Origin of the sequence: Streptomyces sp. AK010 (genome assembly GCF_014207295.1) — a bacterium.
In the GTDB taxonomy this organism is placed as follows: Bacteria; Actinomycetota; Actinomycetes; order Streptomycetales; family Streptomycetaceae; genus Streptomyces; species Streptomyces massasporeus.
This window is the reverse complement of the sequence record NZ_JACHCX010000032.1, coordinates 1-54,730: the sequence shown is the minus strand read 5'-3', so window position 1 is coordinate 54,730 and position 54,730 is coordinate 1. Positions and strand designations below refer to the sequence as shown.

The 54,730-nt window shown below is 69.7% G+C and carries 35 protein-coding genes and 13 pseudogenes; 23 read left to right on the top strand and 25 right to left on the bottom strand.

The genetic code is table 11. The features are described 5' to 3' along the window. Positions 1-91 precede the first annotated feature (91 nt). Positions 92-508, top strand: a pseudogene (locus tag HDC93_RS35595) (LysR family transcriptional regulator); the annotation flags it as partial. Between the two features lie 3 nt (positions 509-511). Here HDC93_RS35595 and HDC93_RS35590 read toward each other — a convergent pair. The 3 genes from HDC93_RS35590 to HDC93_RS35580 form a co-directional block, all read right to left on the bottom strand. After that, positions 512-1,162, bottom strand: coding sequence for a hypothetical protein (locus tag HDC93_RS35590; RefSeq protein ID WP_260419959.1), 651 nt, complete (start codon positions 1,160-1,162; stop codon positions 512-514). Positions 1,163-1,954: 792 nt separating this feature from the next. Further along, positions 1,955-2,935: a CU044_5270 family protein gene (locus HDC93_RS35585; protein ID WP_185014942.1), complete on the bottom strand. Its 981-nt coding sequence runs from the start codon at positions 2,933-2,935 to the stop codon at positions 1,955-1,957. After that, on the bottom strand, positions 2,932-3,528 hold the full coding sequence (locus HDC93_RS35580) for an RNA polymerase sigma factor (RefSeq protein ID WP_185014941.1): 597 nt from the start codon (positions 3,526-3,528) through the stop codon (positions 2,932-2,934). The genes HDC93_RS35585 and HDC93_RS35580 overlap by 4 nt, the downstream gene beginning before the upstream one ends. A gap of 296 nt (positions 3,529-3,824) precedes the next feature. Between HDC93_RS35580 and HDC93_RS39065 the strand changes: the two are divergent. Further along, positions 3,825-4,195: pseudogene (locus tag HDC93_RS39065) on the top strand (MFS transporter); the annotation flags it as partial. Between the two features lie 90 nt (positions 4,196-4,285). Here HDC93_RS39065 and HDC93_RS35575 read toward each other — a convergent pair. From HDC93_RS35575 to HDC93_RS35565, 4 genes and pseudogenes are all read right to left on the bottom strand, one after another. Continuing rightward, complete coding sequence (locus tag HDC93_RS35575; RefSeq protein ID WP_185014940.1) at positions 4,286-5,275, bottom strand: aldo/keto reductase; 990 nt, start codon at positions 5,273-5,275, stop codon at positions 4,286-4,288. A gap of 351 nt (positions 5,276-5,626) precedes the next feature. Then, entirely contained in the window at positions 5,627-6,625 is a 999-nt protein-coding gene (locus HDC93_RS35570; protein ID WP_185014939.1) for a YdcF family protein, read from the bottom strand. 478 nt (positions 6,626-7,103) lie between these two features. Further along, positions 7,104-7,573 (bottom strand): annotated as a pseudogene (locus HDC93_RS39060) (TSUP family transporter); the annotation flags it as partial. 323 nt (positions 7,574-7,896) lie between these two features. Next, a complete protein-coding gene (locus HDC93_RS35565) occupies positions 7,897-8,730 on the bottom strand; it encodes a PIG-L family deacetylase (RefSeq protein WP_185014938.1) in 834 nt (277 codons plus the stop codon). A gap of 312 nt (positions 8,731-9,042) precedes the next feature. Between HDC93_RS35565 and HDC93_RS35560 the strand changes: the two are divergent. From HDC93_RS35560 to HDC93_RS35545, 4 genes and pseudogenes are all read left to right on the top strand, one after another. Further along, positions 9,043-9,963, top strand: a pseudogene (locus HDC93_RS35560) (glycoside hydrolase family 48 protein); the annotation flags it as partial. Between the two features lie 342 nt (positions 9,964-10,305). After that, on the top strand, positions 10,306-11,328 hold the full coding sequence (locus HDC93_RS35555) for a LacI family DNA-binding transcriptional regulator (protein WP_185014937.1): 1,023 nt from the start codon (positions 10,306-10,308) through the stop codon (positions 11,326-11,328). A gap of 230 nt (positions 11,329-11,558) precedes the next feature. Beyond that, positions 11,559-12,698, top strand: a complete 1,140-nt coding sequence (locus HDC93_RS35550) for a GH12 family glycosyl hydrolase domain-containing protein (RefSeq protein WP_185014936.1) — start codon at positions 11,559-11,561, stop codon at positions 12,696-12,698. Positions 12,699-12,953: 255 nt separating this feature from the next. Further along, positions 12,954-13,292 (top strand): hypothetical protein, encoded by a 339-nt coding sequence (locus tag HDC93_RS35545; protein ID WP_185014935.1) that lies wholly within the window; start codon positions 12,954-12,956, stop codon positions 13,290-13,292. 252 nt (positions 13,293-13,544) lie between these two features. Here HDC93_RS35545 and HDC93_RS35540 read toward each other — a convergent pair. The 3 genes and pseudogenes from HDC93_RS35540 to HDC93_RS35525 form a co-directional block, all read right to left on the bottom strand. Then, positions 13,545-14,378, bottom strand: a pseudogene (locus HDC93_RS35540) (SAM-dependent methyltransferase). Positions 14,379-15,089: 711 nt separating this feature from the next. After that, on the bottom strand, positions 15,090-17,366 hold the full coding sequence (locus tag HDC93_RS35535; RefSeq protein ID WP_185014934.1) for a catalase: 2,277 nt from the start codon (positions 17,364-17,366) through the stop codon (positions 15,090-15,092). 781 nt (positions 17,367-18,147) lie between these two features. Then, the gene (locus HDC93_RS35525) at positions 18,148-18,336 is read right to left on the bottom strand and encodes a hypothetical protein (protein WP_260419958.1); all 189 of its coding nucleotides are present in this window, start codon (positions 18,334-18,336) and stop codon (positions 18,148-18,150) included. A 303-nt stretch (positions 18,337-18,639) separates the two neighbouring features. On the opposite strand from HDC93_RS35525, the gene HDC93_RS35520 reads away from it, so the two are divergent. Then, complete coding sequence (locus HDC93_RS35520; RefSeq protein ID WP_185014932.1) at positions 18,640-19,827, top strand: PotD/PotF family extracellular solute-binding protein; 1,188 nt, start codon at positions 18,640-18,642, stop codon at positions 19,825-19,827. 59 nt (positions 19,828-19,886) lie between these two features. On the opposite strand, the gene yidD is transcribed toward HDC93_RS35520, so the two are convergent. From yidD to HDC93_RS35505, 3 genes are all read right to left on the bottom strand, one after another. Then, positions 19,887-20,117: a membrane protein insertion efficiency factor YidD gene (yidD, locus tag HDC93_RS35515; protein ID WP_221517533.1), complete on the bottom strand. Its 231-nt coding sequence runs from the start codon at positions 20,115-20,117 to the stop codon at positions 19,887-19,889. Between the two features lie 70 nt (positions 20,118-20,187). After that, a complete protein-coding gene (locus HDC93_RS35510; protein ID WP_185014931.1) occupies positions 20,188-21,951 on the bottom strand; it encodes an FAD-dependent oxidoreductase in 1,764 nt (587 codons plus the stop codon). A gap of 163 nt (positions 21,952-22,114) precedes the next feature. Further along, positions 22,115-22,603 (bottom strand): hypothetical protein, encoded by a 489-nt coding sequence (locus HDC93_RS35505; protein WP_260419957.1) that lies wholly within the window; start codon positions 22,601-22,603, stop codon positions 22,115-22,117. 36 nt (positions 22,604-22,639) lie between these two features. On the opposite strand from HDC93_RS35505, the pseudogene HDC93_RS35500 reads away from it, so the two are divergent. From HDC93_RS35500 to HDC93_RS39860, 3 genes and pseudogenes are all read left to right on the top strand, one after another. Continuing rightward, positions 22,640-24,145: pseudogene (locus tag HDC93_RS35500) on the top strand (molybdopterin dinucleotide binding domain-containing protein); the annotation flags it as partial. Between the two features lie 264 nt (positions 24,146-24,409). Further along, positions 24,410-26,167, top strand: coding sequence for a lysyl oxidase family protein (locus HDC93_RS35495; protein ID WP_185014929.1), 1,758 nt, complete (start codon positions 24,410-24,412; stop codon positions 26,165-26,167). A 321-nt stretch (positions 26,168-26,488) separates the two neighbouring features. Then, positions 26,489-27,226, top strand: a complete 738-nt coding sequence (locus HDC93_RS39860) for a hypothetical protein (RefSeq protein WP_398987661.1) — start codon at positions 26,489-26,491, stop codon at positions 27,224-27,226. 491 nt (positions 27,227-27,717) lie between these two features. On the opposite strand, the gene HDC93_RS35485 is transcribed toward HDC93_RS39860, so the two are convergent. Continuing rightward, positions 27,718-27,960, bottom strand: a complete 243-nt coding sequence (locus HDC93_RS35485; protein WP_185014928.1) for a DUF5302 domain-containing protein — start codon at positions 27,958-27,960, stop codon at positions 27,718-27,720. A 121-nt stretch (positions 27,961-28,081) separates the two neighbouring features. Then, positions 28,082-29,035, bottom strand: coding sequence for a LysR family transcriptional regulator (locus HDC93_RS35480; RefSeq protein WP_185014927.1), 954 nt, complete (start codon positions 29,033-29,035; stop codon positions 28,082-28,084). Between the two features lie 172 nt (positions 29,036-29,207). Between HDC93_RS35480 and HDC93_RS35475 the strand changes: the two genes are divergently transcribed. Continuing rightward, positions 29,208-30,329, top strand: a complete 1,122-nt coding sequence (locus HDC93_RS35475) for a PrpF domain-containing protein (protein WP_185014926.1) — start codon at positions 29,208-29,210, stop codon at positions 30,327-30,329. Positions 30,330-30,433: 104 nt separating this feature from the next. Next, positions 30,434-31,687 (top strand): SLC13 family permease, encoded by a 1,254-nt coding sequence (locus tag HDC93_RS35470; RefSeq protein ID WP_221517531.1) that lies wholly within the window; start codon positions 30,434-30,436, stop codon positions 31,685-31,687. A 112-nt stretch (positions 31,688-31,799) separates the two neighbouring features. Here the strand turns inward: HDC93_RS35470 and HDC93_RS39055 are convergent, their stop codons facing one another. Further along, positions 31,800-33,020: a C40 family peptidase gene (locus HDC93_RS39055; RefSeq protein ID WP_260419956.1), complete on the bottom strand. Its 1,221-nt coding sequence runs from the start codon at positions 33,018-33,020 to the stop codon at positions 31,800-31,802. 1,228 nt (positions 33,021-34,248) lie between these two features. Here HDC93_RS39055 and HDC93_RS35460 point away from each other — a divergent pair. From HDC93_RS35460 to HDC93_RS35440, 6 genes and pseudogenes are all read left to right on the top strand, one after another. After that, positions 34,249-35,223, top strand: a complete 975-nt coding sequence (locus HDC93_RS35460; RefSeq protein ID WP_185014925.1) for a GNAT family N-acetyltransferase — start codon at positions 34,249-34,251, stop codon at positions 35,221-35,223. 34 nt (positions 35,224-35,257) lie between these two features. After that, positions 35,258-35,476, top strand: coding sequence for an aldehyde dehydrogenase family protein (locus tag HDC93_RS39505; RefSeq protein ID WP_311774722.1), 219 nt, complete (start codon positions 35,258-35,260; stop codon positions 35,474-35,476). A 268-nt stretch (positions 35,477-35,744) separates the two neighbouring features. After that, a pseudogene (locus HDC93_RS39855) lies at positions 35,745-35,900 on the top strand (IS1380 family transposase); the annotation flags it as partial. Between the two features lie 164 nt (positions 35,901-36,064). Further along, positions 36,065-37,050: pseudogene (locus HDC93_RS35450) on the top strand (transposase); the annotation flags it as partial. A 66-nt stretch (positions 37,051-37,116) separates the two neighbouring features. Then, a pseudogene (locus HDC93_RS35445) lies at positions 37,117-37,588 on the top strand (hypothetical protein); the annotation flags it as partial. A 390-nt stretch (positions 37,589-37,978) separates the two neighbouring features. Beyond that, positions 37,979-38,368 (top strand): thiol-disulfide oxidoreductase DCC family protein, encoded by a 390-nt coding sequence (locus tag HDC93_RS35440; protein WP_185014924.1) that lies wholly within the window; start codon positions 37,979-37,981, stop codon positions 38,366-38,368. A 138-nt stretch (positions 38,369-38,506) separates the two neighbouring features. Here HDC93_RS35440 and HDC93_RS35435 read toward each other — a convergent pair whose 3' ends face one another. Continuing rightward, entirely contained in the window at positions 38,507-39,451 is a 945-nt protein-coding gene (locus HDC93_RS35435; protein ID WP_185014946.1) for a MerR family transcriptional regulator, read from the bottom strand. Positions 39,452-39,574: 123 nt separating this feature from the next. On the opposite strand from HDC93_RS35435, the gene HDC93_RS35430 reads away from it, so the two are divergent. Beyond that, positions 39,575-41,098 carry an alpha/beta fold hydrolase gene (locus tag HDC93_RS35430; RefSeq protein WP_185014923.1) on the top strand — a complete coding sequence of 508 codons (1,524 nt, stop codon included), beginning with the start codon at positions 39,575-39,577 and terminating at the stop codon, positions 41,096-41,098. A 117-nt stretch (positions 41,099-41,215) separates the two neighbouring features. After that, positions 41,216-42,269 (top strand): annotated as a pseudogene (locus tag HDC93_RS35425) (fatty acid desaturase family protein). Positions 42,270-42,398: 129 nt separating this feature from the next. On the opposite strand, the gene HDC93_RS35420 reads toward HDC93_RS35425, so the two are convergent. Then, complete coding sequence (locus tag HDC93_RS35420) at positions 42,399-43,727, bottom strand: aldehyde dehydrogenase family protein (protein ID WP_185014922.1); 1,329 nt, start codon at positions 43,725-43,727, stop codon at positions 42,399-42,401. A gap of 197 nt (positions 43,728-43,924) precedes the next feature. Continuing rightward, positions 43,925-45,514: pseudogene (locus tag HDC93_RS35415) on the bottom strand (FG-GAP-like repeat-containing protein); the annotation flags it as partial. A gap of 80 nt (positions 45,515-45,594) precedes the next feature. Here HDC93_RS35415 and HDC93_RS35410 point away from each other — a divergent pair. Beyond that, a complete protein-coding gene (locus HDC93_RS35410) occupies positions 45,595-46,098 on the top strand; it encodes a hypothetical protein (RefSeq protein WP_185014944.1) in 504 nt (167 codons plus the stop codon). A gap of 64 nt (positions 46,099-46,162) precedes the next feature. Here the strand turns inward: HDC93_RS35410 and HDC93_RS39500 are convergent. Then, positions 46,163-46,324 (bottom strand): annotated as a pseudogene (locus tag HDC93_RS39500) (RICIN domain-containing protein); the annotation flags it as partial. A 58-nt stretch (positions 46,325-46,382) separates the two neighbouring features. Between HDC93_RS39500 and HDC93_RS39495 the strand changes: the two are divergent. Further along, on the top strand, positions 46,383-46,523 hold the full coding sequence (locus HDC93_RS39495) for a hypothetical protein (RefSeq protein ID WP_311774723.1): 141 nt from the start codon (positions 46,383-46,385) through the stop codon (positions 46,521-46,523). A 335-nt stretch (positions 46,524-46,858) separates the two neighbouring features. Here HDC93_RS39495 and HDC93_RS39490 read toward each other — a convergent pair. From HDC93_RS39490 to HDC93_RS35395, 3 genes and pseudogenes are all read right to left on the bottom strand, one after another. Next, positions 46,859-47,389: pseudogene (locus HDC93_RS39490) on the bottom strand (hypothetical protein); the annotation flags it as partial. A gap of 488 nt (positions 47,390-47,877) precedes the next feature. Then, positions 47,878-48,876, bottom strand: coding sequence for a type I glyceraldehyde-3-phosphate dehydrogenase (gap, locus tag HDC93_RS35400; RefSeq protein WP_185014921.1), 999 nt, complete (start codon positions 48,874-48,876; stop codon positions 47,878-47,880). A 297-nt stretch (positions 48,877-49,173) separates the two neighbouring features. Beyond that, entirely contained in the window at positions 49,174-50,130 is a 957-nt protein-coding gene (locus HDC93_RS35395; RefSeq protein ID WP_185014920.1) for a GlxA family transcriptional regulator, read from the bottom strand. 333 nt (positions 50,131-50,463) lie between these two features. On the opposite strand from HDC93_RS35395, the gene HDC93_RS35390 reads away from it, so the two are divergent. Further along, positions 50,464-52,281, top strand: a complete 1,818-nt coding sequence (locus HDC93_RS35390) for an ATP-binding cassette domain-containing protein (RefSeq protein WP_185014919.1) — start codon at positions 50,464-50,466, stop codon at positions 52,279-52,281. A gap of 183 nt (positions 52,282-52,464) precedes the next feature. Here HDC93_RS35390 and HDC93_RS35385 read toward each other — a convergent pair whose 3' ends face one another. Both HDC93_RS35385 and HDC93_RS35380 read right to left on the bottom strand, forming a co-directional pair. Continuing rightward, a complete protein-coding gene (locus HDC93_RS35385) occupies positions 52,465-53,373 on the bottom strand; it encodes a DUF4240 domain-containing protein (RefSeq protein ID WP_185014918.1) in 909 nt (302 codons plus the stop codon). Between the two features lie 93 nt (positions 53,374-53,466). Beyond that, the coding region (locus tag HDC93_RS35380) for an RHS repeat-associated core domain-containing protein (RefSeq protein WP_311774720.1) at positions 53,467-54,730 on the bottom strand (1,264 nt) is incomplete at its 5' end.

Genomic DNA, 54,730 nt, shown 5'->3' with positions numbered 1-54,730 from the left:
CTCCTGCGCCGACGGCGACAACTGCCGCGCGTCCCCCACCAGTTCACTCACGCAGGGATCAACGACCCAGAACACCTACCGTTTCGGATCAATAGAACAACTGGAATACATCGCCGCCGTCACCCGGTTCGGTTCGCTGCGGCGCGCCGCGGAGGAACTGCACTTGTCACAGCCCGCGTTGAGCGAGACCGTGCGCAATCTGGAGCGGGAGCTCGGCGTGGACCTGCTGGAGCGCAAACGGTCCGGTGCGAAGGTCAGCGACGAGGGCAGGGAGCTGCTCCCGCACATCATGACGGTGCTGGACGCGGTGGACCGGCTGCGCGGCGCGGCCGGTGATCAGCACCGCATCAGCCGCATGGTGCGGCTCGGCACGGTCAACACCGCCACCGTCCCGCTGCTCATCCCGACCGTGCGGGAGTTCCGGACCGCGCACCCTGCCACCCAGGTCGAGGTGGTCGGCGCGCAGCAGGCCGACATCCAGCGCGGACTGCTGGAGGGCGCCTTCGAGGGCTCACCGGTGTCCGGCGGACTCTTCGATGTCCTGATGCAGATGCCCCATCACGCTACCCATTTCCAGCACCGCCGGCCCCGGGTTGTCCGCGTTCTCGGCGACGCCCTCGAGCCATGCGGTGGTCGCCAGGGCCAGGGCACCCGCGTCCTCTTCCCGCTGCTCCACGAGGAGCTTCTCCATGCGGCTGGCCAGCGTCCCCAGGGTCTCGTCGCTGGTCTGCGGCAGCAGGTAGTCGCGCAGACCCGCCGGGAACGGGTCCTGTTCCCGGGCAGACCGCAGGGCGCCGACCACCGTGGCGTCGTCGCTGTAGCGGTCGAGGTGGCCCATGAGGACATACAGCCGCGCGATCAGCCGCGGTCGGCCCGGGTGGCGGTCCAGCCAGGCCATCAACTCCCGCTGGCCGCCCAGATGGTCGATGATCGTGGTCAGGGCCTCCCGCGACTTGGTGGGGATGTCCCAGCTGTGCGGGAGGAGTTCCGCGACCTCGGCGGCGAGCCTCGCCTCGTCCTGCGGTGCGAGCGTTCCTGCGGTGAACTGGCCCGCTCTCCAGCTGTCCAGGCCGTAACCGTCAGGACCTGCCTCGGGATGGGCGCCCCGGGAGGCACGGTGCCGCCGGTGCAGCAGTTCACCGACGCTCCTGGTGAGCGGCATGTCGTGCACGGTGTACCTCCAAGACGCCAGTCGGTCCGCGATGGCCGGGCGGGCCGTCGGCCGGCCACCCGCCGGCCGGGAGGCGCGGGCGATGCCTCCCGGGAGACGCAGGACCATCCTGACGCCGGGTCCCGCCTCATGCCCGCCCGGCGGCGCGGACGGGCGACCCGGGCCCCCGAGGCCTGCGAGCCCCGGGCCGCAGTACCGTCAGCAGAATGTATCGCCGGGGGCGCACCACCCCGGTCCGCTGCGCCGCGGTGAGGAGCCGCGAGGTTACGTCCAGAGTCTGATGTCCGAGCTCGCGGAGCTCGTCGTGGGGGCGGTCCTCGTGCTTGGCCACCGGACCTTCTCACGCCGCCGTGCCTTGGATGCGAGAGACCGACCTGCTGGCGTCGCGCGCGCAGGGCAGAGCCCGCAGCCCGCAGCCCGCAGCCCGCAGCCCGCAGCCCGCAGCCCGCAGCCCGCAGCCCGCAGCCCGCAGCGAACGTTTGCCCCGTCCCGGCCGTCGAGCCCGAGCACTCCTTCTTCCCAGCCGCAGACGCGGTCTCCAGAAGTCGCGGACTGCTGCGGCGCCCGCCGGCCCGTGCTGGCGCCGCGCGGATCCTTGACGGACGACTGGCCGGCCTCCTGCGCCGAGCCCTGTGTGGCCCTGCGCCGCCTGGTCTCACAGTCCCGTGCGGGCGTGGAGCGCGCATGGAAGGCCCAAGCTGCGGACGCAGCGGCCCCGAGCAGCCGGCACGACGACGAGGGGCCCCCGATCCGCTGTGAAGCCGGGCGCTCCTCGCGGGGTGTTCAGGGACGGGCGCCGGGCTTGTTGACGACGCCCCAGGCGGCGCGGGCGCTGACCATTGCACCGTCGTCCCGGCTCCGCCCGAGGTAGGCGTAGCTCTCGGGGTCGAAGAAGATCTCCTGTTTGCCCTGCCAGCCCGCGGGCGTCTTGTCGGCGTAGGTCACGCTCACGCCGATCGCCGCGCGGCCGAGCGGGTCCTTCACGCCGGTCGTCACCCGGGCGCCGGGGATCTTCGCGAGAGCCCTGAACAGGCCCGCCTGGACGTTCGGCGGGATCAGCACCGACCGGTACAGGACGTCGATCTCCCGCCAGTCGCGCTGTGCGCGCGTCTCCCCCTTGATGGAGCCGATGGCGTGCTCCTGACGGATGCGCTTCATCATCCGGTCGGCATCGCTCGGCAGGGTGGCGAGGAAGCGGTAGAACTGCCGCTGGGAGCGGTCGTCGTAGCCCTCCTTCTTCCACTTCTCCTCCTGGTTGGGGCCGTACCAGATCTGGAGCTTGTCGGGGTCGAAGTCCGAGATGTCACCGGCCGGGGGGATGCCGGGCAGATTGGCGTGCCCGGTGCCGTCCCAGCGGGTCCACTCCTCGCTGCTTTGCGGTTTGCCCTGGACGAAGACGGTGGTCTTGTCGTACACCCACTGCTTCGGCCCGGGTTCGGTGCCGTTGTGCTTCTCGACGGTCGCGGCGGCCAGTTCGAGGGCATCGGCGGAGGCCCCTGCCGACAGCGTCTGGGGGCTCTTCCTCGCGGAGGCGCGGGTGCTGTCCTCGGACAGGGTCGCGACGATCCCGGCGGCCACGGCGAGGGTCCCCGCGGTCGCCGCGCCGACCAGGATCATCCTGCGCCTGGGAAGGGCGGCGGCACGCTCCGGGCGGGTCTCCGACCGGAGCGCCGCGGTGAGCCGGGCCCGCGGTGCGGCGAGCCGGTCGGCGTCGGGAAGGGGTGCGTCGGCGCGCAGGCCGCGGAATTCGGAGAGCTCGTTCATGCGGGGTCACCTTCGTGTATGCGAGCTTCGACGAGAGGGCCGCCCGCCGCGCCGGCCTGGGTGCGCAGCTTGCGGCGGGCGCGGTTGAGGCGGGAGCGGACGGTACCCACGGGAATGTCGAGGGCTTCGGCGATCTCCTGGTAGCTGAAGTCGGCCCAGGCGAACAGCAGCAGGACGTGCCGGTCGCCCGCGGAGAGACGGGCCAGCGCCCCCGCCAGCGGGCGGGCGGCGGCCTCGGCAGCCAAGCGATCGTCTGCGGAGTCGGTCCAGCTGTCGGCGACCGGGTCGTGGCCTGTGCGGGCGAGCAGCTTCAGCGCCTGGACCTCCTGCCGGCGGTGCCGGCCGATCTGTTTGGCGGCGATGCCGTACAGCCAGGGCCGCACCCCGGCGCGGGCCGGGTCGAACCGGGCCCGTATCCGAAAGGCCGTCAGAAACGTCTCGCCGGTGACATCGTCGGCCGCGTCCCGGCCGAGCCGTCGGGTGACGTACTGGTGGATCGCCGGGGCGTGACGGTCGAAGAGGGCCGCGAAACGCTCGGGTTCATGGAGTGAGGCTCTGATGAGCTCGGCGTCGCTGCCGGCCAGGTCGGTCATGGACAGTCCGTCCGTCGGTGGGGTCGGTGGGGGTCAGGGTGGTGGTGGGTGTTCACACCCTGTACTTGCCGAATCGCGGTGAACGGGTTCACGCCGCCGCTCAAGTGCCGTACATCTGCACGGCCTTCCGCAGTGCAGGAAGCATCCTTCTCACCGCGGTTCTCTCCTCGGCCCCCTTTGCGGACGACCGCCACGCTGTGCTGGACCGGGCGGTCGGGGCCAAGCTCAGTTCGCGGAAGCCTGTCGGTGCCTGCCTCAGTTCCCACAGGATGCGCTCGTCCAGCGCCGTCCGAGCAGATCGAGCGGGCATCGACACCTACGGCTTCGGCCTGCTCCTCACAGCGGAGGCCACCGGCGGCCTGCTCGGTGCGGGCATCGCCCCGTCCCGTGGCCGACGACTGGGCACCGGCACCGCACTGACCTGCACAGCCGCCGTCGAAGGGCTCGCCATCCTCGGCCTGGCCGCTGCCCCGAACCCGTACATGGCCGGGCTGGCGCTCGCCGTCCGCGGAGCCGGCATGGGCGCCACGATGGTGCTCGCGCCTTCCCTCCGGCAGGCAAACGTCCCCACCCACCTCATGGGCCGGGTCGCCTCCACCTCCCGCATGCCGGCCATGTGCGCCGCCCCCCCCTCTGAGCCGTCCTCGGCGGCTGGCTCGCCACTGCCCCCTCGGAGCCGTCCTCGGCGGCTGGCTCGCCACCGCCCCCGCCGCGTTCCCTGCGAAGCCCCCCCGTGCGGGGTGTGCGCACCCTCCCCCTACCGGTTGACCGACCGCATCCCTGCCTCGTCGTACCGCTCACCGGCCGCCTCGGGCAGCTCCGCATCGATACGGGCCAGGTCGCCCTTCGTCAGGTCGATGTCGACGGCGGTGGCGTTCTGCTCCAGGTAGGTGCGGCGCTTGGTGCCCGGGATCGGCACCAGGTCCTCGCCCTGGGCCAACACCCACGCGATGGCCAGCTGAGCCGGCGTCACGCCCTTCTCGGCGGCGATCTCCCTCACCTTCGCCGCCAGCCGCAGGTTCGCCTCCAGATTGGTGTCCTGGAAGCGCGGGTTCTGACGACGCCAGTCGTTGACGTCCAAGTCGTCCGGCGAGGTGAACCGCCCGGCGAGGAAGCCGCGGCCGAGGGGGGAATACGGCACGAAGCCGATCCCCAGCTCCCTGCATGCAGGCAGCACCTCGGCCTCCACATCCCGCGACCACAGCGAATACTCGCTCTGCACGGCCGTGACCGGGTGCACGGCGTGCGCACGCCGGATGGTCTGGGCGCTCGCCTCGCTCAGCCCGATGTAGCGCACCTTGCCCTCGGCGACCAGTTCGCCCAGCGCGCCGACCGTCTCCTCGATGGGCACGTTCGGGTCGACCCGGTGCTGGTAGTACAGGTCGATGTGGTCGGTTCCCAGACGCTTCAGCGAGCCCCGGACGGAACTGCGGACGTGTTCGGCCGAGCCGTCCTGCGGGCCGACCGTGCTGATGTCGCCCGGTACAGCGTCATCCATCCGGTAGTTGAACTTCGTCGCGATCACATACTCGTCGCGGCGCCCCCGGATCGCCTCGCCGACGAGGGACTCGTTGGTGAGCGGTCCATACATCTGCGCGGTGTCGAGGAAGTTCACCCCGAGATCGAGGGCGTGCCGGATCGTAGCGACGCCCTCCTCCTCATCGGCCGTTCCGTAGAAGGCGGACATGCCCATGCACCCCAGGCCGATGGCCGATACCTGCAGTTCACGCAGACTACGTTTCCGCATGGCGTGTCCCAGCCTTCCTTGCACGCTTGATCGTTCTTCGGGCGACGCCGAGCCTCCCGTCCATCCAGGCACAGATGCGGTCGCCCGGCATCCCAGGAGGAGCGGGCACTGAGACGGCCTCGTGCGCCGTTGCATCCTCGACGCTATGACTTCGAGCGCACTCCATGGCAAGCAGGACGCGAGAAAGGCCCTGGCTCCGGGGCGGGCACCACACCCGTGTGGCGCTCCGGGGCCCAGGAGACGGGCCCGGAACCGTTCGTCCTCGCGGATGGGATGCAGCGCCCGGGAACGCCGGCGGTACCAGCAGCCGCCATGCACGGGAAGACCTCGCCGCCGCCAGCGGTCGGCGCTTCAGTGCTCGAATACCGCCGTCGCCACCGGCGCTGCCAGCAGCAGGCTGAGTCCGACCAGGGGGAGGCGGTCCAGCCACAGGATGGCGGCGAATTCGCGCAGTGTCGCGGCCAGCCAGTAGGCGGGGGAGGTCGGCGCGCCCACGACGTGCACCGGCACACCGACGCGGCGGGCCAGCAGGGTCGTGCGGTAGACGTGGAAGCCGCTGGTGACCACCGTGGCACAGTGGCCGGGAGTGGTGCCGTCGACGAGCGCCGCGCTGAAGCGGAGGTTCTGCCCGGTGTTGACGGAGCGGTCTTCTCGCACGATCCGGTCGGCGGGCACTCCGCGTCCGCGCAGATACTCGGCCATCGCGTCCGCCTCGGAGCGAACCTCGTCGTCGCCCTGGCCGCCCGAGAGGACGAACACCACAGGAGGCGTGTCCGGTGCGCGGCAGGCGTCGACCGCAAGGGCGCGCTCCAGCCTGCGGGTCAGCAGCGGCCCGGGCCGGTCGCCGTCGAGCCCGGCGCCCAGGACGACGACATGAGTGGTTTCCGGCAAGGGGGTGCTACGGCCCCGGACGAACACGTAGCCGGTGAAGACGAGGAAGAGCAAAGTGAGGTATCCCGCGGCCGCGTTCACCGCGACCACGAGGGCACCGAACGCTTCGCCGCCGACCGCGTGGAAGACCGCGTCGAGGCCGAGCACCGCCAGCACCGCGCAGCCGGCGGCCCCGGTCGCCAGCAGGGGTGCCTGCGGTCCGTAGCGCCGGACCAGGAGGACACCGTCGGCCAGCAGCAGCAGACCCAGCGCGAGCGCCAGGAGCAGGGCGGTGACGGCGAGGACGGTGGCGACGGTCGGATGGGCTGCCGCACTGCGACCGGTGACGCCGAGTCCGGCAGAGGTCAGCGCGAGGCAGAACAGGGCGGCGGTGGAGAACCGGTGCGGTGCCAGCAGGGCGTTGACGACGCCGCCCGCGGCGAACACGGCCGCGGCGAGGTACTCCGGGTACTCCGGCATGTGCCGCACCACTCCGCTCTTCCGCCCACCGGGCTGCTGCCCGTACCCGCTCGCCGTTCGCCGCCCGCGGGTTCCCGGCCCCGGGACGGACGGCTGCCGGCCATCCTCCCAGACCTGCTGTGGTACGCCGAACTCGGGCCCGCGGCGGTGCCTTCGGCGGTACCGGCATGTCATGCCGGTGGTGCTGCCCGGCGGCCGCGCAGGACGCACAGATGGACGGTGTGCCCTATAGCCCGGTGCGGATCCGGCAGGTACGGAGGCGAGAGGCGTTGGGCACCCGGCCGAATCGAGGAGCGCGGCGGCCGGCAGCCCGACGGGTTCCGCGCCCGAGACGACGGCGCCGGCACGCATGCGTGCCCTCCGTTCACGATTCGAGGCAAGCGCTGCTGGGGCGGTGGACAGGGTTCGTCCTTGTCCGTTGTCCGGCGCCAAGTGCCCGTTGAGAGACCTCCATCGTGGATCCCCCGCCACTTCGGTTCAGGCTCTGACCTGCGTACAAGGCGCCGACGGCTGCAGCGAGGGTGCCGAGCAGGAGACGTAGGGCCCGTTCGGGTAGGCGTGGTCGGAGGCGCGCGCCGAGGTAGCCGGCGATCAGGCCGCCGGTGCCGAGCGGCAGCAGCAGAATGGCGATCAGGAGCCGGAAGAGGGCCGGGCAGGGCGAGGACGCGGATGGCGGCGCCGACGACGACGCCGGGCAGAGTGCCCAGCACCAGCCGTCGGGCGAGGCCCCCGCGCAGGGCACCGTCGTGGCGGTAGCGCCACAGGGCGCCGGGGCCGACGACGACGTTGAACAGCAGGTTGGTCGGTCGGGGTGACCGCCGGGTTGGGCACACCGAAGACGCTCAGCTGAACCGGGAGCAGGAACACCGCTCCCGACACGCCGACCGGGGCGGTCACGGTCGCGATCAGCAGGCCGGCGGCCAGCCCTCCCGGCACTGTCCAGTCCACCGTTGCCCCTGCCCGTCGCCCGCCCGGTCAGTATCAGCGCGTCGGACGCCCCCATGGCCTTCCTGCAACACGATGACCTGCTTCCACCTGACACCCGCGTTACCTCACGGCGTGTCGGACACCGTATCCTCAAGCCTCGTGCCGGTTCCTCCACCGTCCGCCTTGACCGGAGCAGGCCGCCGGGCTGACCTGGAGACGAGCGCGGTGTCGGGTCACGAGCGCGGGCATGCGTCGACTCGGAACTCGCGCCAACATGCCTCCGGGTGCGCGGCACGTATGATCGCACATGCGGGCGATGCGGTGTCGGCGGCGGGCCGGCCGGATCAGCGCAGTCCCGCGAAGAGATCGTTCTCGGGTACGGCCGCGCCAGTGGCGTCCTGGACCCGCACGAAGGTCTCCATGCCCATCAGCTCGCCGAACCTCTCCTTGCCCATCCTGAGGAAGAAGATGTTCTCGCCCTGACTGGCGTGCGCGGCCAGCGCGTCGAACTTCTGGCCGCTGAACGCGGTGGTGTCGACCCACGTGGTGATCTCATCGTCGGGCAGGCCGATCTCAGCCAACGCGGCGGCCTCGGCAGGATCCGGCTCCGGCATGTCCTCATGAAACTCGCGCATGATCTCGCCGAACCGCTGCATCATCGAGCGTGGCATCGTGGTCCAGTACACCTTCGGTGACAGTTCGGTCATCTCCAGCGCCGCCATCGTGATGCGGTGGGCCTGGATGTGGTCGGGGTGGCCGTAGAAGCCGTTCTCGTCATAGGTGACGACCACATCAGGCCGGTAGTGCCGCATGAGTTCCGCGAGCCGGGCCGCACCTTCCTGCACGGGGGTCTGCCAGAAGGATCCGGGGGCGTCGTTGCTCGGCCAGCCGGCCATCCCGGAGTCGGCGTAGTCCAGCATTTCCAAGTCGCTGACCTTCAGCACCTCACAACTCGCTGCGAGCTCCTGACGGCGCATCAAGGCGACCGCCGCCGGTTCGTGCCCGGGATCCCCCGGCTTAACACCCCCAGGTCCGTCACCGCAACCGCCGTCCGTACACGTCACCAGAACCGTACGGATACCCTCCGCCGCGTACCGCGCGAGGACACCCCCGGTTCCAGTGGCCTCGTCGTCGGGGTGTGCGTGCACAGCCATGAGCGTCAAAGGCCGGTCAGCCATGAAACAGTCCTCTCGAAGAGATACCTCATGATCAAAGCGCGCGGCGGGCTACCGCGAACCCTGGGGCCCGGAACCTGATGGGGCGGACGACCTTGCCGTCTCCATGCTTCCCCGCTCATACGGCGCCGGTCCTCGGTCGATACAACCCTGCCGACCGGACCCGCTGTTCCCGGCACGGCCGCTTGACCTGCCGTCAACAACGAACACCCACCCCAAAAGGCTTCCTACCGGACAGGCTTGTCCAGCCAAAAGGCTTCCTACCGGACAGGCTTGTCCAGCCGACGACGAGGCCACTCGCCCAGCGCGAGCACTGGGCGAGGCCAGAACCCGCTGGCCGCATACGCGCTCAGCTCCCACGCCGACCTGAAGCCCAAGTCCTCCACCGGCGTGGCCGACTGGAGCAAGTCACTTCAGCGGCAGATGGAGTTCTACCGCTGGCTGCAGTCGGACGAGGGCGCGATCGCCGGCGGCTCGACCAACAGCTGGGCGGGCCGCTACGCGACCCCGCCTTCGGGCAAGTCGACGTTCTACGGCATGTACTACGACCAGCAGCCCGTCTACCACGACCCGCCGTCCAACCAGTGGTTCGGCTTCCAGGCATGGTCGATGGAGCGGGTCGCCGAGTACTACCAGCAGACGGGGGACGCTTCCGCGAAGGCGATCCTCGACAAGTGGGTCAAGTGGGCGCTGTCCAAGACCACGATCAACCCCGACGGCACCTACCAGATTCCCTCCACCCTCCAGTGGTCGGGCCAGCCCGACACCTGGAACGCGTCAAGTCCCGGCGCCAACAAGAAACTTCACGTCACCGTCGCGGACTACACCAACGACGTCGGCGTGGCGGCCGCGTATGCCAAGACCCTGACGTACTACGGCGCCAAGTCCGGTGACGCGAAGGCGAAGTCGACGGCGAAGGCGCTGCTGGACGGAATGTGGGACCACCACCAGGACAGCCTCGGCATCGCCGTCCCCGAGACCCGCACCGATTACAGCCGCTTCAACGACAGGCTCTACGTGCCGAGCGGCTGGACCGGCAAGATGCCGAACGGCGAGACCATCGACTCGTCCTCGACGTTCTCCTCGATCCGGTCCTTCTACAAGAACGACCCGGCCTGGTCGAAGATCGAGTCCTACCTCAAGGGCGGCGCCGCGCCCGTCTTCACCTACCACCGGTTCTGGGCCCAGGCGGACATCGCCCTGGCCATGGGCTCGTACGCGGAACTCCTCGAGTAGCCCCCGCCGGCGATCCGCGTACGCGACCCCGTCACAGGGCGACGGGGTCACCCCGCCGGGCGGCCTCACTCTCCCAGGGGCCGCCCGGTCCCGGTCTCTTCCAGTGCTTGCGCGCCCCCGACGTACGGCACGGCGTTTCCCCACGCAAACGCGATCAGCAGAGCCCCGAGAAGCCTGTTCCCACCGTCGACCACCAGCAACAGACCGATTACCTCCCCACCAAGTCGGGAGCGCTCCCAACCCTGGGGCGCGGCGCGACCGCCTGACCCGGTGCCGTTGCCGAAGTCATGTGCTCGATTGCCTCCGGCCGGTAAGATCGGTGATCTCGTGGGGGAGGTGGTCATGGGCAGGCGACGCCCTGGGACACCGACGCTGGAGGAGGTGGCCGCCCGGGCTCGGGTGGGTCGGGGCACGGTCTCCCGCGTCATCAACAACGCGGCGGGCGTGAAGGAGTCGACCCGCCGCACCGTACAGCGGGCCATCGAGGAGTTGGGCTACGTGCCAAATCTCGCGGCCCGTTCCCTGGCCGGGCGGCGGGCCGACGCCGTCGCCCTGGTCATGACGGAGCCGGACTGGCGGCAGTTCGCGGAGCCGTTCTTCTCCGAGATCGTCAGCTCGCTCGGGGACGCGCTGACGGACACCGGGATACAACTGCTGCTCACCTTGGTCCGCTCCGACGCCGAGCGGCAGCGTTTCCTCGAGTACGCCCGCGGCGGCCGGGTCGACGGTGTCCTGCTGATGTCCGTGCATGCCGGCGATCCGCTGCCGGACATGCTCGCCGAGGCCCGGATGCCGACCGTGCTGCTGGGGCGCCGCTCGGGCGACGAGTACGTCAGCTACGTCGACGCGGACAACATCGGCGGAGCCCGCAGCGCCGTCTCCCATCTTCTGCAACGGGGCCGCAGGGTCATAGCCACCATCACCGGGCCGCTCGACCTGTACGCCGCCCAGTGCCGACTGCGCGGCTACCAGGAGGCTCTGGCGTCGGCGGGCCTGGAGGGCGAGCAGACCCGTGTCGCCGAGAGCGACTTCACGGCGGAGAGCGGACGCCGCGCCATGGCCGAGCTCATCGAACGCCATCCGGACATCGACGGCGTGGTCGCCGCGTCGGACACCACCGCCGCAGGAGCTCTGGAGGCGCTGCGCGCGGCCGGGCGCAGGGTGCCGGAGGATGTCGCCGTGATCGGCTTCGACGACTTTCCGCTGGCTCAGCGGACCGAACCACGACTGACCACGGTTCGCCAGCCGATCGAGGAGATCGGACGGGCCATGGTCCGGCTCCTCCTGGAGGAGATGGAGGAGGGCGCCGTCGCCTGGCGTCACGTCATCCTCCGTACGCAGCTGGTGGTCCGCGACTCGACCTGACGTTCGCCAGCCAAGCCCCAGAAACCGTCCTGGAGTTGACGCGTTGCGTCTCGATGCCCTCGTCTGACCTGCGGCTCCGGAATCGGTGACGACAGGTTCATGCCGACAGTCTTGTCAGGGACCTGAAGCGTCCCTACAGTCCGTGCCGATCCCCCATTGGGAGCGCTCCCACTTGCAGCTTCCCGGGAAGCACTTCCCGTTACCCCCACCCCTCCTCGAAGAGGATCCGCATGCGTCCTTCACCCCACCATGCCCACAGCGCGCGTGGCCTGCTCGGCGCGCTGCTCACCTCGCTCGTCTCGCTCGCCGCGTTACTGACCGCTTCCTCGGTGGCGCAGGCCGACACCGCGATCTGCCAACCGTTCGGTTCGACGACCATCCAGGGCCGCTACGTGGTCCAGAACAACCGCTGGGGCACCAGCGCCACCCAGTGCATCGCCGTCAACGACTCGGGGTTCAGGATCACCCAGGCCGACGGCTCCGTCCCGACGAACGGCGCTCCGAAGTCCTACCCGTCCGTCTACAACGGCTGCCACTACACCAACTGCTCGCCCGGAACCAAGCTCCCCGCTCAGCTCAGCACCATCTCGTCCGCGCCCTCGAGCATCTCCTACACCTACGTGAACGACGCGGCGTACAACGCCTCGTACGACATCTGGCTCGATCCCACGCCCCGGACCGACGGCGTGAACCGTACCGAGATCATGCTCTGGTTCAACAAGGTCGGAGCCGTCCAGCCCATCGGTTCCCCGGTGGGCTCCGCCAACGTGGCCGGGCGCGAGTGGCAGGTCTGGTCCGGCAGCAACGGCTCGAACGACGTGCTGTCGTTCGTCGCACCGTCGGCGATCACCAGCTGGAACTTCGACGTCATGGACTTCGCCCGGCACGCCGTCGCACGGGGGCTCGCGCAGAACAACTGGTATCTGACGAGCGTTCAGGCGGGGTTCGAGCCCTGGCAGAACGGTGCGGGCCTCGCTGTGAACTCGTTCTCCTCCACCGTCAACACGGGCTCCTCCGGTGACCCGGGCGGCCCCGGCACCCCGGGAGGTTCCACGGCCTGCAAGGTGGCGTACGGGGCGAACGCCTGGCAGGGCGGTTTCACCGCCGATGTCACCATCACCAACACCGGCTCCTCCCGTGTCAGTGGCTGGAAGCTCGCGTTCACCCTCCCGTCCGGTCAGCAGATCACCAACGCATGGAACGCGAACCTGTCCGGGTCGTCAGGAGCCGTCACCGCGAGCAATGTGGCCCACAACGCCGAGGTGGCGGCCGGCGGTCAGGTGACCTTCGGGTTCCAGGGCACCTCGAGCGGCACCTTCGCCAAGCCCTCCGGCTTCACCCTGAACGGCACCGCCTGCACCACCGCGTGACACACGTTCCCCCTGCGGGGACCGCCTGTCCCCCGCGGACAGGCGGTCCCCGCAGGCCGCAGGGCGGCCTGGCAGCCGGGTCAGTGCCGGGTCAACTGTTCCCGCAAGTCAGGGCCGCCGACCGGGTCTACCCGTTCATCTGCCAGGGGCAGATCCCGCGTCACCTGCGCAGGGAGTCGGGATGAGTGGGTGGGAAGATGCAGATGAGTCATCGCACTCATGTCGCCGTCCGGTCGCCGCCTTCAGGCTGGATCCGTGAACGTGACCCGGAACGTCAAGCCCCGCAACCTCGCCGACTGGCCGGCATGGCCCTACGTCGCACTCTTCTTCTGGAGCTGGGCGGCACTGGTCACGTTCGGTCCCCTCGTTGTCATGACCGTTCTCTCCGTCGCCTGGGCGACCCCGCTGTCGTTGGAGCCTTTGGCGCAAGTGGCGGCGCTCCAGGTCGGCCTCATCGCCGCCACGCTGACGCCCCTGTACTTCGCCCCTGGCTTCCGTCGTCTTGCTCGCTTCGCCAGGGTGGCGCTGCTGGGGCCTCTGGACGGCGCTGTCAGTGCGGCCGTGTTCCTCTGCCTCGGCCGCGCCCATGTCTGATGTGGATGGCGGGGTCATGGCCGACCCTGACTGACCAGTCCTGCACCGGCCCGCGTGCTCGACCGCTGCACTCTGTCCAGCCGTCAGGCGGGGTCGGGAAGGGGCACCGGGCAACCTCGCGGGCGTCGTCCGGCGGGACGCTCAGCATGCGCAGGACCATCTCGGAGCGGAGCGGGCGCTGTCAGTCGGGGGGTCGGGAGCGACGGCAGCGGGGGACGGCGTGCGATGGGCCCGGCGCCCGCCATCCGGGAATCATGTCTGGGCTTTCCGGGCCAGTCCGGCGGCGATGAGGTGCTCCCAGACCGTGAGCTCTCGTCTTTCTCCGCTGTTCCAGGGGGTGTCGGCCTCGTCGGGACGCCACAAGGGCGCGGGGACGATCCCGGGGTCGAGGATCTCCAGGCCGTCCAGCAGGGAGGCGATCTCGGCGTCCGTGCGCCACCGGCCGCGGCCGAACGTCTACTGGAGGACCTTCTCGGCCTCCCTGGTCTCCGGGTTGTTGCCCGAGCGGAAGTGACTGATGAAGAAGCAGCTTCCGGACGGGACATGGTCGCGCCAGTAGCGGACGATGCCGGCCGGGTCCTCGTCATCGTTGACGTGGTGAAGGATGGCGCTGAGGATGACGGCGACGGGACGAGCGAAGTCGATGAGTTCGAGCGTGGCGGGGTGAGAGCGGATGCCCTCGGGGTTGCGCACATCGACCGCGACGACGCGGGTCCGGTCGTTGTCCTCCAGCAGTGCTCGGCCGTGGACCAGCACTTGGTCGTCGATGTCGACGTAGACGACCCGGGACTCGGGGGCGTGCCGTTGCGCGACCTGGTGGACGTTGTCCGCGGTCGGCAGGCCACTGCCCAAGTCGATGAACTGCCGGATGCGGGTGGTCTTCGCGATCTGACTGACCGCCCGGGTCAGAGCCGCGCGGTTGGCGAAGGCGATGGCCACCGAACCGGGCAGGTCGCGCTTGAACACATCGCCGATCTCACGGTCCACGGCGTAGTTGTCCTTGCCGCCGAGCAGGTAGTCATAGACGCGGGCGATGCTGGGCTTTGCCGGGTCGATGGAAGAGCCTTCGTGCCTCATGGCAGCCATTCTTCCGGCAACATCGCCTGCGCACCCCCCTTTTCGGCACAGCAGCCGACCCTGCGGCAGCCACCCCCGTCACTGACCCAGCATCACGTACATGGGAGGGATGGCCGAGGGCCGGCGCCTGACTCTGACCACTTGCCCCTGGGTGGACTCAGACTTCCGGATGAGGGGCACGCCCTTCGAAGTCTCGCCGCACCGCGGCACCCTGGTCTTCGATCAGCCCACCCTCATCGGGAAGATCCAGAACCGTTCCGCAGTGCTTGCACAATTTTCCGTCTTCGGCCGACGCACCGCATGCCTTACAGAACCGGTTGCCCTTCTCACTTTCAGTCCCCTGCGTCATAACTCTCCGAAAGGCCGCTCGACATGTTGGATTTCCACACGGAGTACCCGTGGAACCGAGGTCGATTCACCGCACGGCTCGTGCGCGGGCGGGTTGGTCAGGTGCGGCATGTGGGAACAGGTCCAGTTCCGCTGGAGAAGGTTGACGGAATAATGAAACGAAGGAAGATGCTGAAGCTCTGGCCCCGGGTGCTGGCCGCTGATTCCGATCCCCACGAGGTCTTCAGCAACATGGCGCTGCTGACACAAGCGATCGACGCCGACAGTGACGGGTCGCTGCGGAGCGGGCTGCCGCTGACTGTGGTGCCCGAAGGGCTGCTGCCCGCCAATTGCAGCAGCCCGGGCCGCCCGTGTGAACGGCGTGCTGCCGCTTCAGGCGTTCGTGACGAAGCGCTCCCACGCGCGGTGCTGGGACATCGGCTCCTGCAGCTGCTCCAGAACGGACGTGCCGTCCTGGCCGACCACGACGCCCGGTGCGTCGGCGGGGATCCCGGCCGCTTGAAGGGCCGCGTCGCCGCCCGCCCAGGCGCCGATCGCCTTGCCGTGGCGGAATGCCTCCGACAGCAGCAGGCTCACCCTCGGGTCGACCGCTCCGGGCGCACCGGCGGGCTGTGCCTTGGCGTCGCGGGAGCCGTAGGCGTCACTGCCGGCGGCGGGTGCCCCGGCCACGAGCAGTGCGTCGTACTCGATGGACCGGGCGGTCACGAACGTGCGCTGTACGGTGACCGCGTCGTCGCCGCTGCCGAGCTTGCCGCCCGTGGGGGCGATGATCAGCGGCACCATGTCCGCGCCGAGCACCGCCTCGCGCACCGCCCGCACGCCGTCCAGGTCCCCGTCGGGGCCGGTGACGATGCCGATGAGGCGGCCGTCCGTGGGCCAGGACTGCCCGACCTGGGAGAGCGCCGGGCTCGGTTCGACCTCGGCCGGCGGCACGGTCGGCTCAGGGGCCGGCAGCCCCAGACCCTCGGCGACGCCCGCGCACAGCTCCGCGTCGATGTTGGCCAACACCTGCAGGGCCCGCTCCTTGATGGCCTGTTCGTAGCACTTGCCGAGCTCGAAGGTGTAGGCGGCGATGATGTGTTCCCGCTCCACGGCGCTCATGCTCAGCCAGAACCTGCGCGGCTGGCTGAAGTGGTCCGAGAAGGACTCGGGAGCCTCCCGGACCTTCGCCGCCACCGGCACCCGTACCGGCACTTCGATGTACGCCCCGGTGTCCGCGCCGGCCAGGAACGGGCAGCCGCCGTCGAGTGAGTTGGGGCGGTACGGTGCCACACCCCGGTGCACGGCGTCCTGGTGGAAGCCGTCCCGCAGCATGTCGTTGACCGGCGAGTGCGGCCGGTTGATGGGGATCTGGGAGAAGTTCGGGCCGGCCAGCCGGGTGATCTGGGTGTCCAGGTAGGAGAACAGCCGTCCGGCGAGCAGCGGGTCGTCGGTGATGTCGATGCCGGGCACGAGGTGACCGACGTGGAAGGCGACCTGCTCGGTCTCCGCGAAGTAGTTCGACGGGTTCCGGTTCAGTGTCAGCAGCCCGATCGGCTGGACGGGGGCGAGCTCCTCGGGGACGAGGTTGGTCGCGTCTAGCAGGTCGATGCCCTCGAAGGTCTGGTCGGGGGTGTCGGGGAAGGTCTGGATGCCCAGCTCCCACTCCGGGTACGCGCCCGCCTCGATGGCGTCGGCGAGGTCGCGGCGGTGGAAGTCGGGGTCGACGCCTCCTGCGATCTGTGCCTCCTCCCACACCAGGGAGTGCACACCGAGCTTCGGCTTCCAGTGGAACTTCACCAGCGTGGTGGAGCCGTCGGCGGCCACCAGACGGAAGGTGTGGACGCCGAAGCCCTCCATCGTCCGGTACGAGCGCGGGATGCCCCGGTCGGACATGTTCCACAAGGTGTGGTGGGTGGCCTCGGTGTGCAGCGTGACGAAATCCCAGAAGGTGTCGTGCGCGCTCTGGGCCTGCGGGATCTCCCGGTCCGGGTGCGGTTTGCCGGCGTGGATGACGTCCGGGAACTTGATGGCGTCCTGGATGAAGAAGACCGGGATGTTGTTGCCGACCAGGTCGAAGACGCCCTCTTCGGTGTAGAACTTGGTCGCGAACCCGCGGGTGTCCCGCACCGTGTCGGCGGAGCCCCGGGAGCCCAGCACCGTGGAGAAGCGCACGAACACCGGCGTCTCCGCGCCCGCCGCCAGGAACGCCGCCTTCGACACGGTCGCCGCGGTGCCATAGCTCTTGAAGACGCCGTGGGCCGCGGCGCCGCGGGCGTGCACGACTCGCTCCGGGATGCGCTCGTGGTCGAAGTGCATGATCTTCTCGCGCAGGTGGTGGTCCTGCAGCAGTACCGGCCCGCGCGGGCCTGCCTTGAGCGAGTGATCCGTGTCGTACCTGCGCGTGCCCTGAGCATCGGTGAGGTAGGCGCCGGACTGGGCCACGCGTGCCTGGGCCGCGCCCGTGGCCTGTCCTGTGGGGGACATCGTGTCCGGGCCGCTCTGGTCGGGCTTCGGCGGCAGGGGCTCGCGCGGTTCCGTGGGCTCCGCGACACCGGGGGATTCCGGGGCCGGCTTGCCCGGGATTCCTTCCTCCGGTCCCGCCCCGGCGCCCTGCACGGCTTCGGTGACCTTGTCCGCCGCCCGCTTGAGGGGATTGGGCTGGCTCATCGTTATCGTTCCTCCACGTCTGACCGGCCCCGGCCGGCGCGCGGCCATGTGGATGGGGGGCCGTGAGATCCGGCGCCGGGTACCCGGTTGTGCCGTACTCATCACCGGTCGGGCTCGACGGGCACTGTCACCGCAACGCTTCCACGCGGCCGTGCCCTTCGCACCCGGCGAGGGTCAGGGGGGTGAGGGCACCGTGCTGTGGGCGGGCCGGTGGTTCCTGCCGCTGCAACGCAGAGCGGGCAGGCCGCATCAGTCACGCGTCTGAAGCGCCTCGCGCATGGTGCGCAGCCGGCGGTGCTGCAGGCTGCCGTAGAGGACGAGCCAGGTCAGGAAAACTCCGGCGAGCACGGTCATGCCGAGGGTCTGCCGCAGGCCCGCGGGTAGGGGCCATGAGGACCACGAGGGTCGCCCACATGACGGCGAGGAGGATCTGGGCGGCGACACGGTGGCGGGTGCGGTGCAGACGGTGATCGACCAGGTCGCGCATGGCGTGGCGGGTCTGGGGATCGGTGGGCACCTCGCCCCGGCGCAGCATCCTGTCCAGCGACACGAGGTTGTCTGCCGAGCCACCTGCGGCGCGCTTCTCCTTCCTGCGTACGACCAGCAGAACGACGACACCGCCGAGGGATGTGACAGCGACGCGGGTCACGACCGAGACGGGCGAGCGCTCCGGGTACAACATCCAGACCACGGCGCCGGCGACAAGAACGGACAGGAGGACCTGGAGCCACAGGTGCTTGCCGAGACAGGAGTTGACGCGTTCCATGAGCGGCCCCCCTTCCTATATCCGGGCCCGGCGGCGGACGACCAGGACCCGCATCGCCAGTGCGACGGCCAGCAGCACCCAGGCTCCGACGCAGTAGCCCCACGCCGTCACCCCGCGCACGACGCCGACGGAGGCCCCAACGGCCCACAGGGCGACGAGGACCCACAGTGCGGTCCAGGCGATGTCGGCTATACGACTGGGCAATTGGGTGCGCTGTCTGGCGCCGGGTTCGAGGTCTCCGAGCTCCGATGGCTGCGGCGTATCCCCTCGTGTCATTGCTGGTTCCTCCGGGTGAGAGAGTGCGTCTCTGGGACAATGTCGAATTCCCCGGGGGTGATGCGGCATGCCGCCAAATGCGTGCCCCTATTCGGAATATGAGGCCCCGTAGCGTACGCATGTCGTCTCAGGGGCAAGTGGAGGATATTGACAAGGTGTCCGGTGCGCATACTCGGCTTCTCGACGCCGTGTCAATTGCTCGGTTGTGATCGGGCGCGGCATGCTGCCCCAATGCCCCTCAAGACGATCCCTCCGCTCTCCCGCCGTACTGCGCTGCGCGCGTTGGGCTTTGGTGCGGCCCTCGGCGGACTCGCCGGGTGTGGTGTCCCGGCCGCGTATGTGCGGCCCGGCGACCGCGCCGCCGCCGATCTGTCCTCCACCGAACAGCGGCTGAACTGGGCGAACTGGCCGCTGTACATCGACACCGATGACGAACACCCCTCGCGGCGGCCCACTCTGGAGGCCTTCGAGAAGCGCACGGGGATCTCGGTCGAGTACATCGAGGAGATCAACGACAACGACGAGTTCTTCGGCAAGATCAGCCCGGCTCTGATGAACCATCAGTCCACCGGCCGCGACCTGGTCGTCGTCAGTGACTGGATGAGCGCGCGGTTCGTGCGGCTCGGCTGGGTGCAGGAGATGGACCGGGCCCGGCAGCCGAACGTGACCCGGTACCTCGACCCGCAGTTGCGGTCGCCCGCGTTCGACCCCGGCCGCACGTGCACGGTGCCATGGCAGTCCGGCGTCACCGGGATCGCGTACAACCGGCGCAGGACCGGCAGGGAGATACGACAGGTCTCGGACCTGTGGGCGAGCGACCTGAAAGGCCGGGTCACACTGCTGTCCGGTCTGGACGAGGCGTTCGCGCTGCTGATGCAGGGCAACGGCGTCGACATCACACGCTGGACGGCCGACGACTTCCACACCGTCTGTGACCAGGTGGAGAAGCAGGTGAAGGGGGGACAGATCCGACGCTTCACAGGCAACGACTACATCAAGGACCTGTCCAGTGGTGATGTCCTGGCCTGCCAGGCGTACTCGGGGGATGTGATCCAGCTCCAGGCCGACGACCCGGACATCGAGTTCGTCGTCCCCGAGGAGGGCGCCGAACTCTGGGCCGAGTCGCTGATGATTCCCAACCTCGCCCGCCACAAGGCGAATGCGGAGCGGCTCGTCGACCACTACTACGATCCCGAGGTCGCCGCCGAGCTGGCCGCCTGGGTGAACTACGTCTGCCCGGTGCCGGCCGCCCGGGACGTCCTGGCCTCCGCCAAGGACGAGGAGAGCGCCGCCCTCGCCGAGAACCCGTTGGTCTTCCCCGACAAGGAGATGCGCGGCCGGCTCGCCATCGCGCGGGACATCAACTCGGACGAGCGGGTGGAGTTCGGCAAGCGGTGGAATCAGATCGCGGGTCTGTGAGGCGGCGGTGAGCGGGGGCGGGCGAGGTGCGGTTGTCGGCGGCAGCCGGACCGTGTCCGTCAGTGACGGGCCGGCGGTACCGGGTCCTGGTAGGCGCGGCGGCGGGCCGCGCCGGGGCGGCAGCGCAGCAGGCGCGCCAGCATCAGCCGGCCGCCGCGGAGGGCGCCGTGGTGGCGGGATGCCTGTACGGCGTTCGTGGAGCAGCTCGGCGTGTACGGGCAGCATGGCGGCCGGGTCGGGCTGACCGCGACACGGTAGTGCCGCACGGACCGGTACATCGCGGCGGCCACCCCCCGCCAGGCTCCCGGGCTGGGCGCGTCGCCCAGCCCCCTTCAGCAATGCCCCCTTCAGCAAAGGGCTTCAGCCGAGATCGAAGGCATTCGGTAGCCCGAGGAGGTAGCGGGTGCGGTCGTGGCGTCTGAGAGGCTCCAGTTCGGGGGCTCGGTACAGGGAGGTCACTATGCAGCGTTGTGCCGTGGATCCGGATCGGTCCAGAAGGGCGTTGACGGCTTGCCGGGCCGAGGAGTTGGCGCCCTCCATGGTGGCGAGGTCGATGGGCACGGCCACGTAGTCGCCGGCCAGGAAGAGGTTGGGGATCTTCGTAGCCGACCGCGGGCGGTGGTGGAAGGTGCCCACCGGGTGGATGAGCAGCTGTTCGTCGTTGACGGGATGCGGCGTGCCGAGGCCGTCGACAGCGGGGTCGAGGAACCAGGAGTGCAGCACCGAGTCCTTCAGGACCGTACGGCCGCTGTCGTTGAGCGACGCCTTGAGCTGAGCCCACACCTCGCGTGCCACTTCGGTACGGGTGCATTGCTTGGCCGTCTTGCCGTACAGGATGCCCGGGCGGTCCCACTCGGAGACGTCCACGGACAGGCAGTCGGCCACCGTGCCGTCGCCGTAGTCGGCCTGGAAGTCGCGGCCGGGCCAGTGCTGGGCTTGGGCGATCGCGGTCAGCGACCACGGGGAGTCGATGAGGTCGAGGTGGCCGTGCAGGATCGGAGTGCGTTCGGTCAGGTAGAACTGAATGCCCGTCATCCAGTCCGTCTCCAGGCGGTCGCACTCGGCCAGCTGGGGGTCGGCTGCGCGGACGGCGGAGTTCCATGTGCGGCGGGCGTGTTCGACGGGCATCGCCGAGATGTAATGGTCGGCGGTGACGGTCCGGCGCGCGCCTGAGGGGTCCTCCACGACGGCTCCGGCGATCGCACCCGCCCCCAGGGTCAGGTCCCGTACGGTCCAGCCGACGCGGAACTCCACTCCCAGTGACTTCAGGTAGCTCACCCAGGGGTCGATCCATGCCTCGTTGGTGGGCGCGTTGAGGATCCGGTCCAGGGGGCCGTCCGCGCCCCGCCCCAGGAGGTTGAAGGCGAAGGCCTCCAGCAGCGTGCCGACCGTACGGGTGCTGGCCTCCTCCGCCTTGGTGGCCACGATGTTGCGGGTGATGCCGACGGCAAGGACGCGCTGGTAGTCGTAGGACATCCGTCCGGCCCGCACGAAGTCCCACCAGGGCGTCCGCTCCCATACGGTGTCGCGGCGCTGGTCGCAGCTGGTGAGGAAGACCAGGATGCGGTTGGCGAAGTAGAGGGCCTCGTGGAGGGGGAGGTTGAAGGCCGTGTCCAGAACGGCGGTGAAGGCGCGGCGGATGTCGTCGGGGGTGAGTTCGGCAGGGGTGCTGTCGGGCCAGGGCAGCGGGATCCGGATGTCCTCGCGGCCGCCCGACCTGGCGAACAGCATCTCTTTGGGGGCGACGAGGTTGTCGTGAACGCCGCCCGGGTTGCCGGGGAACGGGATGCGCCGCATCGTGTCGGGCAGGTTGTGGTAGATGCCGGGGATGAAGCGGAAGCCGTGCTCGCCCGGCAGGGCGCGTCGGCCGCCGGTGGCACTGTCCGGTACGTCCATGCTGCGGGCCTTGCCGCCCAGGGCCTTGCGTTCGTAGACCGTGACCCAAAAGCCGCGCTCGGCGAGTTCGTGGGCGGCCGTGAGCCCGGCGACGCCGCCGCCCAGGACCGCCACGGTCTGCGGTGTGGAGCCGTTCTCGGCCGAAGCCCGTCCGGGTGTTCCGAGGGCCACCCCGCCGCCGGCGGCCGCGGCGGTGCCCAGGAACCCTCTGCGCGTGGTGCCACTCATAGCCACCTCTTACCGTCGGTAACATCGGCCGCACGAGAATACGGTCGAGGCAACGATCCCGGAAGGCAGCCGACGCAACTTGGCTTGATGGCACATCACTTGACGAGGTCCCGGGCAGCAGCTCCCGTTCGACGCCCGGCGAGATCTCCCAGATGTGCCGACGTCATCGGCGGACGATGCGGAGGAGAACCACGTGCCAGTGCGTCTCGACGGCTCCCGGGTCGGCAGCGACGCGAGCCGCCAAGCGGGTTCGGAACTCGGCCATCAGCTCGGTGAGGGCCTCAGGACTTCGGCCACCCGGGCTCAGGACGCTGAAGAGGGACGGCCCGAACGCCGCCTCGAAGAATCCCGTCACCCGGCCCGCGAAGTGCTCGACGTCCCGCGTCGCGTGATACTCCTCCAGCAGAATGTCGGGCAGTGCGACAAGGCTGTGCTCCTCGACGCTCAAGTCGCGTACCAGCGGCTCGGCGCGCAAGGGGGCGAGGAACTCCTCCAGGGTTCTGTTCCACGTGGGAATCATCATGCGGGCATACTCGTCCGCATCGAGCAGTCCCCGCTCAACCAACTCGACGAACACCGCGTTCGCCGTGTCCATCACGCCTTCGGCGCCGCTGGAAGCGTCGTCGGCCGCCGCTCCGCCGAGGATCACCATCTGGCCGCCTGGGCGCAGTTCGGCGGCGCGATGGGTCAGAAGCCGAGCGGGATCGTCGGACGCGGCACCCAGATCGCCGACCGCTTCCTGCACATCAAGCCCGGCGGCGACCTCGCCCTGTTCCAGGCCCTCAACCGTCTGCTGCTGGAGGGCGAGGACGCAAGGCCCGGCACCGTCCTGGACCACGACTTCGTCGATGCCCACACCACGGGCTTCGGCGAGTTCGCCCGGCACGCCCGCACGGTCGACTGGGACGACGTGCACACGGCGACCGGACTGCCCCGCGAGGAGATCGAGACGGTCCGGGACGAGGTCCTGAAGAGCGAACGCGTCATCGTCTGCTGGGCGATGGGCATCACCCAGCACAAGCACGGCGTGCCCACCGTCCGGGAGATCGTCAACTTCCTCATGCTGCGCGGCAATCTGGGGCGCGCCGGCACCGGCGCCTGCCCGGTGCGCGGCCACAGCAACGTCCAGGGCGACCGCACCATGGGCATCTGGGAGCAGATGCCGGACACCTTCCTCGACGCCCTGCGGAAGGAGTTCGGCTTCGACCCGCCGCGCCCGCACGGCCTGGACTCGGTGAACTCCATCAAGGCGATGCGCGAAGGGCGCGTCAAGGTCTTCCTCGCCCTCGCCGGCAACTTCGTCCGCGCCGCTCCCGACAGCGACGTCACGGAGGAGGCGATGCGCTCGTGCCGGCTGACCGCCCACATCTCCACCAAGCTCAACCGTTCGCACACCGTCTGCGGCGACACCGCGCTGATCCTGCCGACCCTGGGGCGCACCGAGCGTGACGTCCAGGCCGGCGGTGAGCAGTTCGTGACCGTCGAGAACTCCATGAGCGAGGTGCACACCTCCCAGGGCCGCCTGGAGCCTGCCTCCCGGCTGCTGCTCAGCGAAGTCGCCATCCTGTGCCGGCTCGCCCGCCGCACCCTGGGCGGCAAGGCGGACATTCCCTGGGCCGAGTTCGAGGGCGACTACGGCACCATCCGCGACCGCATCTCCCGCATCGTGCCGGGTTTCCACGACTTCAACGCACGGGTGACCCGGCCCGGGGGCTTCCAACTGCCCAACCCCGTCAACGAGGGCGTCTTCAACAACGCGGTCGGCAAGGCCCTGTTCACTTGCAACGAGCGCGTGGTCCCCCACGCTCCCGAGGGGCACCTGCTGCTGCAGACGCTGCGCTCGCACGACCAGTGGAACACGGTCCCCTACACCAAAAACGACCGCTACCGCGGCATCCACGGCAGCCGCCACGTCGTGCTCGTCAACCCGGCCGACCTGACCGAACTCAGCCTCGCCCAGGGCGATCACGTCGACCTGGTGAGCGTCCGGGGGGACGGCGCCGAGCGCCGGGCGGAGAACTTCGAGGTCGTGTCCTACCCGGCCGCCAAGGGCTCGGCCGCCGCCTACTACCCCGAGACGAACGTCCTGGTGCCGCTGGACAGCGTCGCCGACATCAGCAACCAGCCCACGTCCAAGGGCATCGTCGTCCGCCTGGAACCCACTCCCGGCCGGACACAGCCCACACGCCCCTGACCGACGGCACGATCCCGAGCGGACGCGTGACGACAGAGGGCCCCGCCCGCGGATGAGGAGTGCCCGCACCGACGGCCGGATCTCGTCACCCCGACGGCATTCGGCCAACACTCCACCCCTTTCCGTCCTTCGGACAACCGCGCAACCGGTCCGTTCCTCTCACAGCGCGGGCGGAGCAAAACGCCCTTACGGGACGGCACAGGCCCGGACCTCGCGGACGAGCTGTGCCGCCTGCTTCTCACAGCACCGGAGGACGAGGGAACCATGACCAGAAGACGCACCGCTCGGCTGCGGCGCACGCTGCTCGCCGGCACCACGGCCATCGCCGTGACGGCCGTTACGGCCGGCATCGTGGCCGCGGCTCAGGAGCCTGCGCAGGGCACGAAGGGCCCCGAGCTGAGCCTCGTCGCGGCGACCACCTCGGTGACGCTCACCTCCTGGAAGGAGGAGCCGGGGGTGTACCTGGACCTCGGCACCTACCTCATCGCCGAGGGGACGCCGCTGGAGCTCAAGGTGACCCGGAAGTCCTACAAGGACCCGGTGGCTGTCACCCAGACCGTGTACGAGGGCGGCAAGCCCAAGGCGAAGAAGCTGCCCGCAGGCACCGTGAAGAACTTCTCCGGACTGCCCGGCTTCTCGGAGATCACCCTCACCGACAAGGCCGGCAAGAAGGTCCTCACCCGCAGCGAGAGCTTCTGCCCGAACAACGCCAGCGGCCGCGTGCGGCCCGACGCACCCTCGAAGTCCAAGTATCCGGAGAGCTGCCCCACCAACCCCTTCACCCTCGGCTCCGTGTGGGGCATAGAGAAGGGTTGGGCGGCCAACACCTACGCGGGCTCGTACGGCGAGCCGGTCCAGCTGCCGGCCGGTACGTACACGGCCAAGGTCGGTGTCGCCAAGAAGTACCGAGACCTGTTCGGCATCGCCGGCAAGGCGGCCACGGTCGAGGTGACCGTGGTGGAACGAAGCGAAGAGGACGAAGAAGGCTCCGCCGGGGCGCCGCCCCGTTCCGCGAAGGCCGGCGAGCACGCCGGGCACGGTGCCGGTCACCAGGCGCCGACCGCGCACGCCGGTCACGGGCCGGGGCATGCCCCGAGCCGCGCCGAGGCTGCCGCGCCGGTGACGAGCGGTGCGGGTCCCTCGTACAACGTGGGCCACGGTCCGCTGAAGGCCGCGCCGCCGGCCCTGCCGTGGGCGCTGAAGAAGAAGCAGCAGTCCGCACTGTCTCAGCAGGCCAGGGACGTCGGCGGCCAGACCGACGGCTCGCGTCAGGCGCCCGCCCTCAAGCCGCTGTCGAAGCGGCCCGCCGGCAAGCCCTCCGTCCCGGACGTCCCCAAGCCGGACCTGCGCTCCCTGCCGGCCTACGGCATCACCATCAGCGACGGCGACAGGGACATTCCGGGCAAGGACTACCTGGCGTTCAGCGCCAACGTCTGGAACGCCGGCCCGGCGCAGCTCGTGGTGGACGGGTTCCGCTCCCCCGGCAAGGCCAAGATGGACGCCTTCCAGTACTTCTACGACGCCAAGGGCAAGCAGGTCGGCTACACCCCGACCGGCACCATGGAGTGGGACCCGCGTCCGGGGCACGTGCACTGGCACTTCACCGACTTCGCCAGTTACCGGCTGCTGAAGGCCGACAAGAAGGAGGCCGTGCGCAGCGGCAAGGAAGCGTTCTGCCTGGCCAACACCGACGCGATCGACTACACGGTGAAGAACGCCAACTGGCACCCGTACAACACGGACCTGGCCACCGCCTGCGGTGAGGAGAACTCGATCTCCGTCCGCGAGGTGCTGGACGTCGGATCCGGTGACACGTACACCCAGGATCTGCCGGGCCAGTCGTTCGACATCACCGGCGTGCCCAACGGCACCTACTACATCCAGGTGCTGGCCAACCCCGAGAAGCGGCTGAAGGAGACCAACCTCGACAACAACAGTGCCCTGCGGAAGATCGTGCTCGGCGGCGAGCCGGGGAAGCGGACGGTCACCGTGCCGGCGCACGACCTGGTGAACGCCAACTGACACCGTTGTCCGACGCGGATGACGTCCCCGCCCGAGGTCAGGGCGGGGACGTAGCCGTGGACGGTGCGGTGTGGGTCGGCGCGCGGCGGACGGCACAGAGCGCTTGAGGTCCCCTCACTTCTCCGGGACGAAGCCCACCGCACCACTTCCATGATCATAATGGTGCAAATCAGCCTCTCGGTGATGTGTGCACACCAGCCAGGCATTGACTTTACGACTTCTTCATTGCTTCATGACCATCTGACCAAGGGTCGCATACACAGCATGCACATATCACCGCCCGTTCCGGGGGAACGGGACTCTTCGCGCGCGCTCAGACGCGTGCCCCGCACCACTGCCCTGCTCGCCCTCTCGCTGACTCTGCTGAGTGGGGACCTCCTGACGACGCCCCGGCCGGCCGTCGCGGCGACACCCGCCGTGGATGCACCGACCGGGAAGCCCTCCGCTCCCGATGTGGCGTCCGCCCTCGCCGAGGCGAAGCGTTTCGGCAAGCGGGTGGAGGCGCTGTCCGAGCGCACCGAGACGTCCACCACCTGGGTCAATCAGGACGGCTCCCTGACGAGCGAACTCACCGCGGGCCCCGTGCGGTTCGACCGGAACGGCAGCTGGGTCACCGTCGACACGGATCTCACCGAACGCCGTGACGGCACCGTGGCGCCCATGGCGCACCCGGCCTCGCTCACCCTCGCGGGCAAGGGCGGGACACCCGCCTCCTCCCTCGGCGCCACCCGCACGGCGGGTGCGCTCGACCTCGTCACCCTCGGCGAGGGCGAGCAGCAGGTGACGCTCCAGCGGAAGGGCGGCCTGCCGCAGCCCGAGCTGGACGGGAGCCGCGCCACCTACCCCGATGCCGTCCGGGCGCCGACGTCGCCGTGGAGGCCACCCGTACGGGATTCGAGCAGTACGTCGAGATCAAGCACCGCCCGTCCACGAAGGACTACGGCTACACCCTCCCGCTGCGTGCGGAAGGACTGCGCGCCAGGCAACAGCCGGACGGGAGCGTGCTGTTCACGGACCGCGAGACAGGCCAGGAGCGGGCCGTCATGCCCGCGCCGGTGATGTGGGACGCGACGGCAGACGAACGGTCCGGTGAGCACACCCGCCGCGTGCCGGTGGCGATGCAGGTGAAGCAGCGGGACTTCTCGATCGACCTCGTGGTCACGCCGGACGCCGAATTCCCGGCCGACCCCGCGACGCGGTACCCGGTCACCGTCGACCCCTCGACGTCCATCCTCAGCAACGCGTCGACACGTACGTCCAGCGGGGAGAGACCCGCGACTGGTCGACCGACACCGAGCTGGACTTCGGCAACCCGGGCACCAAGAACGCGGGCGGCACCCCGCGCACCGCACGGTCCTTCATCACCTGGGGAACGGCTCCGCTCGCCGACGCCCTGGTGACGGACGCCGGACTCAGCCGAAGGACGCCGGCCGGACCGGCCAGGGTCCTCTCGCTCGCCACCAGGTCGACTGCGCCCGGCAGGGCACAGCCCACCTCGTCGGTGTGGTGGGCTGTGCCCTGCCGAGTCTCGTCTAGTGGTCGTTCTTGGCTCAGCCGCCGCTCTTGCGCCGGAACGACCGCTGGCTGGCGGCCGGGCCGTGCGCGCCGCGGATCTTCGACGCGTGGGGATTCGCAGCGAGGTCGGCGGCATCCGCCTGCATACCGCGCTTACGGGCCAAGGCTTCCCGGAACTTGCGCTTCAGATCGTATTGTCCGTCGGCGTCGGGCGTGAGGGCAGGGCTCTCGGCGTCAGCCGACTCCGAACCTTCTGGTGATGGAGACTCTGCGGCCATGGTGACCTCCTGGGCTCGGACGTTGGAGAGCACAGCTTGTCATGCCGAGTACCGCACGAGGCGCCGCCGACTGCCATTGCCCGCCCTTCCGGCTCACAGCCGGGCTCAGCGGTACACGGCCTCAGCCACGGCGAACCGCTCCGAGGTGGGCGCGGTGCAGGCCTGGCGCGGTGAACCGCTGTGCCACCGTGCGCAGGACTCGATCCATCGCCTGGGCGGGTGGGGTGGCGGGGCGGGCCGTGGCGCGGGCGAGGAGGATGCGGCGGGTGGGGGCCGGGACGTCGGACGCGAAGGGCAGGAGGCGTACGTCGCTGCGCCGACTGGTGAGGGCCAGGCGGGGGGCGAGGGCGATACCGAGTCCAGCGGCGACCATGGCCTGCGCCTCCTGGTAGTCGTGCGAGGAGTAGGCGATCCGCGGCTCGAATCCCGCCTGGCGGCAGCTGCGGCGCAGGACGTCGGCGACGGGGTGGTTGTCGGCGCGGATGATCCACTCCTGGTCTGAGAGGTCGCCGAGTCGCACGGCGGGATGGGTGCGCAGGGGTGAGTCGGCGGGGACCACCAGCACGGTGGGGTCGTCCAGGAGGTGTGTGAGGGAGAGCGCCGGATCGTCGAGGCGGTTCCACTCGTAGTCCCAGAGCAGCCCCTGCTCCACCTCCCCGGTGTGCAGCATCTCCCGGAGCTCCGCGAGGACCCCGGCACGCACCTCGATGCGGATTCCGGTGTGGCGGCGCCGGAAACGGGTGAGCGCGAGCGGCAGCAGGGATGCGCTGGCGGTGGGGAAGGAACCGAGCCTGAGCGTGCCCTGATCGAGGGCGGTGAAGGAGTCCAAGTCGGCCTGAGCGGCCCGTAGTTCACGGCGGATCGCCTGACCGCGCCCGGCCAGGGCGGCGCCCGCCGGGGTGGGGCGGATACCGCGCGGCAGCCGCTCGATCAGGGGCTGCCCAGCCTCCTGCTCCAGCAGGGACACCTGCTGTGAGGCGGCGGAGGTGGTCATGCCCAGTGCCTCGGCCGCGGCGGTGAGCGAACCGCGTTCGGTGGCTTCGGTGAGCAGCAGCAGTCGGCGCACGTTCAGCATTCCTGTGACTTTAGCTGAGCTAAACCCATGTGAAGCGAACTGCGATTGTTCCGAAGTCACGCCTCTGCGAAGGTCTCCGCAATCGCCGACCGGTTCACCGGCACGCAATGCGCCCTTCACCACCGGCTCGGCCCCTCCCTCCCCTTCGTTGCATCAAGGAAGAGCCTCAGACGTGCACACTCCCGCGACCCTGGTGCGTGGCGGCACCAGCAAGTGCTGGCTGTTCAATCAGGTCGACGTCCCCGCCGGCCGTGGCGAACTGGAGAAGCTGCTGGTCGCCGCGTACGGCGCGACGGATCCCGTGGAACTCGACGGCGTGGGCGGGGCGACCCCCACCACCTCGAAGGCCGCGGTGGTCAGCGCCTCCCCCGAACCCGGCGTGGACGTGGACTATCTCTTCGCCCAGGTCGGCATCGGCACGGGCTCGGTCGAGTGGACGAGCAACTGCGGCAACTGCGCCACAGGCGTCGCCCTGTACGCGGTCGCGAAGGGCATGGTCGCGATCACCGGTGACCGGACTCGTGTGGTGATGCGCAACACCAACACAGGCGCGGTCCTCGAAGGGCTCGTGGGCACCACCGGTGGCGTCGTACAGCACTTCGGCCGCCAGACGGTACCCGGAACGCGTGCCGGCGGGGTCGCCGTAGGTCTCACGTTCCGCGATCCGGCCGGTGGCACCACCGGTTCACTGCTCCCCACCGGGCGGGCCGCACAGGAGCTTCCGGTCGCTGCCGCCGCACCGGTACGGGTGAGCATGGTGGACGCCGGAGCGCCCATCGTCCTCGTCGACGCCCCCGAAGCCGGCCGCACCGGCGCCGAGCCCCTGGAAAGGGTCAGCACGGACGTGCCCTGGCTGCGCACCGTGCGTCATACCGCCGCCCCGCTGATGGGACTGCTCCAGCCGGGCGAGGAACCGGGCGACGCGGTGCCCAAGGTGGGCCTGGTGGGCCCGCCGGTGCCGTACACCACCACTCTCGGCGAACACGTCGCGGCCGAGGACTACGACGTCTCGGTGCGCATGCTCAGCATGAACGCCCCGCATCCGGCGATCGGTCTGACCTCCGCCGTGGCCGTCGCGGCGGCCGGGCTCGTCGAGGGCTCCGTGGTCTGCCGGATCACGGGCGGCCCGACCGCCGAGTGGCTGCGGCTCGGCACACCGGCCGGCATCGTCGCGGTCCGCTGCACCGACGTACGGGACGGCATGCCGCGGCGGGTCACCGTGCAGCGCGCGGCACGGCTGCTGGCCGACGCCCGTATCTACGTCCCGGAAGCAGGCCGTACGCAAGCTGCTTGAACCGGGACGGACATCACCTCGGTCGGCCGGTCCCCCAGCCGCACGCACCGGGATACCCTCGCGCCCTCGGGGCGCGCCCCTCCCCCATCGCACCAAGGACAAAGATGTCTGCTGAAGTGATCTCCATAGGCGCGCTGCTGGTGATGTTCGTGGTCGGCACGGTGCTGCCGATCAATCTGGGCATTCTCGCCTTCGTCACCACCTTCGCGGTCGGTACCGCCTCGCTCGGCCTCACCGAGGACGAGATCTTCGAGGGGTTCCCGGCGAAGCTCTTCGTCACCATCGTCGGGGTCACCTACCTGTTCTCCGTCGCCCGCCGCAACGGCACCATCGACTGGCTCGTCGCGGCCGGGGTACGGCTGGTGCGCGGCAAGGTCGCGCTCATCCCCTGGGTGCTGTTCCTGGTGGCCGCCCTGCTGACGGCGTTCGGCACGTTCACCCCCGCCGCGGTCGCGATCCTCGCGCCTATCGGCATGAACTTCGCCTACCGCTACAAGCTCAATCCGCTGGTCGTCGGCATGATGGTGATCAGCGGCGGTCACGCGGGCGCCTTCTCCCCGCTCGCCGTGTCCGGTGCGCTGGTGCTCGGCCTGGTCGACAAGACCGAACTGCAGGTCTCCGCGGTGACGCTGTTCAGCGCCAGCTTCCTGATCAACCTGGTGCTCTCGGCACTCACCTACGCACTGCTCGCCAAGCGCCCCGCCCCGCTGGCCGAGGGCACCGAGGAAGCGGCCGAGGACGAGGGCCTCGCCGTGTCCGGCAGGCCCGACTGGCGCCAGTGGCTCACCCTCGCCTGCCTGGTCGCCCTCGTCGTCGGCGCTCTCGGCTTCCACCTGGAGATCGGCTTCCTGGCTCTCGCGGCCGGTGCGCTGCTGGCCCTGGTGGACATGCAGCGGCAGGAGAAGGCCGTGGACGGCGTCAGCTGGTCCACCCTGCTGCTGGTCGCGGGCATGATGACCTACATCGCCATGCTGGAGAAGGCCGGCATCATCGAGAACATCTCCGAGCACGCCGCGAGCCTGGGCGCACCGGCCGCCGTCGCCCTGCTGCTGTGCTTCACCGTGGCCGTCACCTCGGCCTTCGCCTCCTCCACTGCGATCCTCACCGCGATCATCCCCATCGCCGTGCCACTGCTGCTCTCCAGCCACCTCAGCGCCGCCGGGCTGATCGCCGCGCTCGCCGTCTCCACGACGATCGTCGACACCTCGCCCTTCTCCACCAACGGCGCACTCGTCCTCAGCAACGCCCGCGGGGTGGACGGTCGGCGCTTCTACCGCCAGATCATCGGCTACACCGGTGGGATCGTCGCCCTCGGACCTGTCGTCGCCTGGGGCGCTCTGGTCCTGCCCTGGTCGTAGCCGCCGGGCAGATCACCGGGACCGCTCCCCCGCCGCGGTGCCGCCGGCCACCTCCGGGCGCTGTACGCCCTGAGTTCACCGGGTGACGCGCCGCCGGAGGCGGGGGGCGGCGTCAGGTCGGGCGGATCACACCCCTGATCGCCGACCGGCCGGCGTAGAACACCGACTCCTCACCGATGCGTGCTCCCGGGCCCGGTGCGTGAATCATCGTGCCGTTGCCGCTGCAGATGCCGACGTGGCGGAGGTCGTCATGGAAGAAGACCAGGTCTCCGACCTGAATGTCGGCGAGCGGGACCTGCGTCCCGGCCCTCCACTGGGCCTCGGTGGTCCGGGGAAGCGTGACGCCCGCGGCCTTCCACGCGGCCTGGGTGAGACCGGGCGCGTCGTACGATCCCGGCCCGACCGCGCCCCATACGCAGGGCCGACCGATCTGCGCTCGGGCGAAGGCGATCACCAGCTCGGCCTGGGTCCTGTGGATGGTGTCCGGGGACTGCCAGGATCCACCACCGTAGGTCGCCGATGTGGCGGTGGTGGAGGTGGTTTCCCAAGCAGCGGCGGTGACTTGTGCCGTCGGCATGGCAGCCGCTGAGGGCACCGCGAGGGCGGGTGCACTGATCGGGTCGGCGGGCAGTGCCGGAGCAAGTGCCGTCGCGGCCGGCGCAGGGGTGTCCGGCAGACCGGTGCCATAGATCGCGGTGGGGTCTGGACCGGTGGGCAGCGCCGCGGCGGGCTGCGGGGCGAGCACCGGGCCGGAATCCAGGGCGGGAGACGGCTCAGGCTCGTACACCGGCCATGGCGCCACCGCATCGACGGAGGCCGGCTGCGCATCGGCACGCCAGGCGCTCTCGTCCCCGCGGGATTCGCCTGCGGCGCCCGGCGCGGCGGGCCGGCCGGAGAGCTGCGGGAGGGCAGCGGTCGGCGGTAGTGGCTGAGCTGATCCGCCGGTCAGCTCCCACGCAACGCTGGTGGGCACCTCGGGCGTCCTGGGCGCATCCAAGGCGAGGGGCTCCGCGGGACGTGCGGCCTGGCTCACCGGGCGCGCCGCTCGCGGTGCGCGGTCGGGAACGGCCGGCAGCCTTCTGTCCGGCAGCGACGCGGGCACCGTCGGGCCCAGCTTGGCGCGGGCCGCGTCGAACCACTGCCGGGCAAGGCCTCCGAGCGCAGGCTCCGCGTCCTCCCGGGAACGATCGCGGGTGGTCGTGCTCCGCTGGCGCGGGATCCCGGCGGCGCGGGTCGCGTTGAACCTGCCCGTGTCGCTCTCGGCCCGGTCGTAGAGGCTGTCGACATACCGCCGGACCTCGTCAGGGCTCGGCGCCTCGCTCTCAGTCGTCAACGCGGTCACCAGCAGACTGCGAGAGTCGGACCTCGACAGTAAGGGCTTGCGGGGCAAGGGAGTTGGCCCTGTCCGCGAAGCCGGTCACTCCGGGGCGCGAGGTTCGTTCCGACGCCATGGAATGGGCGCTCCTTTCATCCGAGAGTGCACAAGCCCACCTGTCGACCGATGGAACTCGTGCAGACAGTGACCAACTTAGCCAGCTTGTGTTCCTCTCGTGAAGATCGAAGCCGCAAATGCCCGATATGCTTTTGTGACCTTGGTCCCTTGCTCACCACGAAGGACCGCTGCTCACCCTCCGGGGCCTGGCGAACACCGCGTACAGGGGAGCGACCGGATCACCGACCCGTCCTGGAGGCCTGCCCGTGGAATCTCCCCCGGCCCCGGCAGCCGTGCCGAGTTGACGCTCGTTTCAGTGGCGTGCCGTCCGCGAGTTCCTCGGGTGCGACTGTACGAATCCGGACCCTGCCGCCTGCACCGGGTCACCGCTCGACACCCCCGGCACCAGTCCGTGCGGACCATCGCCCTCGCACCGCCGGTGCTCGTGCCACCACATCAGCACGGAGACGGAGCGCTACGAGATCCGTGCGGCCGTCAGGGCGCGCAAGCGCGACGCAAGCAGCTGCTGCGCGACTTCAGCGATCGGGCGAGATATGTCGGAACAGGCAGTCGAGCGTCTGCAGGAGTGAGTAGCTGCTCAGGTTGAGTGGGTTGGTCTGCGGCAGCATGACGCTGTCCGAGTGGCGCTGTCGGAGCCAGCACTCGTCGATGGATCAACTGGATCGCGGGAAGATTCGGCAGGGTCACTGACGGGGATCCCACTACGCCGCGGGCCCCCGCAAAGCGTCGAACCGCGATAGCAGTAGGTACTGTTGCCCCCACGGGAATCTGAATTCCCATGCAAGCACCAAAGATCGAGCAATCGGCGCCGACGCATCCGTGCGGGCTGCTGATACCCGATCAGCAGCTCCGCGAACATCAGCAGGAACAGAGCTACGGCGGCCCCGAAGACGAGCAGGCGCCCCGGTCTTCCGAGCAGGCGCCCCGGTCGTCGTCGGTCAGGCCCACGAAGTCGAGGGGGACAGTGACCGGCACCATCATGGGTGCCTTCATGTCCTACAGTCTCACGGTCCTGGCCACATCGATCCTCCAGATACCGCAGGATCTCCCTTCGCCCGCGGCGCACATCCGTGGTGCGATGGAAGCGGGGGCGGAAAGGAGGGCGATCATGCCCGCAGCGAAGCGAACGGGTGTCGCCGCGTCGGTGTCGGTCCGCCCGCTTGTCGAGTCAGACCTGGACCGGGCCGACGAGATCTTCAGGTTCGCCTTCGGGACCTTCCTGGGGGCCCCTGAGCCGGAGACGTTCTTCGGGGCGGCCGACTATGTCCGCACCCGCTGGGCGGCAGATCCATACGCGGCCTTCGCGGCGACCGTCGAGGGCGAGGTCGTCGGATCGAACTTCGCCGCCGACTGGGGCAGCGTCGGGTTCTTCGGCCCGCTGACCGTACATCCGGATCTGTGGGACCAGGGCATCGGCAGGCGACTCATGGAACCGGTCATGGCCTGCTTCGACACCTGGGAGAACCACCACCTCGGCCTGTTCACCTTCTCGCACAGCCCCAAGCACCTCGAGATATACCGCCGGTACGGTTTCTGGCCCCGATTCCTCACAGCCATCATGAAGAAGCAGGTCACCGCCGGTGCCACAGCCCCCGGCCGCGTGCTGTACGGCGAGCTGACCGCCGCCGAGCGGCCCGACGCACTGAGCCTCGGTCGCGCACTGACGGGGGCCGTGTACGAGGGCCTGAGCCTGGAGCGCGAGATCGTCGCCACACAGGCGCAGGGGCTCGGTGACACCGTCCTCCTCGAGGGCGCCGGCTCCGACCTCGACGGTCTGGCCGTCTGCCACTGCGGAGCGGGGTCAGAGGCCGGTGAGGACGTGTGTTTCGTCAAGTTCGGCGCCGTGCGACCTGGCCCGGACGCCGGGGACCGGTTCGAGCGACTGCTGAACGCGTGCGAGCAGCTGGCCACCGAGAAGAGACTGGGACAACTGGACGCCGGAGTGAACCTGGCCCGCCAGGATGCCTACCAGCGCATGGCCGACCGCGGTTTCCGCACCTGGCTGCAAGGTGTGACCATGCACAGGCCCAACGCACCCGGCTACAGCCACCCCGACGCCTACGTGATCGACGACTGGCGCTGAGTCCATCGTCGTCTTCGGTTTCGAGGTCGGAATCGTGCTCGGCGACAGGCGGAAATTCGCCGATAGCCGGGTATTCGCGCACCGGTCCGTCTACGGCGAGTTCCTCGAGCGTGTCTGCGAACGCGCGAAGGCCATCCGCATCGGCGATCCGCTGGAGGAGACGACCGCGCTCGACCCGCTCGCCTTCGAGGACCAGCGGGACAAGGTCGCCGGTACGTCGACCTCGGGCGCGGCGAGGGCGCCCGGGCACTGACCGGCGGAAACCCGTCCGACGCCCGGCGGCTGCTTCCACGAGCCCGCTGTCCCCGTGGACGTCGACAACAGCATGCACATCAGCTGCGCATCACGAACGGGTCGGCCACGGGCTCCTCGCTTGTATTGATCGCTGCCTTCGAGGAGACAGCGACCTGTCCCTTTCGATGGCAGCGTTTTGGCCGTGAGGGACTACCGCCCGCTGTTCGCCGGGTGGCCCTGCGTCACTTCAGGTGCCGGTCGAGGAACCGGCACCCGTCCTCCAGCTCCTCGCCACCGCCGGCGGGAAGGCACTGACCGCGATCCGCGCGGCTCGGGCCGGAGCCCGCAGCCACGTCTGGAAGTTGGCTGCAGGTCGGGCTCCGGACGCCGACAGGCAGGTGACCGTGGACCTGGACGGAGTGCTGGTCGTCGCGCACTCGGACACGATGGCATTCAAGGTCAGGTTGTCCAATGCGACTCGAACTTGATCGGCGCTCTCGCAGTTCAGCGGACGTGAGGGCGGCCTTCGTCCGATCATGTGCTCCGTCACAGAGGCAGAGGAACCAGTACGAAGGCCGTGGTCGTGAGTTTGGGATATCAGGGCGTCCTGCGGGATGCGCTCACGGAAGTGTCATGCTTCCGGACGGAGTTGTACGCGTGTCTCGCCGCGTGGGGTGACGCGCTGTTCGAGATATGCGATGCGCTGTTGTGCGGCGACGGGCCGGTGCGGACGCTGGTCGACCTGGCGCTCGCGCCAGAACACCGCCGAGGCCACGGAGCCCTCTACGACGGCCCCAACCAGGGGCGGATAGATTTCCGCCGGCTACGTCGGGCTCTGGCCGGAATGCCGTTGCCGAGGGCGGCGGACGCTCGGATCGTGCTGGCCGCGGACGTCTCACCATGGCTGCGGCCGGACTCCAACACCTGCGCTGACCGATCCTTTGCCACACGTTCGGCCGGGGTGAGGGCAAGCGCCAGATGGTCCCGGGCTGGCCGTACTCGATCGTGGCTGCACTGGAGACCGGCCGAACGCCCTGGACGGCGGTGCTGGACGCGGTCCGTCTGGAGCCCGGCGCTGATGTCGCCGCGGTGACCACGGTCCAGCTCCGCGAGCTGGTCGAGCGGCTCGTCGCCGGCCAGTGGAAGCCGGGCGACCCGGAGGTCCTGGTCGTGCTGGACGCCGGATACGACGCACCCCGCATCGCCCACCTGTTGAACGATCTTCCCGTTGAGAACTTCGGCCGGCTCCGATCCGACCGTGTCATGCGACGGCCGACACCGCCGCGGGGCTATGACCCCAAGGGCGGCCGACCACCCAAGCACGGGGGCGAGTTCGTCTTCGGCGAACCCGCCACGTGGGGTATCGAGCAGGCCGTGACGGCCACCGACACCGGTCTCTACGGGAAGGCGACCGCGCAGGAGTGGGACCGGCTGCACCCGAGGCTGACCCGTCGGGCAGCCTGGATCCACCACGACGGTCCGCTGCCCGTCATCGAAGGCAACGTCATCGGCCTGACTGTGGCGAGGCTGCCCAGCCGCGGGGTGAACAAGCCGGTCTGGCTGTGGTGGTCGGGCACCGCCACCACAGCCGACATCGGGCCTTCCCCGTGAAGGTGGGCACGCGGTTATTGATCACTCTGCGAGCGTGAGTTCAGCGTCCTTTCCGGCTGCTCTTCCCCGTGGGCTGCACCGACACGACGGCGGAGCGCGGTGCGGCGGGTGTCAAGGTGCACGTCGAGGACACGTCCAGGCCCCTCTCGGTGTCACCGCCGAAATCGTCGACTGGCGCCTGGAGACCCACCCGCAGGTGCCCTCCGAAGGTGACCGGGTCCACTTCCACTACCGCTTCGACGGCGCCGACGAGACATCGGGCCCGGCGGTGGACGCCTGCGCGGTCGATGAGAGGCGCGCGGCTTTGGGGAGTCAGACGCCCTATTCGTCCGAGGCGTTCGGGCCGGGTGGTGACCGCACGGGTGATGAATGGCTCGCCGTCGAGCACCCAGGGCAGGTTGCCGGAGTGCTGTTGATCCCCAATGACCAGTCCTACGACCGACGAACCTGCGAGCAGGACGTCAAGGACGGTGGCGGGCTGCATCCCCCGGAACCAGCCGGCAGGGGGGACCGACTGTGAGCGATGGCAGTGGCTGCAAGGGTGGCGTCCTAGAACAACCGCCCCTGATAGCCACGTTGGACGGGGTGCGAAGTGGGTCGGTCGGTTCCTGCCGGTACCGGATCGTCGCCGAAGAGAGGCGCCGTACCGCACTCGTCCAGCTCGGCGGGGATCCGTCCGTCCACCTCCGGACGGGGCGGCGCATCACAGTCGAAGTCGTCCGGAGTCATGCACACCCAGTCGCGGCCACCTTGCTCACCCACTCGTCGTCACCGCCTCTCCCCCCAGGCCTTCCCCAAGAAGGCTTCCCTGGATCAAGTGTTGCCCATCCTTGATCAGTTCCACCATCGGGGCACCTCCCCACCGCCCGGAGCCGGGGCGGATCCGCCGCGGGTACGGCACGATGGAGGCGTGCGGATGCGACCAGTGCTGATCTTCGACGGAGACTGCGGCTTCTGCACCACGTCGGTGGACGTCGTCCAGCGTCTGGTGCGGCCCCGCTGTGAGGTTGTGGCATGGCAGCACGCGGACCTCGAGCCGCTCGGCGTCACTGAGGAGCGGGCCCGCCACGAGGCCCTGTGGGTGACACCCACCGGGCTGGTGTACGGCGGCGCGCGGGCCGTGGCGAAGGTCCTGCTGAGCGCGGGCGGCGTGTGGTCCGTCGTAGGAGCGGTCCTCACCCTGCCGCCCGTGCGCTGGGTCGCCCATGGCGTGTACCGGCTCGTGGCCGACAACCGGAGGCGACTGCCTGGAGGGACGGCGGCGTGTGCGGTGCCTGGTTCGAAGACTCGCAGGGAATAGCCTGCGCCGTCCCCGACGTCCCCGACGTCCCCGACGTCCCCGACGTCCCCGACATTCTCAGCGGCTCACGCACCGCGGGATGACGAGGTCGCGACGAGACGAGAAGACGAGACGGGCAGCCTGTCGCGGGTCCTCCCGTCATGCCGCTCCGGCGTTGTCCCGTTGCAGGGCCGCACGCAGCCAGTCGTCCGCGGAGCCGGGCGTCGGCTGGGGGCTGCCGCCCGGCGGAGTCAGGACGACGGCGGTGAGTTCCCAGTAGCGGTCCAGGCGCGGGTCGGCCGACAGGCGGGCGTCGAGCAGGCGGCGGAAGTCGGGCGTGTCCCGGCTGCGGTAGGCGCTCGCGTATGCCGCGACGTAGGCGTCCAGGGCCTCGCCCGGATGCGGGTCGCGCGCCCTGCGCAGATGACGGGCGGCGAGTTCGAATGCCTCTACGAGACCCGCGTACAACAGGGCGGCGCCGCCGGCGCCCGCTGCTCGGTGCACTTCTGGTTGGGGTTGACGGTCGCCTGGGCAGGGAGCCGTCGTCATGGCGTGGAGCTGGGCGAAGGCGAGTGCCTGGGACGGGTGCGGTTCGTCGGGCGGCTGGGGGACGGCCACCTCCAGGAATGCCGCGGTTGCCAGGCGCGGCATCCGTGGTGGCAGCCAGGTGCGCCAGAACCTGGCCAGTGGTGCGGTGCTCGGCGGGGTGTTCAGCGTGCCGAGCAGCCTCAGCCGGCCGGCGCGCTGGGCCGGCGGGCAGTCCCGCACCAGTTGGAGTGCCGCTTCCCGCCAGCGCAGGGCCTTCAGCTCGCTGCCGAGCTCGCGCAGACGGCTGTCGACGGCGTTCTCCAGCGCGTGGCCGGCTGCGTCTTCGTCCTCGAGGATGCGGCGTATCTCGGGCAGGGGCAGGTCAAGGGTGCGCAGGGAGCGGATCAGCTGCAGTTGTTCCAGTGCATGGGGGCCGTAGCGGCGGTGTCCGCCACTGCTGCGGGCGGCCTCGGGAAGCAGGCCTTGGTCGGAGTAGAAGCGGACGGTCTTCACCGTGGCACCGGCGCGCTCGGCGAGCTCCCCGATGCTCCGCAACAGCTCGTGCGACGTGGACAGTTGAACCTCCCTTAAGGGGAGTTCCTACGGTACCGGTGCGCGGGACGGGGCAGGTGCCGTGGCCCGCGGAGGATGGCGTACGCGACCGGCGCGGCGTCATGTGACGAGTGCGGGGAGGCCTTTGTGCAGGTGTTCATCATGGTGGCGGGTGTGTTCACCGGGGCCCATGTCTGGCAGGAGACGGCCGAGCGGCTGGTCGCGGCGGGCAGCGCGGCGCACGCGGTCCCGCTGACGGGCATCGACCCGGCCCGGCCCGCCCCGTCGGGGCACGTCGGTCTGGAGACGCACATCGAGGACGTGATCGCGGCGATCGACGCGGTGGGCGCGACGCATGGGCCGGAGATCGTGCTCGTCGGTCACGACTACGGGATCCATCCGGTGCTCGGCGCCGCCGACCGGCGGGCGGAGCGCGTGGCACGCGTCGTGTACCTGGACTGCGGGATGCCGCAGAACGGCGTTCCGGCGCTGGCCGCCGTGCCGGACCAGGCTCTGCGTGCGCAGTTGGCCGAACGTGCCGAGGCGGGTGAGCGCGAGGGTGTTCTGGCACCGCCGGGCCTCGACGAGTGGGGACGCTGGGGCAGTACCGCCGGTGTCGGGGAGGCGGAGCTCAAGCGGCTGACCGCTCTGGCGGCGCCGCAGCCGCTGGGCACCCTGTTCCAGCCGCTGCGGCTGACCGGAGCGGTGGCCGCGGTTCCCGTGACCGGCGTGCTGTGCGCCCGGAACGGCGCCCGCATCGACCAGGTGCAGAGGCTCGTGGACTTCGGTGATCCCGCGCTGGCCGTCCTCACCGAACCTCAGGTCACCTTCTTCGAACTGCCCACCGGGCACTGGCCGATGGTGTCCTGCCCCGACGCACTGGCAGACGTCCTGCAGCGGGCGGCGGCGGGTGAGGGGCACCGCCTGCGGCCTGCCGGGAACGGTGATTCGGCGCCCGCCCACCTGCGCCCGTTCCCACTGGACGTGCCCGAGCTGCCTCGCGACCGCCGGGGGCGTGTCGATCTGTACGTCCCCGACAGTGACGGCCCGCGCCCTGCGGTGATCTTCGTGCACGGCGGGCCGGTGCCCGCCGGAGCGCGGCCGCGTCCCCGTGAGTGGCCGGCCCTGGTGGGATACGCCCGCCTCGCGGCCGCCGAGGGCATGGTCGGCGTGACGCTCGACCACCGTCTGCACGACGTCGCGGACTACGACCGCGCCGCCGCGGACGTCGCCGCCGCGGTGGAACTGGTGCGGGCCGACACCCGGGTGGACTCGGACCGGATCGCCCTGTGGTTCTTCTCCGGTGGCGGCCTTCTCACCACGGACTGGCTGGCACGGCCACCCGCCTGGCTGCGCTGTCTGGCCGCCTCCTACCCCGTCCTGGCCCCCCTCCCCGCCTGGGGGATGGCCGGCAGCCGCTTCCACCCCGCCAGGGCGGTCGATCAGGCGGGGCCCCTGCCCTTCGTCCTCCTGCGCGCCGGGCGGGAGGCAGCCGAGATCGCCGCGACCGTCGATGCGTTCGTGAGCGCGGCCAAGGGGTGCGCAGCGCGACTGGAGTTGGTCGATGTCCCCAACGGCCACCATGGGTTCGAGACCATCGACCCACCGGAGCAGACGCGGCCGGCGTTGCAGCGTGCGATGCGCTCGGTGGTCGCCCACCTGACCGGCTGAGGGCCTGGCTGCGGTGTTCCCCCCACAGCATGGTGGCGCCAACTCCACCCCAGAGGGGGGGGAACGCCATTCTGCCGCCGGAGAATGATCTGAATACTGAGCTCCATGAGCAAATCCATGGCGCTTCCGGTGGACCCGTCGAGGCAAGGAGAACGACAGGAGAAGAACAGGGGAAGTGACTTCTCTGAATTGTCTCGGCGTATAACCGAGGCCGGGCTTCTACGGCGCCGTCCTGTGTATTACACGGTCCGATTCGGGCTGGTCGCCCTCGCCCTCGCGGGGTGCGTCGGCGCGTTTCTCGCGCTGGGGGACAGTTGGGGTCAGCTGTTTGTCGCCGTCGCTCTGGCCGTGGTCTTCGGCCAGCTCGGACTGGCTGCCCACGACCTCGCCCACCATCAGGTCTTTTCCCGGCGGCGGCCCAGTGAGGCAGGGGGACTGCTGGTCGCCGACCTGTTGCTGGGCATGAGCTACGGGTGGTGGATGAACAAGCACACCCGGCATCACGCGAATCCCAATCACGAGGGAAAGGACCCGGACGTCTCGCCGGACATTCTCGTCTGGTCGCGTCGGCAGGCGCGCCGGGCACGGGGCCTGCCGCGTTTCGTCGGAAAGCACCAGGCCGCGCTCTTCTTCCCGCTGCTGACCCTGGAAGGTCTGAATCTGAGCTTCAGCAGTTTCCGCGCTCTGAAAAGTCCGTCGGTGAAAAGGCCCGCACTCGAGTGCACGCTGCTCGTGGTTCACTTCGTGGCGTACTTCGGCGGCCTCTTCACCGTCCTCTCCCCCGCCAGGGCGCTTCTTTTCCTCGCAGTCCACCAGGGCCTGTTCGGCATCTACCTCGGTTCGGTGTTCGCGCCCAACCACAAGGGGATGCCCGATGATCGAGGAGGGGACCCGGCTGGACTTTCTGCGCCGCCAGGTCCTCACCTCGCGCAATGTCCGCGGCGGTGCTCTGATCGACGCCTTCATGGGCGGGCTGAACCACCAGATCGAGCACCACCTCTTCCCCAGCATGCCGACACCTGCACTCGCCAGGGCGCAGGTCATCACCGAGCGGTACTGCGCGGAGCTGGGCATCCCGTACCACCGGACGGGGCTGATCGCCTCGCACCGGGAGGCGCTGCGCCACCTGCGGAGTGTCGGCGAGCCGCTGCGCGCCGCGACGCAAGGCTGACCCGGAGCACGGTCCGGCAGGGACCGGACGGCTTCTCTGGGGCACCGCGCCGGCCCAGGGGGACGGCGCGGTGCCGGTGCTCGCCGCGCCGGCCGTGAGGCGCGGCCGTGTCGGATCGTGCCGGGGGCGTCAGTGCAGTGGCTTGTCCAGGACCGCCTTGCGGTGGCTGAAGGTCTCGATGGAGTAGCGGCCGTGATAGTTGCCCATGCCGCTCTCCCCCACCCCGCCGAACGGCAGGTCGGAGACGGTGAGATGGGCGAGCGGAAGTCCGTGGCCGAGGCCGCCCGAGGAGGTCTCGGCGGCGAACCGGCGCCGCGTCCCGTCGGACTCGCTGAAGACGTACAGGGCGAGCGGCTTGTCCCGGTCGTTGATGAAGTCGATCGCCTCGTCGAGACCGGGGACCGTCACGATCGGCAGGATGGGGCCGAAGATCTCCTCCTGCATGACGGGCGCGTCGGGGTCGACGCCTGCCAGGACGGTGGGCGCGATGTACTTCGCCGTCCGGTCACTCGTGCCGCCCACGACGGTGCGGCCGGAGTCGAGCAGGCCGGTGAGCCGGTCGAAGTGCCGTTCGTTGATGATCCGCCCGTACTCGCCGGAGGCGGCCGGGTCGCTTCCGTACAGTGTCTTCACGGCGTCCGCGAGCAGTGGCTCAAGGGCCGCCGCGGTCTCCGGGTCGGTCAGGACGTAGTCGGGGGCGACGCAGGTCTGTCCGGCGTTGAGGAACTTGCCGTGGGCCAGCCGCTCCGCGACGACGGCCAGGTCGGTGTCGCGGTCGACGAACGCCGGTGACTTGCCGCCGAGCTCGAGGGTGACCGGGGTGAGATGCTCGGCGGCGGCGGCGGCGCGCAGCACGATGCGGCCGACCGTGCCGTTGCCGGTGTAGAAGATGTGGTCGAAACGTTCCGCCAGCAGGGCCGTGGTCTCGGGAACGCCGCCCTCCACCACGGCGACCGCGTCGGCGTCGAGGTACGCCGGCAGCAGCCGGGCCAGGGCAGCGGAGGTGGCCGGGGACAGCTCGCTCGGCTTGGCGACCACCGCGTTGCCCGCGGCCAGGGCGCCGACGACCGGGGCGAGCAGAAGCTGAGCCGGGTAGTTCCAGGGCGCGATGACGAGGACGACGCCCAGCGGGTCGTACTGCGTCCAGACCGTCACGTCCGCGCCGAGGTGGGCCGGGGTCGGGGCGGGCTCGGGGCGCAGCCAGTCCGCGAGGTGATCGAGGGTGTGGTCGATCTCACGGACAGTGAAGTCGATCTCGGTGCGGTAGGCCTCGGTGGCGCTCTTGCCCAGGTCGGCGCGGAGGGCGCCGGCCAGGTCCGCGCCGTTCTCCGTGAGCATGTCGCGCAGCCGGCGCAGCTGGGCCGTGCGCCACTCGACGGGCTTGGTACGGCCGGTACGGAAGGTGGCGCGCAGACGGGCGACGACGTCGGCGGGCTGCTCAGGGGCGGAATCGTTCACGGGTTCCTCGCAGAGTCACAGTCGGATGTATATACCAACCTTCTGACCGCGCCTCTGGATTCCACCCTTCATGAACCTCATCCGTGCCGTGTGTCACAGCGGGTCGAGTCCCCGCCGCAGGACAGGGGCGGCGGGGATCGACCCGACGGTTCTTGGGTGGCGCCGTTCGGTCGGCGGGCCGAGGGGACCTTCGAGGGTCATCGGGTCCTGAAGCGGCGGAAGAGGTTTCGGGCCACGTACACGCCCGGGCCGCCGAAGCCGACGATGTCGACGCGTCCGTCGCCGGTGATGTCGGCGAGGAAGCGAGGGTGGCGGCCTACCCGCCAGGCACCGGCGTCGTCGTTGTACCCGAAGCCCCGGCACACCAGCTGGGCCTGCTCGAATCGGCCATCGCCACGGTTGTGCGCCACCCAGACCCCTTCGTCGCCGAAGCCGACGATGTCCGGGGTGCCGTCGCCGGTGACGTCGGCGAGGAACCGGAGATGCCTGTCACTCGTCCACCCCTGGGCGAGCCCGAAATCGTTGAGGACAAGCTCCGCGGCGTCGAACGTGCCGTCGCCGCGCCCGCGCGCGACGACGACGCCCTGCGGGCCGAAACCGACGATGTCCGCGGCTGCGCCAACGGTGGTGCCGGCCAGGAACCGGGGGTGTTCCCCGGCCGTGCTCCACCCCTGGTCGACGCCGAAGTCGTCGAGGATGTACAGCGGGTCGGCGAAGGTGCCGTCTTCGTCCTGGAGTGAGATCCAGACGCCGTCGTCGTGGAAGCCGACGATGTCGAGCCTGCCGTCACCGGTGGTGTCGCCGAGGAGGCGAGGGTGCTTGTCGGCCAGCCATCCGCCCGCCTTTTCGTCGTGGCCGAACGCCCGGAGGACCGGTTCGTCGGCGAGTGACGCGAACTTCCCCTCCTCGTCCTGGAGTGAGATCCAGACGCCGTCGTCGTGGAAGCCGACGATGTCGAGCCTGCCGTCACCGGTGGCGTCGGCGAGGAAGCGAGGGTGCTTGTCGGCGAGCCACCCGCCGGCCTGTCTGCCGTGCCCGAATGCCTTGAGAGCCGGCTCGCCGCTCGTGAGTGCGAACGTTCCGGCCTCGTCCTGCAGGAACCTGCGGACACCGTCGGCGGCCAGCACGACGGCGTCAGGCTTGCCGTCGCCCGTCGTGTCCGCGAGAGTCCACAGGTCTTCGGTGCTGGGAGAGGGTGCGGGCGGGTGCAGGACGCGCTCACCGTCCTGAAAGGTGCCGTCGCCTCTGCTGGAGGCCGTCACTGCCCCCTTCGCGGGTTTGAGCCCCACGATGTCCGCCTGGCCGGCTCCCGTCGTGTCGGCGAGGAGCCGGTCACCGACCCACGCCCATGGAGCCGCTTGCCCTCTGTGGGAGCGGCCGTCTGCTCTGGTGCTCTTCCAGCCGCCGGCTGCCTGGTCGCTCCCGAACCGCTCGAGGACCAGCAGCATGTCGCTGAAGGAGGGCGTCGCCTCGGGTGCGGGCCGCAGCGCGGTCGAGCGGGCCAGCCGCCAGGACCGGCGGCCGTTCCAGTGGCTCAGTGGTGCCCAGCGCAACGCGGGGTCGCTGGTGCGCCGGGGCTCGGCCGGGACGAACCGCCAGCGCTGGCTCTCCGCGCTGTCGTCGTACTCCCGCAGGACGACCCGGGTGTCCTCCATTCCGGGGTCGGCGAGGTCGAGAACGGCCCGGCCGGTCGCGTCCTCGATGAAGTAGAGGCCCGCTTCGCCCTCGACGGGGACGACGTGCCACTGCTGCGCCTTCTTGCCGGCGGCGGCGTCCCACTGACGGAGCCTGACCTACAGCCAACGGGCGCTGTACAAGGGGCCTTGACCGGGCCGCGCCGCCGCCACGACGACCAGGGGTGATGACCATGGTGTTCGACAACATCTTCGACTTCGCGAAGAACAGCGCGGGGCTCTTCTCCGTGACCACCGACGCCACCAAGCAACAGCCGGGCGCGGACATCGACTTCGAGGACGCCGAGGAGGACACGTACGACGACAAGAGCACGAGCCTGTTCAGCCGTGAGATCCACGGGGCTTCCTCCCGGGCGAAAGTAGTGCGGGAGCAGTCGCCCGAAGCGCGGGCCGTTCTGGCCTTCCTCGGCTCCTTCATCCAGACCACCCAGGCTTCGGCCGGTGCGCAGGCCGAGCACCCCCATGCCGGCTCGGTGTCCGCCGCGGCATCCGCCGGCATGAACCAGGCGAGTACGACGGTGACGGATCACAGCGGCCTGCAAAAGGACAAGGACCTGGAGAGCAGGCCGAAGAAGAGCGACTACGCCAAGCCCCCCAAGACCCCGGAAGCCTCCGAGCCACCGCCGGCGCCCAAGGCACCCAAGGCAACTGCCGAGACCCCGCCCAAGTCGCAGTGACGAAGGGCCCATGAGGGGGCAGGGGCGGCGAGACCGCCCCTGCCCCCTCGCGCGTCACACGGATCAGCCGCCACTGCTGGTGGCGGGCTTCAGCACCCTCGTAGGCGCGCTGCGCCACCACCGCACCGGAGCCCTCCCGCGCGCCGGCCACCTCCAGGACCTTGCCGCTGCGCACGTTCTCGATCCTGTACAGGACATCGCCGTCGTCCTGGCCCGCGGCGACCAACCGCCACCGCTGCTGATCCCTGGAGTTGGCGAGCACCTGCTGGACCTCGGCCCCGTCCTTGACGGACTCACGCACGACCCCCATCCGCAGCCTGCTCCGGACGTTGGCCCAGGCGACCACCGTGCCCGACTCGGGCCGCCCGGCCATCTTCGCCGACGCGATCTTCCGGGCCCTGTCGTTGGCATGGTCGGCGAAGTAGAGCGCGTCGACGCAATCCACTGCGAGCCCATAGGGGTTGCGCAGCTGGGCCGAGACGGCCGGGCCGCCGTCACCGCCGAAGTTCGCGGCGCCCGTGCCCGCGACCGTACTGATCTTTCCGTCGGCCGTGACCTTCCGGACCCGGTTGTTGCTGTGGTCGGAGATGTAGAGGGCGCCGGTGCTGTCCGCCACCACGGCCACGGGGTAGTGCAGCTGGGCGGCGGTGGCGAGACCGCCATCACCGCTGAAGTTCGCGGAGCCCTTGCCTGCGAACGTGCCGATGTTTCCGTCAGGCGTGACCTTCCTGATCCGGTGGTTGTAGTAGTCGGCGATGTAGAGGTTGCCCACGCGGTCCACGGCCACTCCGACCGGGTGCCTCAGTTGGGCCGAGACGGCAGGGCCGCCATCACCCAGGGCGCCCGGGGACCCGTTCCCCGCATACGTACTGATCTTCCCGTCGGGCGTGACCTTCCGGACCCGGTGGCCGCCGTGCTCGCAGATGTAGAGGTTGCCTGCGCTGTCCACCGCCACGCCGAGCGGGCTGTTCAACTGGGCGGCGGTGGCGAGACCTCCGTCACCGCCGGAGCTTGCGTGGCCGGTGCCGGCGAAGGTGCTGATCTTTCCGTCGGCCGTCACCTTCCGGATCCGGTGATTGCCGGCATCGGCGATGTAGAGGTTGCCCGCGCCGTCCACCGCCACCTCGCGCGGATTTCTCAACTGGGCCGAGACGGCGGGGCCGCCATCACCCAGGGCGCCCGGGGTCCCGTTCCCCGCACATGTGCTGATCCTCCCGTCAGTTGTGACCTTACGGACCCGGTGGCCGGCGTACTCGGAGATGTACACGGTGCCGTAACTGTCCACCGCCATCCCCAGCGGACGGTTCAACTGGGCCGACACAGCGGGCTCGGCGTCCCCTGCGGACCCCGCGACCCCGGTCCCCGCGAAGGTGCTGATCACCGGGGCGGCTTGCTCGTCCCCCGTCGTCGCTGCTTGATCAATGCTCATGGTCATCCCTTTCGCCGTTCACCCCAGCGCCGACTACAAGCGGTACTCGGCCGGCTGCGCACCGCCGCCACGCCGGTACCGGCGCTCTGCGATGGTGACGCTCACAAGGGACAACCAGGGACGAACAGCGGGATGCCAGATCACGCAATCGTCTCGAAAGGGAGTGTTTACCCAACCCGCGGCCCCGGGCGCCCTGTTGACGGGGGGAGGCGCTCACCAGGATGCGACCGAAAGGCCAGTCACCCTCAGGAGGTAATGGCAGGCACGGCTTTGACGCTGCCGGGCGGGGGTGCGGGAGCAGGGGCATGGGCGGGATGGCAGCGCGGCCATGCCCGCCCTACGGGGTCCCGTCAGCCGGCGGCGAGGAGCTGCAGCGTGTCGATCACGCGGTTGGAGAAGCCCCACTCGTTGTCGTACCAGGCGACCACCTTCACGTGGCGGCCGTCGACGCGGGTGAGGGCCGAGTCGAAGATGGACGAGGCGGGATTGCCCACGATGTCAGAGGAGACCAGCGGGTCGTCGGAGTACTCGAGGACACCGGCGAGCAGTCCCTCGGCCGCGGCACGGTAGGCGGCGAGCACGTCGTCGCGGGTCACGTCGCGGGCGACCGTCGTGTTGAGTTCGACGATCGAGCCCACCGGCACCGGTACGCGGATCGAGTCGCCCGACAGCCTGCCGTCCAGGCCGGGCAGGACCAGTCCGATCGCCTTGGCGGCGCCGGTCGTGGTCGGCACGATGTTCACGCCGGCGGCCCGGGCGCGACGGGCGTCGCGGTGCGGACCGTCCTGCAGGTTCTGCTCCTGCGTGTAGGCGTGCACGGTCGTCATGAATCCGTGCTCGATGCCGGCGAGGTCGTCGAGCACCTTCGCCAGCGGGGCGAGGGCGTTGGTGGTGCAGGAGGCGTTGGAGACGATCGTGTGCAGGTCCGGGTCGTAGGAGTCGGTGTTGACCCCGAAGGCGAGGGTGACGTCGGCGCCGTCCGACGGCGCGCTGACCAGCACCTTGCGCGCGCCCGCGTCGAGGTGGGCGCGGGCGGCCTTGGCGGAGGTGAAGCGGCCGGTGGCTTCGAGGACGATGTCGACGCCGAGTTCGGCCCAGGGCAGCTGCGCCGGTTCACGCTCGGCCAGCACCTTGATCCGGCGGCCGTCGACGACGAGGACATCCCCCTCCACGGTCACCGGACGCCCGAGGCGGCCAGCCGTCGAGTCGTAGGCGAGCAGCCGGGCGAGCGTGGCGGGCTCGGTGAGGTCGTTGACGGCGACGATCTCGAGGGCGCTGTGGCGCTCCAGCAGGGCGCGCAGCACATTGCGCCCGATGCGGCCGAATCCGTTGATGGCGATGCGAGTCATGAGTGATGTCCCTTCGTTATCGCCACCAGGCTCGCTCGCAGCTCACACCGCCGACAGTGGCGCGATCGCCACGGTTCAAAAGGATCCCGCCAAAGGGCCCCGCCATGGATCACGCCACGGATGTCTCCAAGGCCTCCTCCACGGATCGCACCTCGATTCCCGTCACGGGTCCTGTCACGGATCCCGTCACGGGTCCTGTCGCGGATCCCGTCACGGGTCCTGTCACGGATCCCGTCATGAGTCCGTCGCGGACCCCGTCATGAGTCCGTCGCGGACCCCGTCATGAGTCCGTCGCGGCTACTCGCCCCGGGTGAAGGTGCGTCGGTACTCGCTCGGTGTGGTGCCCAGGATGTGCTGGAAGTGCAGGCGCAGGTTCGCGCCGGTACCGAGCCCCACGTCGGCGGCGATCTGTTCGACGCTGCGCTCGGAGCGCTCCAGCAGTTCCCGGGCCCGGTCGATGCGGGCGCGCATCACCCACTGCATCGGCGTGTAGCCGGTCTCCTCGACGAAGCGCCGGGAGAACGTGCGCGCCGACACCCCGGCCTGCCGCGCCAGCAGGTCGAGGGAGAGTGGCTCGCCGAGCCGGTGCAGCGCCCACTCGCGGGTGGTGCCGAAGCGCTCGCCGAGCGGCTCGGGCACACTGCGCGGCACGTACTGGGCCTGGCCGCCGCTGCGGTAGGGGGCCGCGACCAGTCGACGGGCCGCGTGATTGGAGGCGGCCACTCCCAGGTCGCCGCGCAGGATGTGCAGGCACAGGTCGATGCCGGAGGCGGCGCCGGCCGAGGTGAGCACGCTGCCCTCATCGACGAACAGCACGTTCTCGTCGACCTGGACGCGCGGGTACCTGGCCGTGAGGGCTCGCGTGTAGTGCCAGTGCGTCGTGGCGCGCCTGCCGTCGAGCAGGCCCGTCGCGGCGAGCGCGAAAGCCCCGGTGGAGATGGCGGCCAGCCGCGCGCCGCGCGCGTGGGCGGCGATCAACGCGTCGACGACGGGCTGCGGCGGGTCCTCCAGGTCCGGGTGCCGGTAGCCGGGGACGAAGACGATGTCGGCCCACGCCAGCGCGTCCAGGCCGTGGGCGACGTGGTACGCGAGCCCGTCGCCGCCGGTCACGAGACCGGGTGTCGCCCCGCACACCCGCACCTCGTACGGCATGCTCGCGCGGGTCGTGAAGACCTGCGCCGGAATGCCGACGTCGAGCGGCTTGGCACCCTCGAGCACGAGGACGGCGACACGGTGGAGACGGGAGGACGGCACGGAAGAGAGGCTACGGGGAGCCGGGCGCCGGAACGCCCACTGCCCGGGCCGAGCAGCCGACACCATCGGGGCTGTCCTCCCTCGGCGCACTCCACACCCTGTGCCACCACCGCCCCGGCTGCCGCAGTGCGCAGGGCGCCGTGGTCAGGGTGTCATCGGCGTTTTGGCCACCCCCGGTCGCAGCCTCGCCCTTTGCACGGCAAGGGTCGGTGCACTGCGCATGCTCCGTCGGGCGCTCAACCGCAAGGTTTCAGGTCCGTCCGAAACACAGGTGTTCGAAAACCCGGCGGTGTCGTTGAGCCATGTGACCAGCCGCGACGAAGGGGGACCACGTTGACTTCAACTGAATCTCACGAGCAGCAGGACACCGCGCCACCGCCGTTTCCACCGCCGGCGGAAATCACCTACAACGGGCAGTACGCGGTCAACCCGCTGGCCGAAGTGTCCTTCGGGCGGATGTGCGCCCACATTCCCAAGGTGCTCCTCAGGATCGCCCGGTTGTCATGGAGGACCGACCGGCGTGCGGTGCAACTCCTGTTGGGCTGCCAGGTGATCACCGGTGTCTCGGCCGCCGTCCTGCTGACCGCGACCGCCGAGGCCATGGGGCCGCTCCTGTCCGACGCCGCCGTCACCGACCGGCTGCGCAGCGCCCTGCCCGCGCTCCTGGTCCTGGCGTTGGCCGCCTCGCTCGGCCGTGGCGCGGGCTCGGTGGCCACGTATGCCGAGCGGCGCGTCACCCCCCGCCTGACGACGGAGACGGACAGCGCCCTCGTCGAGGCGGTGTGCCGGGTCGAGGCCGCCGCGTATGCCGTGGACGGCTTCTCGGACCGTCAGGAAGCCGCCGAGATGGGGGTGATCCGTACGCACGTGATGGTCACCGACGCCCAGCGCTTCGTGTCCGCCCTGATCCGTATGGTCACCGCCGGCAGCGTCCTGTCGGTACTGAACGTGCTGATGCTGCCGTTGCTGCTGCTCGCCGTGCTCCCCGCCGGCATCGGAGCCGTCATGACGGCGCGGGTGGACTACGAGACGCACTACGCCAATGTGGCCGACCGCAACGTACGCGGCATGATGCGCTGGTGGGCCACCACCTCGAAGTACGGCGACGAAGTCCGCGCCAACTCGATGACCGACTACCTGACCTACTGGTACCGGGCCCTGTCGGACCGCTGTGACCGCCGCACCCTCGCCGCGACGCCACGGACCCTGCGGATCTCCCTGCTCTCCTCGCTGGCCGGCGGCGTCTTCCTCGTCGCCACGTGGGGAGCGCTGGCCTGGCTCACCGTCAGCGGACGCATCGACCTCGCGGTCGCCGCCACCGCCGTCGTCGCCGTGCAGACGACGCTCGGCGCCCTGTCCCAGGTCGTCGTCAACGGTGCGGCCGTCTTCCACACCAGCCTCTACCTCGGCGACACGCAGTCGTTCCTCGACGACGCCGCGGACCGCGCTCCCCGACGCGGCCCCCGCAGCGTGACCGCCCCGATCGAGGAGATCAGGCTGGAGGAAGCCACCTACCAGTACCCGGGCAAGGACAAATCCGCCGTGGACGGCGTCTCACTCAGGCTACGGCGCGGCGAGATCCTGGCCATCGTCGGAGCGAACGGCTCCGGCAAGTCCACCCTCACCCGGCTGATCACCGGGATCTATCTGGCGGACAAGGGCAAGGTCCGCTGGAACGGTGTGGACCTCGCCGAAGTCGTCCCCGCCACCGTCTGGGCGCACACCGGCCTCGTACCTCAAATTTTCGCCCAGTGGCCGCTGCGCGTCCGGGAGAACATCACTCTCGGGCAGCCCCGCACCCATGACGACGCGGCCGTGTGGGAGGCCGTCGACGCCGCCGGCCTGCGTGAGGCCGTCGATGACCTGCCTGCCGGCCTGGACACACTGCTCGCCCGCGACATCTTCGGTGGATCGGAACTCTCCGGCGGTCTCTGGCAGCGCGTCGCCTGTTCCAGGGCCCTGTACCGCAAGCCCGGGCTTCTGATCCTCGACGAGCCCACCTCCCAGATGGATCCGCGCGGTGAACACGGCATCTTCGAACAGATCAAGGCCATCGCCGCCGACCGCATCACCATCGTGGTCACGCATCGCCTGGAGAACACCTCTTCTCCGGGGGTTTGGCCTGTAGCGGTGGCAGGGTGCTCAAGTTGATGCAGCTCAGCTCCATTGCGCCTGACCTTATCCATCGCAACAGGTGTGGCGCCATCGCTGGATCGGGTGGGGTCGTCCGAGCGCACCCTGCACGGTCAGGCATTGGCCCTTCACGCCGACCTACCCCTCTGCTAAGGCAGCGGGGTGGCCGGTGAAATAGTCACCACAAGGTGATCACCTTGTTCAGGGGCGCTTGCGATGCCGTTGCCGCAGTTCTTCCAGCCGTGCGCGTGCAACGCCATCTCGCCTCGTCGGCGGGGTGGCATGCGCCGGACGAGGTACTTCAGGTGGAGAAGGCAGTCTCAGAGACGTAGATACCAGTGTGAGGACTGCTTCCAGATCAGTGGCAGCAAGGTAAGCGAGACCGCCCTTGTTCAAACCTCGAAAGCGTGAGTCGTTCCTGCGGAACGAGGCCTGAACCCGTCCCCTTCGGGTGGTGACGCTGCTGCGCTCTGCCTGCGAAGTGTATTCGATCTCGATAGCCAGGTCGTGCGTCGCGGAGCGCGACCACCAAGTTTTCCACTGCGGATCACCCTGGACCATCTCGACCACAGTGTCGGCTGCATCGAAGTACGCCGTGGGAATGTCCCGGTCGCCGTGCACTGCGACGATAAGCCAAGGGGTGTCCTTTTCGGCAATGGCTGCCAACTCTCGGGGGTCATCCATGCCGAATCCAGGAAGCGGGCCTAGCCATGGTTCTCCGGTGGTTTTCTCATAGGCCATGGAGACAGCCTCGGCTAGGCCATCGGACTCGCTGAAGTTCCAAGTGCAGTCGGCCACCCGGTCGGGATTTCTCTGGATCTGCTGATATTGCGACCTACCCGCTGCCACGATTGCGTATCGGATATTGACAAGCGCGTCACCAAGCAGTGGCACCGGCGGCGCGTCTGGCGGATCATTCACGTCGCGAGCCGGAATTCTCGAGAGGGTCTCAGTTTCAATTTGCTGCACCATTGCCGCCAATATGTCGGCGAACTCTTCAATGCGATCTTTGCCCTCTCTCGCTAGGGTCTCTGCCAGTGCCGGAGTGGTTCGCTGGTTTGCCACGCCTTCGAGAAGGTCAATGAGGGACCAGAACTCTTCTTCTGTCATGGATCAGCTTCCTTGCCACTGATGAGTGCAGCGGGTGGGCCACCTTGGCGGCCCACCCGCTTGTCTTTTGCTCAGCCCTGTGCGCGCGGCATCCTACCGGCAGCTCTTCGCCTGCCCTGGTGGGCAGTGGCGATGCCTGGCCACATACTGAAGGATCATGGCTGCTTCCCAGCTGCGGGCGTAGAACCATCCCTTCATGTTGCTCCTCAGTACGGTGTACCTGCACCCGCTCGATACTCGGTAATACCTGTTGCAGGAGCTGATCTGACTCGCCGGCCTGCTCTTACCGACTCGGGATATCCCGTATTTCCAGACCTTACCCTTGTAGTAGATCATGTAGCCGATGTACTTGCTGTTCTTGTACTTCTTGGCCGACTTCGATCTCGGGTTTGGGAGGGGAACGTCCGGGCCAGGCATGCTGATCGTGCATCCAAGTGCCTGGCAGATATACGCGGTCGCTAGAAGGATGATATATGCGATCGCGACTGCAGTGCCGACGGCAAGCCAGTATCCCGGGGCCACGACAATGGCCCAACGGCCGTCCGCGTCCATGTAGTTGATCGGGTCAGTGGGATAGCCGTAGGCGTTTGCGTTTCCTCCCACCACGGGGTCGGGAGAGAGGAAGAGCCCGGTTGCGGGATTATACACCCGGACCCCCGTGACCAGCAGACCACCGAGGGCATCCTTTGAGACGCCCTGGCTTCCGAGCCAGTCGTAGCGGGCTGCGGTTTGGCCGACCTTGGAGTTTCCGTACTCGTCAGTGTCCAGGACGGTCGGTGCGACGCTGGTATCCAGAGGGAGGACGAGGCTGACGTCTCCGTGGATGTTGGTGAGCTGAAGGACCGTTCCGCCGGTCTTGGTGGTCGTAGCCGCCAGGCTGCCGTCGAGGCCGGTCACGTTTCGGGTCAGTGCGCCCGTTGCGGTGTCCTCGATGATCCAGCGGGGGACGCTGCCGTCGCTGTCGTAGTGGTTGACTTTGGATGCGGTCTGGGTCCAGGTGGAGCCGCTGCCGGTCTCCGTCTTCCAGGACCGGAAGCGCAGGCGGGCGTCGAGGTGCCAGGTCTGGCGCTTGCCGTTGTCGGTCTGCTGGTAGGCGAGGTCGTTGGCGTAGTACGCGATCGTGCTGCTTCCAGGGTTCGCGGATGCACGGCCGAAGGCGTCGTAGGTGTAGCCGGTGTCGACGATGCGATCGGCACTGTCGTAGCTGTGGTTGCTCGCGGTGCCGCCTGTGGTGGGACAATCCAGGCCGGGGACACCGGCCGCAGTGAGACCCGTGCATCGTGAAACGTGCAGGTGAGGTGCGCTGGTGTGCGGGCGAGTTGCCGTGCTCGTGCCGGTCGGTGGCGGGTGTCCATGG

What these genes read in the sequence shown, in the direction of transcription:
- HDC93_RS35590 (WP_260419959.1), bottom strand. Translation starts at nt 1,162, where the DNA reads ATGCCGCTCACCAGGAGCGTCGGTGAACTGCTGCACCGGCGGCACCGT.
- HDC93_RS35585 (WP_185014942.1), bottom strand. Translation starts at nt 2,935, where the DNA reads ATGAACGAGCTCTCCGAATTCCGCGGCCTGCGCGCCGACGCACCCCTT.
- HDC93_RS35580 (WP_185014941.1), bottom strand. Translation starts at nt 3,528, where the DNA reads ATGACCGACCTGGCCGGCAGCGACGCCGAGCTCATCAGAGCCTCACTC.
- HDC93_RS35575 (WP_185014940.1), bottom strand. Translation starts at nt 5,275, where the DNA reads ATGCGGAAACGTAGTCTGCGTGAACTGCAGGTATCGGCCATCGGCCTG.
- HDC93_RS35570 (WP_185014939.1), bottom strand. Translation starts at nt 6,625, where the DNA reads ATGCCGGAGTACCCGGAGTACCTCGCCGCGGCCGTGTTCGCCGCGGGC.
- HDC93_RS35565 (WP_185014938.1), bottom strand. Translation starts at nt 8,730, where the DNA reads ATGGCTGACCGGCCTTTGACGCTCATGGCTGTGCACGCACACCCCGAC.
- HDC93_RS35555 (WP_185014937.1), top strand. Translation starts at nt 10,306, where the DNA reads ATGGGCAGGCGACGCCCTGGGACACCGACGCTGGAGGAGGTGGCCGCC.
- HDC93_RS35550 (WP_185014936.1), top strand. Translation starts at nt 11,559, where the DNA reads ATGCGTCCTTCACCCCACCATGCCCACAGCGCGCGTGGCCTGCTCGGC.
- HDC93_RS35535 (WP_185014934.1), bottom strand. Translation starts at nt 17,366, where the DNA reads ATGAGCCAGCCCAATCCCCTCAAGCGGGCGGCGGACAAGGTCACCGAA.
- HDC93_RS35520 (WP_185014932.1), top strand. Translation starts at nt 18,640, where the DNA reads ATGCCCCTCAAGACGATCCCTCCGCTCTCCCGCCGTACTGCGCTGCGC.
- HDC93_RS35510 (WP_185014931.1), bottom strand. Translation starts at nt 21,951, where the DNA reads ATGAGTGGCACCACGCGCAGAGGGTTCCTGGGCACCGCCGCGGCCGCC.
- HDC93_RS35505 (WP_260419957.1), bottom strand. Translation starts at nt 22,603, where the DNA reads ATGGTGATCCTCGGCGGAGCGGCGGCCGACGACGCTTCCAGCGGCGCC.
- HDC93_RS35495 (WP_185014929.1), top strand. Translation starts at nt 24,410, where the DNA reads ATGACCAGAAGACGCACCGCTCGGCTGCGGCGCACGCTGCTCGCCGGC.
- HDC93_RS35485 (WP_185014928.1), bottom strand. Translation starts at nt 27,960, where the DNA reads ATGGCCGCAGAGTCTCCATCACCAGAAGGTTCGGAGTCGGCTGACGCC.
- HDC93_RS35480 (WP_185014927.1), bottom strand. Translation starts at nt 29,035, where the DNA reads ATGCTGAACGTGCGCCGACTGCTGCTGCTCACCGAAGCCACCGAACGC.
- HDC93_RS35470 (WP_221517531.1), top strand. Translation starts at nt 30,434, where the DNA reads ATGTCTGCTGAAGTGATCTCCATAGGCGCGCTGCTGGTGATGTTCGTG.
- HDC93_RS35460 (WP_185014925.1), top strand. Translation starts at nt 34,249, where the DNA reads ATGCCCGCAGCGAAGCGAACGGGTGTCGCCGCGTCGGTGTCGGTCCGC.
- HDC93_RS35410 (WP_185014944.1), top strand. Translation starts at nt 45,595, where the DNA reads ATGGTGTTCGACAACATCTTCGACTTCGCGAAGAACAGCGCGGGGCTC.
- gap (WP_185014921.1), bottom strand. Translation starts at nt 48,876, where the DNA reads ATGACTCGCATCGCCATCAACGGATTCGGCCGCATCGGGCGCAATGTG.
- HDC93_RS35385 (WP_185014918.1), bottom strand. Translation starts at nt 53,373, where the DNA reads ATGACAGAAGAAGAGTTCTGGTCCCTCATTGACCTTCTCGAAGGCGTG.